Source organism: Hymenobacter duratus, assembly GCF_014698995.1.
GTDB lineage: Bacteria > Bacteroidota > Bacteroidia > Cytophagales > Hymenobacteraceae > Hymenobacter > Hymenobacter duratus.
The window spans coordinates 402,748-460,418 of record NZ_JACWZZ010000001.1 but is presented as its reverse complement, the minus strand read 5'-3'; the positions used below and the strand labels follow the sequence as shown (position 1 = coordinate 460,418).

The following is a 57,671-nucleotide window of genomic DNA, read 5'->3' as shown; positions in this document are numbered from 1 at the left end:
AGGAAACCACTCCGTTGGAAACCCAAAGTACCGCTTCCGGCAGCGTCTGGTTCAGGCCAAGATACAGCAGCATCACCAGTGGCAGGCACAACCCCAGAAAAAGGATAGTTCGCACAAATTCCCGATACTGTACCATCACCAGTTCTCCTACATCGAAGATGTAGCCCATCAACTCCAGAAACAGGTATTTGCCCAGCAGAAACCCTGCGATGAGGCCGGTATAGAGCAAGATGCGGGAAACCAGGGCGGATTCCGGCACATCGAACAGGCGCCGGAGAATAACAATATGCTGCACGTTGGTATGAATGGCAACCAGCAACAGCGCGAAGGACAGGGAGAAAACCAATACCAGCAGGATATTAAGCCAGGTGACGGTTGGCTTCACCAGAAAGTCCTGCTCACTCGAAGACTTGCTCCACAAGCCCTCGAACTGGTACACACGAGAAAAGCCTGACTGATAGGCGGCCCGAATGCTGCCATAAAGCAATCCGATGAGCAGTAGAAACAACAAAAACACGTTCTCGCCGGGGTGGCTGCGGGCCAGTGGCTGGGCCAGCACGGGGCTGTTGCCGACGGCTGCCTTACTGGATGGCAGCTGCCGCGCACGCTGCACATCAGTGAACGAGCTGAGGTTGGGGGAAGCCTGAGGATGCCATACGCAAAGCAGATGCGGGCCTGGAACAGAGCCCGCAGGCAGGAGCTTCGCCAGATCAAGCGTGTAAGAGGCTGTGGCGGCCGCCGTGAATACCAGCCTATTGTCCAGGAACAGACTCTGGCCGGCCCTGGCGGCGAATGATATTTCGAATGGATGCGCGGGCTGCAGCGTCAGCCATTGGTAATAGGCGTGTGTGGGCGCGTGGTAGTCAGGCAGATACAGAATGAGCCGATTACGGGCTTCGTCATGAATCAGCCAGTCGCTGGAGAGGCCGCTACGGGGTGCCGGGGGCAGCGGACGGTACTCGGCCGCCAGAGCGGCCGATAGAGGCAGCAGGGCCAGCAGCAGGATGAGAAGCCACTGGCGCCACTCCGCAAGTCCGGCTCTGTTTAGCACCGTTGCCTCCATGACAGCTTTTCTCAGGATGCTACGCGCTGCTCAGCGCTGCGGCTTCGGTACACTCCCAGAAATACGCTCAGCAGCAGGGAGAAACCAACCAGCGCACCGATAAGCACGGTATTGCCTAAGTCAGCGAAGTTGATGACGAACAGAATCACTACCAGATTGAGCAGCCCCAGCAGCATAACGGTGCTGATCTGCTGAAATCCCATGGCCAGAATGCGGTGATGCACGTGGTTTTTGTCGGGAGCAAACGGCGAGCGTCCGGCCATCATGCGCACGATGAACACCCGCAGTGTATCGAACAGCGGCACAAACAGAATTCCGGCGGCTACTGCGGGTGCAGAGGATGCAAATGGCTGGCCTACTTTCAGGCCCATTTCAATGAACTGGATGGTGAGTACCGAAACGATAAACCCACAGACCAAGGAACCTGTGTCGCCCATAAAGATGGTGGCCCGGTGGAAATTGTAGCGCAGAAAGCCCAGCATACCCCCAATCAGGCAGACCGATACGAACACGTAGTTGCCGTAGCTGGGCCCGCCGTAACGCATGAAATAGTAGCCGAAGGTGCTGACAATGATGAGCACGATGCTGCCCGCCAGCCCGTCGAGGCCGTCGATGAGGTTGATAGCATTGGTGATGCCCACAATCACGAGGAAGGTAAAGGCGTAGCTGATGCCCACCGGCAACTCATGTATACCCAGAATGCCCTGGAAACTGGTGAGGCGCACATCGGCCATGATCATGACGATGCCGGTAGCCAGAAGCTGGCCGACGAACTTCTTGGATACCGAAATAGATACCAGGTCGTCCTTCAGGCCCACGAAAAACAAGACAATGCATCCTGCCAGCAGTTGCTGAATGCCATTGCCGAGGTCAGCGAAGATGGTAAGGGCTGACATGAAGCCCGCAAAAACTGCCACGCCGCCCAGCCGGGGCGTGAGGGATTCGTGCACGGTACGCACGTTGGGCGTATCGAGCATGTTCTTCAGGTGAGCAATGTAGATGATGGACGGCACTGCAAACAGTGCGACCAGAAACGCCCAGAGAAAGGACAAGCTCAACTGAATTCCGAGAGGGGTCATTAGGCGGCAGCTTGAGAGTAGATAATCCGCTGGACCTTTATCCAGTGGATTATGAAAAGGTATTAGCTATGCATGACGCCTTCACGGCCAAGCAGAGAAATATGTGTCAGGTTGGCAGAAACGATGGAATCGGGCACGAAGATGAACTTCTTGTCAAAAATCTGTGCATCGAGGTAGTAACTCACCCAGTACTGATTGTTGAGGTGAAATAAAGCCGGATCTATTGGCTCAACCGGCACCGCCGAGCGGGGCTCTACTTCCGCAAACACGTGCCGTAGAGTAGACGTTTTTACGTTTTCGCCATCGGGCTGAGTGCCGTAGCCGTGCGAATTTACGATGACGTTCTGTAGGGCATGGTCGTTGTGGTTAATCAGGTACACTAACCAGCCTTCCTTGCCTTCTTCCGTAGCAGCTGCTTCTTCAGGGACTACGGCTATTGTTACGCCTTCTACCGGGTCAAATTTGATATGCTCTTTCATAAGGAAAAACTGCGGGTGTTAAGACGCAGGCAATGCGGTTGTAGCGGTAGAAACGACTAGCTCAGCCTCGAACAGGCGAGCCAGATGCGGCAGCAGACGCACCTGCACTTCGGCCAGCGGTACAGCACGCCCCAGTTCCTGCTGTAGCGAGGTCACGGCTTTATCGGTGATGCCGCAGGGGATGATGTGGCCAAAGTAGGACAGGTCGGTATTTACATTGAGCGCAAAGCCGTGCATGGTTACCCAGCGGCTGCATTTCACGCCCATAGCGCAGATCTTACGCGGGTTGGGCGCACCTTCCTCATAATCAAACCAGACGCCGGTAAGGCCAGCAATGCGGCCGGCACGCAGTCCATAGTCAGCCAGGGTCAGGATGATAGCCTCCTCCAGCAGCCGCAGGTAGCGGTGAATATCGGTGAAGAAGTTGTCGAGGTCAAAAATTGGATAGCCTACCAACTGGCCGGGGCCGTGGTACGTAATGTCGCCGCCCCGGTTGATGCGGTGGAAGGTGGCTCCGTGGGCAGCCAAGCCAGCTTCATCGAGCAGCAAGTGCTCGGGTTTACCACTTTTGCCGAGTGTATAGACCGGTGGATGCTCGCACAGCAGCAGATGGTTGGGCGTGTTCTGAGGGGTAGTTCCTGCTTCGGCAGCCTGACGGTTCTGGGTCTTGATTGCCAGCGTATCGGCCAGTAGCTTTTCCTGATAGGCCCAGGTTGTTTCATACTCGGCGAGGCCAAGTAGCTGCACCTGAACCACCCGATTTTGCGCAGGGGATGCTAGGCCGGCGGCAGCCAGGTCAGGCGAATCAGAAGGCGCAGTACAGGAGGAATACAAAGACATAGCGGTAGCTGAGCACTTAGCAACACGCACCCCTGCCAATCTGCTTATTGTGCCCTTACAAAGGGTGAATAGAGACGGTAGGCCTACGCGGAAAACGCGCAAAGTTACTAGATTCAGCACCAAACTCAATTTGCCCTTCTTCGGCGGGCAGCTAATGGCTCCTTGTATTTTCTGCATGCACAACGCCGCACACGAACTGGGCCGGGCCGGCGAAGCAGCTGCCGCAGCCTTCCTGATACAACAGGGGTTTGAGGTGCTGTTTCGCAGCTACCGCCACGGCCGTGCCGAAGTAGATCTGGTGGTTTGCCAGGGCCGTGCGCTATTGGTATTCGCAGAGGTTAAGGCCCGCTCTTCCAGCCAGTTCGGTTATCCAGAAACCTTCGTTTCGGAACGCAAGAAGCAGCTGTTTCGGCTTGCCGCTGAACAGTTACAACTGGACCTAGACTGGACCGGCGACATTCGCTTCGACATTCTGGCTGTTACGCCCGTAGCGAATGACTTCCGGATCGAACATTTTGAGGATGCCTTCTATTAGTTGCGGCGTGTGCCTGGGCGGGTAGTGCCGGGGCGGTCCGTCACGGCGTCGCGCTTATCAAACTTATCCTTCTCAAAGACCAGCACCCCGTTGCGGTTGTACTCTTTCACCAAGATGGGCTCGGTCACTTCCGGGTCGTAGCCGGAGGCGCCATATTGGTACACGTAGTGGCGGCGGTTGCGGAAGCCCCAGTATTTGGTCCACTCCCCTACTCGCTTGCCATTCTCAAAGCTGCCGTCCCAGTCACGCTGGCCATTTTCTTGGTAGCGCACATAGTCGCCCTCCAGCTTGCCGTTCACATAAGGCACCACTTCCTTCACCAGCTTCTGAGCCGCATCGTAGTAGGTCACGTTAGCGTCGCGCGGGAAGCCCATTTCATAGTGAAGCTTGCTGAGCAGCACATTGTCTTTGTTGAATTTCTCCCAACGCAGATGCTTAGTGCCCTTGGCGAAATAACCAGTTTCTACCACTTTGCCGCCCTGCATCTTCTTGTAGGGGCCGTGCAGCACCTTGTCGGTGGCAGGATTCAGCTCGGTATTGGCCCGGAAAATCTTGCGCTTTCGCGGGTTGAAATAATATACGGTGGTAGAGTAGGCGCCGGGCTGCTCAAAGGTTTTCAGGTAGTAGAACACTTCCAGCACCTGGTTCTTGCCCTTGGGCCCCGACTTGGTAAAGCCTTTCTTGATTCGCTCCCCCAGGAAGATGTTCTTCTTCTTTTTCTTGGCCTGGCGCTGGGCCAGCTTCTCCTTGTCCTTGGCCGCTTTTTCCTGCTCTTTGGTCAGCACTGCCTTTTTCGCCAGCAATGACGGGGCTTTGGTAGTGTCCCGAGACGTAGTGAGCGTATCGGCGGTCAGGGTAGCCAGAGCCGGCTCAGAACGGCTATTGAAGGAAACCGTCTTCTTGGAACAGGCCCCAATGCTGCCGATTAGCAGCACCAGCAATAGAATATGCGGACGTAGAAAGCGCATTGGCAGGAATACAGGCAGTTTTCGCAGGAACGTAAAGATAAAGGGATTTGGTGCCCGGCCGAATACAACAACTCAGCTGCCCGAGTCTGCAAAATCATCTGCTCAGCCTATCCCCGCAAAAAATATAACTCCGGCAGCCCAAGCCACCGGAGTTATATACCATCTTAAACTATGCAGACTTTTTAAAACTATTCAGCTGCCAGCAAATCGGCGCTGCGCTTCACAAACTGGGTCAGGGCCTCCCCTTTCAGCATGTTCTGGGCCAGCAGGGCCAGGTCGTAAGCCTGGCGGGCCAGCTTCTGGCCAGCTTCCGCATCGGCATGGAGCACGCGCTGCGCCACCGGATGGTTGGCATTGATGCTTACGGTATAGCTGTCGGGTAGCGAGCCGAACATAGCCATGCCACCGCCGCCACCGGCGCGCTGCATATCCTTCATGCGGCGCATAAACTCAGGCAGCGTGATGATAACCGGCGCATCCTGCGGCGACAGCGCCTCCACCTGCACGTGCATCTGCTCGTTGCTGATGGCCTGCTTAAACAGATCCTGTAGCTTGGTTTTGTCATCGTCGCTGAGGACGCTTTCCGCGGCTTCGTCTTTCTCGATGAGCTTACCGATGGTATCGGCGTCCACGCGCTTGAAAGTGGTTTTCTCCAGCTTCTGCTCCAGCTGCCCAATGAAGTGCGAATCGAGCGGACCATCCAGCTTCAGCACGTCGTAGCCACGGTCGGTAGCCGCCTGCACGAAGCCATGCTGCGCTTCGGCATCGGTGGTATAGAGCACCACGGTCTGCTCATTCTTATCCTTCTGGCTGGCCTGCACAAACTCCTGATACTCGCTCAGGGTGAAGTATTTGCCGGCCACATTCTGCACCAGCGCGAAGTCCTTGGCTTTATCGTAAAACTTCTCATCCGACAGCATCCCGTACTTTACAAACAGCCCGATGTCCGACCATTTCTCCTCGAAGCCGGCCCGGTCCTGCTTGTAGAGGCTGCTCAGCTTATCGGCGACCTTCTTGGTGATGTAGGTGTTGATTTTGCGCACGCTGGCGTCGGCCTGCAGGAAGCTGCGCGACACGTTCAGCGGAATATCCGGCGAGTCGATGACGCCGTGCAGCAGCATCAGGAACTCGGGCACCACATCCTTCACTTCATCCGTGATGAACACCTGACGCGAGTACAGTTGGATTTTGTTGCGCTGGAACTGCAGCTCGTCCTTCACCTTCGGGAAGTACAGAATACCCGTCAGGTTGAACGGATAGTCGACATTCAGGTGAATCCAGAACAGTGGGGCCTCTGAGAAAGGATACAGCTCCTGATAGAACTTCACGTAATCCTCGTCGGTCAGCTCGGAAGGCTGCTTGGTCCAGATGGGCGCCGTCTGGTTGATAATCTCGCCTTCGAACTCGATTTCGATGGGCAGGAACTTGCAGTATTTGGTCAGGATGCCTTTCAGGCGCTGAGGCTCCAGAAACTCGTCGGAGTCTTCGGCCACATGCAACACCACATCGGTACCACGGTCGGCCTTGTCGGTCGTTTCGAGGCTGAATTCCGTGCTGCCGTCGCACACCCAATGGGCGCCCTCGGTATCGTCTTTGTAGCTTTTGGAAAAGATTTCAACCTCCTTGGCCACCATGAAAGCGGAGTAGAAGCCGAGGCCAAACTGACCGATAATCTGGTCTTTGGCGGCGGCATCCTTCTCCTTATATTTCTCCACAAACTCGGTGGCGCCAGAGAAGGCAATCTGGTTGATGTACTTCTTGATTTCCTCGCCTGTCATACCCAGGCCGCGGTCCGAAATAGTGATGGTGCGAGCTTCCTTGTCCACGCTCACCTTCACCTTCAGCTCGCCCAGCTCGCCCTTAAACTCACCAAGCTGGCCCAGGCTTTTCAGCTTCTGGGTGGCGTCCACGGCGTTACTTACCAACTCGCGCAGAAAGATTTCGTGGTCGGAGTACAGGAATTTCTTGATGATGGGAAAGATATTCTCGGTATGAATCGAGATGCTGCCTTTCTCTTGCATAGCATGTTGGCAATGAGGGTGAACACAAAAAACCGGACGATCTGCCAGCCTCCATAGAAGCCGACACCGTCTGGCGGGGTGGTTCAAAAGCTATTCCAGCCTCCCGGCGCTGTCAGTTTGACAGCCAAAGGTATTCCTGAATTACTATCAGGCTGCCGAAGCCAGCAACGAGCGTCTTTCCGGATACGGACTTGGTTCGGGCTGGGGCAAGGCTGATACGCACTGGTTCCTGCCGCTGGAAGTAGTCGAGCGGAATACGGTAGCCGGCCGGCGGTAGCCAAACCGCACCGGCCGGTAGCAGAACGCTCCCGTTTTCACACGAAAAGGGCTTCAGAGGCGGTAGGCGCAGGTCGTTTTGGAGCCGGACGCAAGGCCGCCGCCAGCCGGCGCAACAGGGAAGATGACAGAGTTTTCATAGCACAGACAACAAGGGTAAGAAGCGCCACAAAGGTCTTAGCCTGCTATTTCCTACTCATTATCTGGCGATTATAAAGACATTACCAATTTCCTGTTCTCAAGCAATATTTTGCGGCGGTAAAAAGGCCGTTTCATTTTTACCTGTACATTTGTCCCGTTCGACACATTGTTGCAAATGCAAACGCTACGCTCCCGTCTGGCTCTGTTGCTGCTGCTCTGCTTTACGCGGGTGCTGCTGCCGGAGGCATGGATTCTGAGCTTGCATTCGCACGAACACACAACAGAAGAGCCCGCCCAGATTCCGGGCGTCCTCAAGGGCAAGGCTGTACTGAGCGTCAAGCACCAGCACTGCGACGTCGACCATTTCTACGATGTGCCTTTCCAGCCGGCCCCGCCGGTAGAGCTGCCGGTACTCGTAGCGTCTTATCAGGCGGCGTCTGCTACGCCGGCCTCTTCTGTGTGGTTCTCCGCCACCCGGTCTACGGCCGACCTGCGCGGCCCGCCCTGCCGGAGCTAAACCCACGTGTGGCTGCCTATGGCGGCTTCGGCGTTGCCTGCCGAAGCCTGATTCCTGCGTGTAGCAGGACGATTCTTCGGGAACTCTTTGCACTGCAGGAGTCTTGGCGGCCGGTTTAGTTTCTACGGCTTCTTCCTCTTTTTCTATGCTTTTCCGTGTTCCGGGTGCTCCGGAGGCGGCGTGGCGTTGGCTCATGGCTATCCTCCTGCTGGGAGTGGGCCTGCCGGCGTGGGCGCAGCCTTCCTGCACCCTGACCATCAGTGGACGTGTGGCCGACCACGAGTCGCAGGCTGCTTTGCCCGGCGCGACCATCGTGGTGCTCGAAACGCAGCAAGCCACTCAGTCCGATGTTGATGGCCATTACCACCTGCAGCTGTGCGCGGGCACCTACCATCTGCAGGTCAGGTTCGTGGGCTATGCTCCCGAAACCGCCGACCTGCGCCTGACCAGCTCAGCCGAGCGGGACTTCCGGCTGCATCCGGATGCCGTGATGTTACGTGGCGCGGTAGTGCGGGGCGAACGAATGGCCGCGCCAACCACCCAAACCACTGCCACTATAACCGGCCAGGAGTTGCAGCAAACCCGCGGCCAGGCACTAGGCGAAGCGTTGCAACGCGTGAGTGGCGTTGCAGCTATTCAGACCGGGCCCGGCATCTTCAAGCCCATGATTCATGGGCTGCATTCTAACCGCGTAACTATTCTCAACAACGGGGTGCGGCAGGAAGGGCAGCAGTGGGGCGTAGAGCACGGCCCGGAAATCGACCCGTTCATTGCCTCACGGCTTACAGTGGTGAAGGGCGCGGCCAGTGTGCGCTACGGCTCCGATGCCATTGGGGGCGTGGTGCTGGTAGAGCCCAAACCGCTCCGCGACTCGGCAGGAATAGGCGGCGAACTGAACCTGGTGGGCATGAGCAACAACGGTCTGGGTGCCGTTTCGGGCACGCTGGACGGAAACCTGCGCAAGCTGCCGGCCCTGAGTTGGCGGGCGCAGGGCACCTTTCGGAAGGCCGGCACCATGCGCGCGCCGGGCTACTACCTGAAAAACTCCGGGTTTGAGGAACACAACATGGCGGGAGCCGTGGGCTGGCGTAAGGACACATACGGCGTGGAGGTATTCTACAGCCAGTTCAACACCCGGATTGGGATTCTGCCGGCCGCGCACGCCGGCAACCAGTCCGATTTGCTGCTGGCCGTGGGTCGGGACAGGCCACTGGAAACCACCGGCTTCAGCTACGTCATCGACCGGGCGTATCAGCAGGTGCGCCACGATATAGGCAAGCTCACAGGGTTCGTGCGCACCGGAAATGCCGGCCGCCTGCAGCTCACGCTCAGCCAGCAGCTCGACTTCCGCGACGAGTACGACAAGTCCCGGCCCCGCAACGACAGCCGGGCCGCCGCCGGCAAGCCCGAACTGAGCTACACCAACCGCACCACCACCGGTGAGCTGCTGTGGGAGCACAAACCCTGGCACCAGTTTACGGGCAGCATTGGGCTGGCAGGCACCTACCAGGCCAACCGCTACGCCGATGGCAGCCGGCAGTTTATTCCGTTCTACACCAACCAGATAGCCGGCGCTTTTGTGGTAGAGAAATGGCAGCAGGGCCGATGGTTGCTGGAAGGCGGCCTGCGCCTCGACTACCGCGACCTGGCCGTACGGCGGGGCGACCGGGACTCGACAGGCGTGTTTTTCGTGGAACGGAGCCGGTTTCGGTACGCCACGCCGGCTGCTTCGCTGGGTGCCACCTTCGATCCTTCGACGCACCTTACTCTCAGCCTGACTACCGGCCTGACCCGCCGCGCGCCGGCGGCCAATGAGCGGTTCAGCGACGGAGTGCACAACGGCATGTATGAGCTGGGAAACGACCTGGTACCCGGCAACGCGCCTCTGACGCCCGAAACCGCTCTGAACGTCGGCATTACGGCTACCTGGCACAACAACCCGCGTTTCAACGGCGAGCTGACCTTGTACCAGAACCGCATTGCCGGCTTTATCTATCAGGTGCCGCTACTGCCGCTGGTGCAAACCATTCGGGGGGCCCACATCAGCTGGCAATACCTGCAGACCGATGCCACGTTCCGCGGCCTGGACCTGAGCAGCTCCTACCAGCTGGCTCCGCAGTGGCTATTGGGCCTGAAAGGCTCGGTGGTACGCACCCGCGACACGCGCGCTGATGAATGGCAAATTCTGATGCCCGCCGACCGGGCTGAGGCTACCGTGCGCTACGACTGGCCCAATGCCAACGCCACCAGCCGTTTCCAGAACCGGTATGCGCAGCTCGGTGGAGTGGCAGTGGCGCGCCAGACCCGCGTGCCCAACAACTACGAAGCCCGCGACCTGCTACTTCCGCCTCCCGGCTACGGCCTCCTGAATATGGAGCTGGGCGGCACACTGCGCTGGGGCGGCCAGCCCCTGGAAATAAGTGTGGCAGGTGCCAACCTACTCAATCAGCGGTACCGCGACTACCTGAATCGGTACCGCTACTTCACTGACGAAATGGGCCGCAACGTGACACTGCGCCTACGAGTCAGCTTTTAATCTCCTTGCGCTGCTCGGCCTGACTATGGCCACTGTAGTCACGGCCTGCGACAAGTATGAAGAAGAACACAGCAATTTTCTTACTGTTTACCCCCTTTTCCTGTACCATGAAAAACCTCCTGCTTACCAAGTCTATGCTGGCCCTGCTGGTGGCCGCGCCTTTGTTCTCGGCCTGCAAAGACGACAGCGAAGACCCCAAGCCCGATGCTGACAACGAGCAGATTACTACCGTCACCTACACCCTAACGCCGCAGGGTGGTGGCACGCCCGTTTCCATCCAGTACCGCGACCCGGACGGCGACGGAAGCACACCCGCTACGATTACACCCGCCACACTCACGCTGGCTCCCAACACCACCTATACCGGCACCCTCACGCTGTTGGACGAAACGAAAACTCCGGCGGAAAACATTACGGCCGAGATTCAGGAGGAGGGCGACGAGCATCTGTTTGTCTTCGCCCCGGCGGGTGTCAACCTGACTATCACAGCTACTGACAAGGACAAGAACAATCTGCCGATTGGTCTTGCCACGCAGGCCGTGACAGGCACCGCCAATGCCACCAGCACCACCGGCAGTCTGAAAATAATGCTGCGCCACCAGCCCGGCACCAAAAACGGCACTGCCACGCCCGGCGACACTGATGTGGAAGTGACGTTCCCTACCGCCGTCCGCTAATTGAGTTTGAGTGAGTTGGGAAGGGCTGTCTGCAAACGGCTCTTCCCCTGTTCTCCCGGTTGGTTGTGGAGAATGTTCGGGAAGGCACCGGCCACTGGCCGGTGTTTTCTTTCGTTTCGGCCCTTTATGCAGCCTTTTCGCCCTACCAGCCGTTTATCGGCTTCCGCGCACTTCGCCTCTATGTCCCGATTTCTTCTTTCTGCCGGTTTGCTCCTGATGACCGGCAGCACGCTGGCCCAAACCTCCCCTGGTACACCCGCCCGCCCGGCGCGCACCGCCCCCAACGCGGCACCCGTTACGGGCCGCGTCACGGATGCCGCTACCGGCGAGGCATTGGCAGGTGCCACCATCGTTTTCCCCGATTTGCGGCAGGCCAGCACGGCCGATGCCGACGGTAATTTTCGCTTCCTCAACCTCCCCAATGGGCGCTTTCTGATGCAGGTGCGCTTTCTGGGCTACACCACGGTGGTGCGCACCGTGGATACTGGCGCGGGCCAGCCGCTGGAAGTGGCGCTGGCACCGGCCGCCACCGAAATCGGGCAGGTGGTGGTTACGGGCGTATCAGCCAGCACGGAGATGCGCCGCTCGCCCATCCCGACCAGCGTGGTAGACCAGACGCGGCTGCGCCAGGCAGCGGCTACCAATGCCGTAGATGCCATTGCCCACACGCCTGGCCTCAACCAGATTACAACGGGTGCTGCCATCAGCAAGCCAATTATTCGCGGATTGGGCGCCAACCGGGTTATCACGCTCAACAACGGCGCCAAGCAGGAGGGCCAGCAGTGGGGCGACGAGCACGGCATCGAAATAGATGAGTACAGCATCGACCGGGCCGAAATCATCAAGGGGCCAGGCTCCCTGCTCTACGGCTCCGACGGGCTGGCCGGCGTCATCAACTTTTTGCCTGCTGAGCCCGTGGAAGATGGCCGCATTATCGGCTCGGTGGCGGCCAACTACCAGACCAACAACTACCAGCAGGGCTACTCGGTGATGAATGCCGGCAACCTCAACGGCTTCAACTGGCTGGTGCGCGGCTCGGGCAAGGCAGCCGCCGACTACCGCAACCGCTACGACGGGCGCGTGTACAACTCGGGTTTCCGGGAGCTGAACGGCAGCGGCTACGTGGGCCTGAACAAAAACTGGGGCTATACGCACCTCACCTTCAACAGCTTCAATCAGGAGTTGGGGCTGATTGAGGGCGAGCGAGACTCGCTGTCAGGAGGCTTTGTGAGAACGAACAGCTTAGGAAACGAGGAACTGGTGCGCGGCCGCGGCTTTTCCGGCTACGGCCTCGATGTGCCACGGCAGCAAATCAACCACCTGCGCCTCGGCCTCGACAACAACTTTGTGCTGGGCCAGCACCGCCTTACGCTGAACGTAGGCTGGCAGCAAAACCTGCGCCGGGAGTTCGGCAATCCGCTGGATTCCGACGAAAATTCGTTGTTTTTCCAGTTGCGCACCGTCGATTATGCGCTGCGCTGGTTTCTGCCCGAACTAAATGGCTGGCATACCACGGCCGGGGTGAGCGGCATGCAGCAGCAAAACCAGAACAAGGGTGTCGAATTTCTGATTCCGGCTTACCGACTGTTGGATGGGGGTGTGTTTGCCGTCACGAAAAAGAGCTTCGGCAAGCTGGATCTGAGCGGCGGCTTACGCTACGACATCCGCCGCATCAAGGCCGACGCCCTGTTTCTGGATGCCGACGATCAGCCCGTGCCGGCTGGCTTCGGGGAAGAGAAGTTTGCGGGGTTCCGAAGCACGTTTCGGAGCGTGAGCGGCAGCATAGGCGGCACCTACAACATCAGCGAGAAGTGGCTGGTGAAGGCCAACATGGCCCGCGGCTTCCGGGCACCCAATATTGCCGAGCTGGGCTCGAACGGCGTGCACGAAGGCACCACGCGCTACGAGCTGGGTGAGCCGGGCCTGACCCCGGAAACCAGCTTTCAGCTGGATGGCGGCGTGGCTTTCACGTCGGAGCACGTGGGCCTCACGGTGGATGTGTTCCGCAACCGTATCAGCAACTACATCTTCCCGCGCCGTATTGCCGCCGCCGACGGCTCCGACTCGCTCAGCACCGACGGGGACCGGGTGTTCCGCTACGGGCAGGGCGACGCGCGGCTGGCTGGCGGCGAAATCAGCCTCGACCTTCACCCCCACCCCCTCGATTGGCTGCATTTCGAAAACTCGTTTTCCATGGTGCGCGCCATCGAGTTTGATCAGCCCGAAGGCCAGCAATACCTGCCCTTCATTCCCGCCGACCGGCTGCAGTCGGAGCTGCGGGTGAACTTCCGGAAGGTGGGCCGCTCGCGCCTACACAACCTCTACGCCCGGGCTACGCTGGAACACAACTTCGCGCAAAGCCGCATCTTCTCCGCGTTTGACACCGAAACCAGCACGCCGGCCTACACGCTGGTAAACGCCGGAGTCGGCACCGACATCGTGAGCCGCTCGGAGAAAACATTGTTTTCCCTGTATCTGGCGGCCAATAATCTGTTTGATGTGGGCTACCAAAACCATTTGAGCCGTCTGAAATACACGGCCGTCAACTATGCTACCGGCCGTGTGGGCGTGTTCAATATGGGCCGCAGCCTGAGCGTGAAGCTGGTGGTGCCGCTCAGCTTCAGGTAGCCGATAAGCGCAGTAGTTCACGTTAGTATCTCTGGGTATTCTGGCGCAGAGTTAACCAGAGCAGCAGGTGCGGGGCGTGTTGAAAATTTGCGTAATCTGCGCCTGTCAATTCTTGCCCCGCACTTTATGCCTGCCACGCCCACCGCTTATACTCCCAAAACCACCGGTCTGCTGAGCGCCATCGTTGTGGTGGCGGCCCTCGGCTATTTCGTCGATATCTACGACCTGATTCTGTTCAGTATTGTGCGCGTTGACAGCCTCAACGAACTGGGTATCACGGCCAAAGAAGCCGTGACCAGCCAGGGCCTGTACCTGATTAATATGCAGATGGGCGGCATGCTGCTGGGCGGCATACTGTGGGGTATTCTGGGCGACAAAAAAGGCCGTCTGTCGGTGCTGTTCGGCTCTATTCTGATTTATTCCCTCGCCAACCTCGCCAACGGCTTTGTGCAGACCATTGAGCAATACGCGTGGCTACGCCTGATTGCCGGTATCGGGCTGGCCGGGGAGCTGGGCGCGGGTATCACGCTGGTGTCGGAAACGCTGCCCAAGGAAAAGCGCGGCTACGGCACCATGATAGTGGCCACAGTAGGCGTAAGCGGCGCTATGCTGGCCTATTGGGTAGGCGCCGAATTTGGCTGGCGCAATGCCTATTTCGTGGGCGGCGGACTGGGCCTGGCGCTGCTGGCGTTGCGCGTGGGGGTGTATGAGTCGGGGATGTTCGAGCAGACCAAGAAGACGGACGTGGAGCGCGGCAACTTTCTGGCCCTGTTCACGAACCGTGCGCGCCTCGTCCGCTATGCCAAGTGCCTGCTGATTGGGGTGCCGCTGTGGTTTGTGGTAGGCATCCTGATTACGCTGGCCCCGGAGTTTGGAGCCGCTCTGGGCATTACCGGCCCCGTTACGGCTGGCCTGGGCGTGTTCTGGTGCTACTTCGGGCTGGTGTTCGGCGACTTTGCCAGCGGCACGCTCAGCCAGCTGCTGCGCAGCCGCAACCGGGCGCTGCAGATGTTTCTGGTGTTTTGCGGCGCGATGGTGGCCGTGTACCTGTTTGCCATACCGGGAGCATCACCCACGGCTTTTTATGTGGCGTGCTTTGTACTGGGTATTTCCGTAGGCTTCTGGGCGTTGTTCGTGACGGTTGCGGCCGAGCAGTTTGGCACCAACCTTCGGGCTACGGTAGCTACTACTGCTCCTAACTTTGCCCGGGGTTCTGTGGTACTGCTTGTGCCGCTGTTCCAGGCAATGCGCGGTCCATTGGGCCTTATCGGGAGTGCCGCCGTGCTGGGCGCCGTGTCGCTGCTGATTGCCTTCTGGGCCGTGAGTACACTACCGGAAAGCTTCGGCAAAGACCTCGACTACGTTGAAGAATAGCCTCCGGCTTAACTTAGCTCCTGGGGGCGCGTATTAAGCGCGGATGGCCTTTTAGCCACCGCCTTGTTCTATGAAAAAGTTGCTCGCCCTATTGGCCGTCGCCGCCCTCGCCCTGAGTGGCCGCCACGCGCAAGCCCAAACGCCCGTCGACTCGACGCAGATGCGGCTGCAGATGCAGCAGCAGCGCGCCGCCGACGCCAAAGCCACCCTGGAGGCTCAGAAGCAACAGAGCGCCGCATCCCGCAGCAGCGTCAATGCCAGCAAAGAGCAGATCAAAGACCAGCAGAACGCTATGCGCGAGCAGCAGCGCCAGATGAAAGAGCAGAAAATGGAATTGAAGCGCCAGCAGGCTTCAGCCAAAGAAGCCAGCCGCCAGGAAAGTGCCGCCAAAAAAGTCATGCGTGATGAAAAGCGCAAAGCCCGCGACGCTAAAAAGGCCAGCAAAGTGTAACGGCCACATTCCGAGCCCCTGAAACTGCCAAAAACTCCAGCCGATGGCTGGAGTTTTTTTCATACAGTCCTTTTTATCCACCCACTTTGCCCCCTCTCCGATGGCCAACCAACCAACCAAAAACAAACCTATGTTTTACCCCTGGCACCACTTCGTGCTGCTGCCCGCGGCCTTTGTGCTGGCCCTGTACAGTATCCGGCGCTACGTGTCGGTATCCGGCGACGACACGGAGGACTCGCGCCTGTGGTTTACGGTGATGCTGCTGGCCGTGGTGGGCCTGGGCGTGCTGGTGATGCTGCGCCAGCACTATGCCCTGAGACTACAGGACCGGCTTATCCGGCTGGAAGTACGCCAGCGCTACTTCGAGCTGACGGGCCAGAGCCTGCGCCCACTGGAAATGCAGCTTGAGCTCAGTCAGATTCTGGCGCTCCGTTTCGCGGGTGATGCCGAATTGGCCGACCTCACGCAGGCCGCCATCCGGGAAAAGCTGTCTTCCAAGGACATTCAGGCCCGTATCCAGGATTTCCAGTTCGACCATTTGCGCGTATAGGCAACCGCACGCGGGCACCAGCCAGCCCGGCGAATCCGGCTGTATTTTCGAACTTTGCATAGCCAATATGGCTTTTCAGGCTTCTGTGCCTTCTATTCCGGTGAACACCGACCACCCCGGTGCGGACTCGCCTTTTCCTTTGCCCTATGATTTTGTACAACGTCACGACCAGCCTCGACCCGGAAATTGCCGACCAGTGGGTAGCCTACATGCGCGACACCCACATGCCGGAAGTAATGGCGACCGGCTTTTTCCTCAAAAGCCAGCTTTGCCGCCTGCTCAATGAGGAAGACGATGGGATAACCTATGCCGCGCAGTACTACTGCGTGAGCCTGGAGCAGCTGGAAGAGTATCAGCAGGTGGCGGCGCCTGCCTTACGCCACGAAATCGAAAAGCATTTTGGTGGCCGTTACGCCTCTTTCCGCACTATGCTGGAAGTGGTAGGCTAGCTTGCCTTACCTGGATTAAACTGCAACGGCTGCCCTGGTAGGGCAGCCGTTGCAGTTTAATCCAGGTCGAGAGTTACGAATGGCTATCGGCCTTTACTACTGCTTCCACCACAGGGTCGCACGGATAAGCCTGCAGCTGCTCGCTGCTGAGGTTGCCGTTGTGCCACTCAGGGTCGAGGTTAGCGCCCAGCTTTCTGTAGAAGCCGATGGCCGGCTCGTTCCACTCCAGCACCTGCCACTTCAGGCGGTGCGCGCCCGTGCGGCGGGCTTCGGCCACCACGGCATCAAAAAGCTTACGGCCCAGACCGGTGCCACGCTGGGCTTCGGTCACCACCAGATCTTCCAAGAACAGCATCCGGCCCTTCCAAGTGGAGTAGGCAGTGTAGTAGAGCGCAATACCGATGATGACGCAAGCCGCATCCTCGGCCACGAAAAAGCTAAAAATCGGCTCCGGCCCGAACCCGTCGCGCTGCATATCCGCCAGCGTATTCGTGACTTCGTGCGGGGCCTTTTCATACTCGGCCAACTCCTGAATCAGGGCCAGCACCTGCGGCAAGTCGGCCTCGCGGCCACGGCGAATGGTCATAAGCAACCAGTTGGGGGGAATAAGTGGTGAGTGCGAAGGTACAACAGTGTCCTATCTGCACTACGCAGCCTCCAAAATGAAAAATGAGCAATGCCTTGCAGACATTGCTCATTTGCTACTAGCGAATTGCGTTGCAATTACATTACCGGCTGCATCTTTTTGATGTCCTCGGTGGCGTTTACTGCGTTGATTTCGCGGTTGGCAGAGTTTTCTGCGGCTGCTTTGCCACCGGTAGTGTCAACCGGGGCCGGGTATTCGAGCGGCTTCACGGTCACATCTTCATCGGTTTTGTAATCGGGGTTGCTGCAAGACGTAGCAGACAGCAGCGAGACGGCCAGCAGACCGAACAGGAACGTTTTTTTCATATCTGAAAGCAAAAAGCCAGAGGCAATTACGGGGGTTGCGGCCGCGAAGATACGAAGCCGGTTTTACTACTTGTATGGATTCACGCCCATGTTGTAGAAGGCGAAGGACCAGACATCGGCCCACTCCTCAATTTGTAGCTTGGTGCTCTTGCCCGCGCCGTGGCCAGCATTCACATCCACGCGGATGAGCTGGGGCCGGGGGCCGGCGTTGGCGGCCTGCAGGGCGGCGGCAAACTTGAAGGAGTGCGCGGGCACCACCCGGTCGTCGTGGTCGGCCGTCGTTATCATGGTGGCGGGGTAGGTGGTGCCGGCCTTCAGCGTGTGCAGCGGCGAGAACTTGTAGAGGTTCTGGAACTGCGCGTAGTTGTCGCTGGTGCCGTATTCGGGGGCCCAGTTCCAGCCGATGGTGAACTTATGGTAGCGCAGCATGTCCATCACGCCCACGGCCGGGAAGGCCACACCGCACAGGTCGGGGCGCTGGGTCATGGTAGCGCCCACCAGCAGGCCGCCGTTGGAGCCGCCGGCCATAGCCAGCTTCTCGGTGCTGGTGTAGCCCTGCACCTTTAAGTACTCGGCGGCCGCAATGAAGTCGTCGAACACGTTCTGCTTGTTGGGCGTCATGCCGGCCTGGTGCCACTTTTCGCCATACTCGCCGCCGCCCCGCAGGTTCGGGATGGCCAGAACGCCGCCGTTTTCCAGCCACAGCATCCGCGCCACCGAGAAGCCCGGCGTGAGCGAGATGTTGAAGCCGCCGTAGGCGTACAGATAGGTCGGGTTCTGACCGTTGAGCTTCACGCCTTTCTTATGGGTGATGAACATCGGAATTTTGGTGCCGTCCTTGCTGGCGTAGAACACCTGCGTGGTTACGTAGTCTCCGGGCTTCACGTCCACGGTGGGGGCGCGGAACACGGTGCTGGTGTTCGAGGCGAGGTCGTATTTATAGATGGTGGTCGGGTACGTGAACGAGGTGAAGGCGTAGTACACCGACTTCGAGTCGCGCTTGCCGCCGAAGCCGCTGGCCGTGCCGATGGCCGGCAGGGCCACATCGTGCTTGAACTCGCCTTTCTCGGTGTACACTTTGATGAGGCTGCTGGCGTCCTTCAGGTACGAGGCCACCAGGTAGCCGCCCACGTGGTCGACGCCTTCCAGCTTCTGCTCGGTTTGGGGCAGCACCTCTTTCCAGTTGGCCTCCTGGGGCTTCTTGGGGTCGATGAGCACCACGCGGTAGTTGGGCGCTTTGTAGTTGGTTTGCACCAGCAGCAGGCCGCCCACGTTGCCGACCACCGAGTTGTTGTCGTCGTAGTTGTTGATGATAGGCGTGAAGCTGTTGGCCTGTTTGGGGTCGGTGAGGTCGCGCACCAGCAGGCGGTTGCCGTCGGCTTTGCCATCGGTGAGGTAGAGCACCAAGAACCGCTCGTCCTCGGTGGTGCCCACGGTGCGGAAGCCCAGGGCCATTTTGGCGTCCTCGTACACCAGCTTATCGGCGCTCTGGGGCTTGCCAAGCTGGTGGTAGTACACCTTATGGTATTCGTTTTTGCCGGACAGCTGGTTTTCGCCCTTCTTCGGCGCGTCGTAGCGGCTGTAGAAGAAGCCATCCTTGTACCAGGCCGCGCCCGATACCTTCACCCACTGCAGCTCGTCGGCGAGCGGCTGGCGGGTTTTCAGGTCGAGCACTTTCAGCTTCTGCCAGTCGGAGCCGCCGCCGCTGGTGGCGTAGGCCATGTAGCGGTGGTCATCGGAGAAGAAGGTGCCGGCCAGGGCCGTGGTGCCGTCGGCCGAGAACTTGTTGGGGTCGAGCAGCAAATCGGGCTGGCCTTCCTGGCCGTCCTGCTGGGTGTAGAGCACCGCTTGGTTCTGCAGGCCGTCGTTCTTACTGAAATACAGCTGGTTGCCTTCCTGCTGCGGAATCCCGAATTTCTCGTAGTTCCAGAGCTTGGTAAGCCGCTCCCGGATTTTGTCGCGGAACGGAATCTGCTCCAGGTAGCCGAACGTGACCTTGTTCTGGGCCGTCACCCAGGCTTCGGTTTCTTTTGAGTCGAGGTCTTCGAGCCAGCGGTAGGGGTCGGCCACGGAGGTGCCGAAGTAGTCGTCCTTGTGGTCGACTTTCCGGGTTTCGGGGTATTGCACGGGAGCGGAAGTAGTGGTAGAAACGGTAGCAGCAGCGGCCCCAGGGGCCTTCGGCTGGCTGGAACGGCACGAGGCCAGCGCCACCAGGGCTACTACGGGAAGGACGAATTTCTGCATCAGATGGGAATAGCGGGAGAAGCGCCGAAGATAGCCTACGAATTTGGCAGATGAACCGCTACGCCCGGATTCTTTCACGCCGACAGGGCAATCAAAGCCTGGCGTCTGCAGCCCACAATACGCCACCGTTTGGCGACAAATGTGGCCGCAATGCGAAATCGAATGGCCCCAGCAGCCTCTATACTGCGTGAAGCGGGTGGCGCCGGACATATAAATGTACCGACATATTTTTATTAAGAATTTTTCTAAATAGAATTTTCAGCGTTCCTTTGCAGATATCTGGACTGATTCTAAACAAACATAGCATGCGTTCCTCCATCCATTCCCTGGGCTTTGCCACCACCCTACTGGGTGTCTCGCTCACGGCGCAAGCCCAGCAAACCGCCGCCATCCGGGGCCGCGTGAATACTGCCGACGGTAGTCCGGCCGAAGCCGTGACGGTGGGGTTGAAGGGCCGGGGCCAGGGCACCATCACCAACAGCCAGGGCGAGTATGTGCTGGAGCGGGTGCGCCCAGGGCAATACACGCTGGTTATTTCGGCCATCGGGCTGAAAGGCGACGAGCGAACCGTGACGGTGACGGCCGGCCAGACCGTCAGCGCCGACTTCACGCTGACCGAAAACGCCCAGCAGCTCAAGGAAGTGGTTATCAGCGGCAACCGCACCAACAAGTTCAACCGCTCCGCCAGCACGGACGTGAATAAGATGCCGCTCAGCAACCTTGAAAATCCGCAGGTGTACGCCACGGTGGGCAAGGAGCTACTGACCGAACAACTGGTGTTCAGCGTGGATGATGCCACCCGCAACGCGCCGGGCCTGCAGAAAATGTGGGAGGCCACCGGCCGGGGCGGCGACGGAGGTGCCTTCTACGCCGCGCGGGGCTTCGTGACGCAGAGCCAACTGCGCAACGGCGTGGCCGGCAATGTCACCGGCAACATCGACGCGGTGAACCTGGAGAAGCTGGAAGTCATCAAAGGCCCTTCGGCCACGCTGTTTGGCTCAGCCCTGACCTCGTACGGCGGCCTGCTCAACCGCGTCACCAAAAAGCCGCTGGAGACTTTCGGGGGCGAAGTGAACGTGGCGGCCGGCTCCTACGGCTTCCACCGCGTATCGGCCGACGTGAACCTGGTAGACAGCAACACGCCCGCCGACCAGCCCAAAACTCTGGGCATCCGCCTGAACACGGCCTACACTTACGAAGACAACTTCCAGAACAAGGGCTACACGGGTTTCAACAAGAACTTCGCCGTAGCGCCCAGCCTGCAGTGGCGTGCCTCCGACCGGCTGACGGTGAATCTGGACGCCGAAATCTACAAGGGCCGGGGCACGGGCAACCAGTTCGTGTTCCTGTACTTCGCGCCGAATGTGCTGGGCTTCGACCGGCCCGATAAGTCGCCATTCGACTACCAGCAGTCGTACCAGGGGCCGGGCCTGATTCAGGATTCGCGCAGCACCAACCTGTTTGGACAGGTGCAGTACAAGATTTCACCCGCCTTCACGGCCACCACCTACCTGACCAGCAGTAACAGCTACTCGGATGGCAACTCTGCGTACTTCTACCTGACACCCAGCACGCCGGAGTTCCGCCGCCGCCGCCCCGATTTGCCCGAAGCCCCCAATTACCTGGTGCGGGCCGACCAATCGACGGACAACAGCCAGCGGCAGCTGTGGGAGGCGCAGCAGCTGATCAATGGTGACTTTCAGATTGGCAATATGCGCAACCGCGTAGTGCTGGGCCTGGATTTCCTGCGCGTCAGCTCCGACGTAAACTTCCTGGGTGGCAACTTCGACACGGTGGCGCTGGCCTCGCCCCGGCCTGTGCTGGATCAGTTCAACGGCACCAACATGAATGCCGTGTACGCGGCCGGTGGCGGGGGCCGCTATTTGGTAACCACCAAATCCAACACGTACAGCGCCTTCATTTCGGACGTGCTGAACCTGACGGAGCAATTGAGCGTGTTGGCCGCCTTGCGCGTCGACCACGTGGATAACAAAGGCGGGCTGTTTTACTCGCCTGTGCAGGCCTACAAGCAAACGACTTGGTCGCCGAAGTTCGGGTTGGTGTATCAGCCTATAAAGGACCGGGTGAGCGTGTTTGCCAACTACCAGAACAGCTTCAATAACCTGGGCCTCTACCTGGCCGCCGACGGTAGCCGCTCGTTGGCTCGGCCCGAGCGCGCCAACCAGTGGGAAGGCGGGGTGAAACTGGACGCCGCCGCCGGCCGCCTCAGCGCCACGGTGAGCTACTACGATATTCGGGTGCAGGACCGGCTGCGACTGCTGGGCTACGCGCCCACCACGTTTGAGGCTATCAATGCCCAGGACGCCACCCAACGCAGCAAGGGCGTGGAGGTCAACGTTGTGGCCAATCCGGTGCGCGGCCTGAACGTAATCGGGGGCTTCGCCTACAACGACTCGAAGTTTGAAGACTCCCCGGGAGAGGTCAATGGCCGCCGGCCCAACACCGCTTCCTCGCCTTATCTGGCCAATGCCTGGGTGAGCTACCGTCAGCCCGAGGGTGCGCTGAAAGGCATGGGCGCTGGTTTCGGCGGCAACTACGTGAGCGACAACAAGGTGCAGAATGCCGTAAATAACGTATTCATCCTACCCAGCTACACGGTGCTGAACGCCTCGGTGTTCTACGACCAGCCCAAGTACCGCATTTCGGCCAAAGTGGATAACCTCACGGATAAGCAGTACTGGACCGGCTACACCACCATGAACCCGCAGAAACTGCGCAGTATCATCGGCAGCGTAGCGTATAAGTTTTAAAATCTTACAACTGTCATTCCGAGCGAAGCGAGGAATCTGGGTTTGTCTTCTGATAATCACCTCAGATTCCTCGCTTCGCTCGGAATGACAGTTGTTCTCTGCTTCTCTCTATGAGCACGTTCAAAAAAACCGTCGGGAAACTGCACCTGTGGCTGGGGCTGGCGTCGGGGCTGGTGGTGTTCATCGTGAGCCTGACGGGCGCTATTTTCGTGTTTCAGGACGACATCCGGGACCTGACGGAACCGTGGCGCAAGGTGGAGGTGCAACAGTCAGCTTACGTGCTGCCCTCCCAGTTGCAGGCCGCTGCGCTGGCCACGCACCCCGGCACAAAGGCCGAGGACTGCTGGACTACGTATTTCGGGCCGGAGCGGGCGGCTACCGTGTTTTTCACCGATAAGGCCGGCGCGCCTATTATGGTGTCGTTGAACCCCTACACGGGCCAGGTGCTGCGCGAGCAGGATTTACGCACGCACTTTTTCACCATCGTGCAGGAAATTCACATGCACCTGCTGCTGCCCGAGGCGGTGGCGAAATGGGTGGTGGGCATCAGCATTTCCATTTTTGTGGTGATGATGCTCACGGGGCTGGTATTGTGGTGGCCCAAGCGCAAACAGGAACGCAAGCAGCGCTTCACCATTAAGTGGGGGAGCCGCTGGCGGCGTGTCAACTACGATCTGCACAACGTGCTGGGCTTCTACGCGGCCAGCATCGGGCTGGTGCTGGCGCTGTCGGGCCTGTTTATGCTGTATCCGTGGCTGCTGGAGCCGCTGGTGCTGGCGGTGGATGGTGGCCAGCCGGCGCCCCAGGAAATCATGAAAACCAAGCTCGATACCCTGCAAACTTCCACCGCCGCCGCCCAGCCCCTCCCTGATATCGTATACCGCACGGTGCGCCGCCTCTCCCCCACTCACGAAATGGTGCTCATCGGCCCAACCGGCGCGGGCAAAGTCCCCGCCTTTTGCTGGACTTACAAGAAGGCCCTACACTACTACCACCGCGACGAATACTCCTTTCACCCCGTATCGGGCCAGCTGCTGGAAACGCGTTTCCACGCTACCAAAAGCGCCGGCACCAGGTTCTCCGATATGAACTACGACCTGCACGTGGGCCAGATTCTGGGTTTCGGCGGCAAAGTCGTGGCGTTTCTGGTGAGTTTGATCTGCGCCAGCCTGCCCGTTACCGGCACCATCGTGTGGTGGGGCCGGCGTAATAAAACCCGGAAGAAGCAGCTGCGGCTGCAGGCGGTGTAGTTTCGTTTCGGGCGTCCCAGGGCTGAAGCCCTGGGCTACGTAGCGCGCATACGTAATGAGAACTATGAATGAAAACCGCTGCATAGCCCAGGGCTTCAGCCCTGGGGCATCCGAGCCGCCGCCGTTCTACTACATCCGCCCTACTTTCGGAATCACCTGAATCAGGAAGCGTTTATTGTCGCCTTCGCGGCGGCCTTGGTAGCGGCCGGTGCCGTAGAAGCCGCTGCCCCCGATGATAAGCTCGATGCCGCGGTCCTGGCCAAAATTGAGGCCGTTTTGCTTCCAGAGGTTGAGCAGGTTGAGGGCGCGGCGGTAGCTGAGTTGGTAGGTGGTTTGCTCCTCGCGGGCGTTGCGCGGGTCGCCCTGGGGGTAGCGGGCGGCCATGCCCTCCACAATCACGAGGTAGCGCACGGGCTGGTCGGTTTTGATACTCTTGAGCACCGTGCGCAGGGTGCGGCCGGCTTGCAACAGCGCGGGCTTGTAGCTGTCCTGAATTTCGTCGCGGCCGGCTTTGAACTGCACGGGCACCAGCAGCTCGTGCCGCTCGTTGGTGGGGTCGTAGCGGAAGTAGCGGCCCTCCAGCTGCTGCAAAGAGCGGCGGATTTTGGTAATCTGCTCCAGCTCGGCGGCCTTGGCTTTCAGCTCGCCGTTGGCCTGTTTCAGCTCCCCTTCCCGGTCCTTGAACAGCTTGAAACTGTACACGAACAGCACCAGCATCACCACGAACAAGGACGTCATCAGGTCCACGTAGCTGGGCCAGAAGAAGTCGTTGCTTTGGCGTTTGTTGGAGGTGGCGTTGTTCATGAGGGAATGTATCTTGCCAGCTGATTATTTGGCAATGAGCAGCAAAGACGAAAAGCAGAAGCGTAACGCCTTGTTAGCAGGTGTCAAGCAAAAGCAACAGCAGGAGCTGCTGGCTTCTACGCCTATTTCGCTAGTCTATCTTAAAGATCTATTCGATTATCTGGACGAGCAATTAGGCGAAGAAGAGTGCGATGATACACTCCGACTTACGCAGCTTTTCTTGAAGTCTCGCAACTTGCCAGTTTCAGAAACCTCTACATGGCTAGCAACGCATGGTGGTCATTGCGACTGTGAAGTGTTGGCTAACGTGGAAGAGAAGTTCGAAAAGCTATTGTAGCTACTGCGGCTTCACGCCCCCAAACAGCTTGTCCATAAACCGCTGAAAACGGTTCTTGGACGTGGCCTTTACCAGCACGGTATTTAGGTTGGAAAGCTCCAGCAAGAGTTTGGCCTGAATCTGGGAATCGACTTCCACTTTGCGCAGCAGCTCGCGCTGGGTGGCGGTTACGTCGCGGCTGAGGTCAGCTTGCTGCACGTTGAGGTTCTGGAAAGGCTCCATCTGTTTCAGCAGCTTCTCGAAGACGTTGTCGGCGTTGAGTTTCTCGAAATACTGCTGCCACTTCTCGTAGGCCAGCTGGGCCTGCCGCTCATTGTAGGCCAGGCGCTTGTCCATCACGTCGGCGAGGCCGACGCCGGCCTGGTCGATGTGCTGCTCGGCGCGGTCCTTGAGGTTGCGCAGCTCCACCTGATGCTTCTGGAAGAAATCCAGCATCAGCTGCACCGAGTTGTTATTGCCCCCGATGTACTGGCCTAGGTCGTTGATACCTTTCTCGAAGCCCCGCAGACGATCCAGAATACCGTTCACGGCCTCGGCCGAGTGGTAGCCGTTCTGCAGCATTTCGTTTAGGCGCTGCTGGTAGCCGGTGAAGGCGCTGAACATCTCCGCCGACTCGCGCACCTTCTCAAACACCATGATGTTGGCCGCCGCCATCTTGTCGTAGCCGATGGTGTCGAGGCGCTCCAGGAAGTCGCTCTGCACCCGGATGTTCTGCGTCACCTTCTCCATGAGCGGGTTGAACAGCTCCACCTGGCCCACAAACTGCTGGTTGAAGGCATCGAGCACCGACTTGAGGTTGGTGAGCGAGCTGGCCATATCGGCGTGCAGCACCGGCAGCAACCGGGCCTGCAGGAAGGTATAATACTGGTTCTGGAGCCTATCGAGTTGCTCGCGGGCCTGGCGCAGCACGCCGTTGCCGAGCAGCGTGAGCAGGAGCCCCACGAAGGAACCGGTCATGGCGATGAGCACGCCAGTGAGGAAGGGCGTCAGGGCATTTTCGTCGGATACGCCGTTGCGGGCAATGCCCACGAGGCCCAGAATCACGCCCAGAAACGTGCCCAGCAGCCCCAGATACAGCGGCGTGGCCACGCTGGCCTGCACCGAGTTGTCGAGCACCTGGCTCTGGCGTTCCGATATGTCTTTCAAAATGCCAAAATCGGCCGCCGCCCCCTTGTTGTGGCGCAGGTAGTCGTTGGTATCGAGCAGAATTTCCTGGAACTCGGGTGAGGCGTTTTCGGACTTGATGAGGTTGGAGGCAAAGGATTCTGGCGGGGCGTCGGCGGCATAGTCTGGCAGGTCGCGGCCATCGGGCAGCACAATCCGGTGCTCCACGCGCAGACTTTCCTTGGGCGGATAGAGCGTTGCCAGCCGCTGGGCATTTGCACGAGTCAGCAGAAACGTGCGAATCTGCAAGCCCACTACCACGGCTACAACAGCGAATTCAAGAATGATTTCAAGCATAGAATTGTAAATAACGCCATTCTCCGTCGGTCATCCTGACGAAGGAAGGACCTTAGCATGCCAAAGCGAGTCGTTAGTACGAACCGCTTCAACGCGCTAAGGTCCTTCCTTCGTCAGGATGACCGATTTTAATCTATTCAAACCGAATAGCGGCCTTTTGCTCAATTTGCCAGTTGCCGGCCACTTTGCGCAGCACTCCGTCTTTCTCGTTCACGATGCGCGAAACCGGTCCGGTTGGCTGCTGATATACGCAGGCTTCCCGCAACGAGTACTGGGCACTCTGAATAGCATAAGCATACACTGCAGAGTTTGACGTCACGCGGAACGTAGCGGTTTCCGGCTGCTGCGGGTTCAACCGAATTTCGTAGATGCTGTCGTGTTGGGGCTCATCCGTCAGGTCGTACTCGTTGAAGGCTCCGTTGACAGGAACTTTCACGTAGCGCGCATGATTCATGGGCGTTGGCGTAACGTATGGCTCGGGAGCCGGAAGTTGCACCGGCGGCACCAGATTATTGAAGTCCTCGTGTAGTGACGCGGTGGGTGGGCTAGCAGGCACTGGCGGCGCTACGGGTACTTCCGTCGGTGGCTCCGGGGCCGAATAGGCCGTAGCGGCTGGTGCAACAGGCTCAGCCGGAGCAGGTGGCTGCTGGACAGGTGCAGCAACCGGCGCCGGCCGATTGACAGGCGGCGTTGGCGGCGCAGGCTTGCTGCTGGTGGCAGAAACCGGGCGGGCAGCATGGCCTGCAGTTGAAGCTCTGTTCACTTGGTTTCCACGTATCTTCTTCATTTCCTCCTCTACGCGCTGCTGCACAAGGCTTTCTACTTCGCGCAATTGTGCGGGAGTCAGGCGGTCTGCGGGTTTACTGCCGCCGGTAGTCGGCGCGCTTTGCAACGCCGAAATTTCCTCCCGCCGGCGGTCGATTCGGGCACTCATCTCTTTTTGAAATCCTGCGAGGCTCTTGCGCATCAGCGCATAAAGTACCAGGCTCAGCAAAGACAGAATCAGGGCCAGAGGCCCAAAAAACTTATTCATCAGGCTCTCCCCTGCCCCAGTGCTGGCTGCGGCCTGAGGAACTGCTACACCCGCTTCCGACAGTCCGGCGTCGCCTGATACTTCCGGCGCTCCGGCATCCAGATTCGTCGTCGTATCCGTTACATCCGAGGTTGCTGATTCTGCGGCAGCTAAGTCGCCGATAGGCGTACCGTTCTGCACGTAGTTACTAAGCGCGGTTTCCAGCGTGGCTAGGCGCTGCATCCGGGCTGGGTTTGCACGGCGGGCCGGGGACGACTTCAACCGATTAATAATTTCCGTGGTCAGCTTCTGCAGCCTCGATGGGTCGGAACCCAACCCCTGGTACATAGTGCCACGGCCTTCCAGGGGCTGATACAAGGCACTGTATACACGCTGGCTGTCGGGCTTGATGCTGTTCTCAAACGCCTTCAGCGAACTACCACACTGCAGCGAGTTCTTGAGGTTGGGCCGGCCGGTGTCTTCATACACGAATCTGGCTGTAGCACACCATACCTGCACCTTCTGCTCATCCAGCGTAGGCTTGCCGAGAGGCGTTTGAGCATGGCTGCTCACTGCGAGCAGCAGCAGGCCAGAAAGCAAGGAGGCAGCGCGACGGGAAAGAGTCATAAGTGTTGGGTAGGGAGCAGAAAGAAGCGAAGCTGGTGTTAGCATCCAGTTTCGATCAAGAATGGCTAAACGTACTTAACTATTTTATACCCACAACTCGTTGTCCTGCTTGATCTACGCCTGCAACTCGCGGCTCAGGTTGTATAAGGCCTGTTTCAACGGCAGGAAGAACAGAGTTTCGGGCAGGGTTTCGTCGGAGGAAAGCTGGCGCTGGAACTGGTGCAGGCCCAGGCTCAGGCTGTCCTCGATTTCGCGGAGCAGGATGTCTTTTACGCGCTGACGGTCCACGTCCACGCCTACTTCGCGCAGGTAGGGCGCTACGTCGTCGCCTTCCAGCACCAGGGTGAGGTAGTTGCGCACGTTGTCGAGCACCGTGTTTTTCAGCTCGGCATCTACCTGATTCAGTTTCAGGCGTTGCTGGTTGAGCTCGGTGCCTTCTACTGCGCCGCTGTACTTCACGGGCTTGATGTTGTCGTAGTCGGTGGTGGTTTTCTCCTCGAATAGCACGCCACCGTTGGTGGTGGCTTCCTTGGGATTGTCGGCCAGGATGACGCGGAAGTTGTGGGGCGGCTCCACGCCCGTCACGGCCTGGAAAATGGCCTTCGTAATCTTCTCAATGGCCACCAGGGAGCTGCCGCCAGCCAGCAGGCGCAGGTAGAGGCTGCCTTTGCCCGAGAAGCAGAGGTAGCGCGGCGTTTTCAGGCCGAGGTGTTTGGTGAGCTGGGCCGTGTGGTAGATGATGCTGGTGTAGTGCAGGTAGAACAGCACCCGCAGCTGCCGGCCCTTGCCGAGGCCCAAAGCCTGGGTGAAGCGCAGGGCATCATCGTACTTGAACAGCAGGCTGGTCACGTCGGCGGAGCCGAAATCGGTGTTGCTGAGGGCGGCGCGCAGGTAGCCTTTATACTCCTGGTTTTGCTCGGAGTCGGGCAGGCTTTCTACGTGGCCCACGCCGAGGCGCAGTAAGCCGTTCTGCTTGGGCGCGCCCTGCACGCGGGCGTAGCCGTCGCCCCACAGGTCGTCGCCGGCGAAGCGGAACGAGGTGCTGTAGGCGGGTTTCTGGTCGGCGAAGAGCAGCAAATCGGTGGTACCGCCACCGATGTCGATGTTCACCACGTTTTCGTCGCGGTTGGGCACTACCTGGTTGGTGGCGGTGAGGTAGTAGTAGGGCGCCACCGATTCGGTGAGGCAAATGGTGGGGCGGTTGGCCTTGAATACCTGCCGGAACGACTCGTCCCAGACCTGCTGGAACTGGTTGCGCAGGAATCCATCGAAGCTCAGCGGCGCAAACCACACCACGCGGGTATCCTCCAGAATGCCGCCGTGCAGCGCCGCCTTATGACGCAGCAGCAGCAGAATTTCCCGGAAGAATGCCTCAATGCGCGACACGCCCTGCGGATCCAACTCCGCCGACCATTTCAGGTTGGTGATGAAGCGGTTCTGGGGCAGCTCGGCCGTGTTTTCGGTGTTGATGCTGAAGCCGATGTTGATGTTGCTGAGCACCTTGGCGGGCTCATTGGCAAACGACGTGGTTTCGCACACGGCCGTCCGAATCGGAAACTCATACACCGAGCCGCCTTCGCCCACGAACGAGGGCACAAACTCCCGGTTTTGCAGCGTGGCAATGTTGTCCCAGATCTGGCCGGCCCCGGTACGGTAGCGTTGCGCGGCCGAAAGGCCTTGGTCAGCTACCGGCGCGTGCAGCCACTCCACCTGCACATCGGCCTCGCCGATGGTGAGCGGGCGCGGGTGGGCGCTCGGCGAATCGGCGTAGGCAATGTGGGTATTGGTGGTGCCGAAGTCGACAGCAAACGTGAAGCGGCGGGTGCCGCGGTCCAGCTCGCGCCAGCGCGGCACCAGCAGGCCCCGGGCCGGCTCCGCGCCGATGGTGGCGGGCGGGCAGGTCAGCTCGGCGAGGTCGAAATGGGTGCCGGTGACTTCATAGTAGGTGCTGCCGGCAGTGGCCATGCTTTTCTGGGTGCGCTCGTAGCGGGTGGCGCGGCGGGCGGCTCCCTGCTCCGTGATTCGCTCCCCGTTCACAAAAAACGTGAGGTCGTAGCGGCGGTTGAGCATAGTGGGCGCGTTGTCGGCATCCACCAGCATCACCTTGTAGAGGTCGTTGTACTCGGGCTGGTAGCGCACCTTGTAGAACGGGAACACGCCCACGCCCACGGCGGCTTTCACAATGCGGCCCTTCTCCAGAATCTCGCGGCCCTGGGCATCCTTGGGGTTCTGCGGATTGTGGTAGTAGCTGCGCTCGAAGGTGATGAAGCGGCCCGCTTGCACCGGCACCCGCAACTGCACGCGCACGTGGCTCAGGTCGATGGTGAAGGTGAGCAATTCGGCCAGCTCGTTTTCAGTGAAGTACTCGAAAAACGCCTGTTTCAGCGGCAGCAGGTAGGGGAAGCGCGCCCGGCCCTGGCCGTCAGCCCCGTACTGGAACGTGACTTTGCCAGTGTGGAAACGCTGCGTATTCAGCTCGTAGGGCAGTTCCACCAAAGAGTCTTCCAGCAGGTCGCCCACCGTGAGGTACGGGTACTTGAAGCCTTTGCCGGGCAGCACGCGGCTTTCCAGGGCCACTTCGTCGTAGTAAGGCACCGGCGTGCGGTCGTCCCAGGGCTGGCCGTTGAGGTAGTTGGCGCCGGGCATCGTCAGGTTCGGGCGCAGCACCAACGGGCGCGGCCGGCCCGTCGTCGATTCGCGGGTGGGCTGGATGAACAGGTCGGAACTGGTCACGGCCGACTGGTCGGCGCGGCCGGGCAGGGGCACGCCTTTCACGCTCACCAGGTTGCCCTGCACGTCGGCCAAGGCCGGGTAGCGGGCGGCAAACTGCTGGGCACTCCGGTCGCCCTGCATCTGGAGCTGGTTGATTTTCGAGCGGTCGAGGCCGGCGTACACGCTGCCGGCAAACTCGCGGCGCTGCAGCTGCGGATAGGCCAGGAACAGCTCGTACACAAACTCCCGAAACTGCGGGTCCCGGTCTTCGAGCAGCACAGTTTGCTGGTCGAAGTAGTGGCCGCGGGCCTGGGGCCGCTCCAGGTCCAGGGGCGTCACGGCGGGGCCGGTGAATAGGATGGTCAGCGGCGAGGTACCGCCCAGCAGGCGCGTGCCGCCCGCCAGCTCCGGCGAATCATAGTACACTAGGTACATGTCGGAGAAGTCGCGGAAACGCTCGTCCTGCATGTACAGCTGCAGGGTTTCGCCCAGCAGGCGCGTGCCCTCGTCCTGACGCATCCGGCGGATTTCGGCCTCGGCATTCCAGCGGCGCAGCGTGATTTTGCGGCCGGCCTGGGTGTAGAGGTGGTAATTATAGAGCAGCTCCAGCAAATCCCAGAAGTGCGTGGTCAGCTCGTGGTACACCGAGCCGGGGTTGCGCTGCCCCTCCCGGGCCAGGAAATCAAAGGCCGTTTCAAACAGGTGCATCCGCGCAAACGGCGTCGGGATGCTCACCGCCAAATTGCGCGACTTGCCCCCCGCGGGGTCGGTCACGGTGTTGATTTCGGTGCTGGTGACGGGGGCGGTTTTCTGCCAGCCCTGTACCTGCTGGGAGCCGTTGTTGTGTAAGCGAAGGACTTTGGCCATTGGTTGCCTCACCCCCCGGCCCCCTCTCCTTCAGAGAGGGGGTGCGTTCTGGAGGATTTTTCTTTGTGTTTCTGACTAATTGATACCGGAGAATTCGCGCCGCCGTGGCTCCCCCTCTCTGAAGGAGAGGGGGGCCGGGGGGTGAGGCAGCTACACCACCTTCACCTTCTCCTCAAACGCCTTATCGGTCACATCATAGAACAGCTCCAGCAGCTTGCGGAAGTTGTCGGGTTCCTGGATGGACTTCTCGGTTTTGTTGAGGTTGTCGAGCAGGTAGTTGTGGCTGAGGCCTTTGTTGAAGAAGTCGTTCCACTTCTTTTCCACCGGCTTGCCCAGAATCATGGCGTTGAAGTCGTCGGTCTGCAGGTCGAAGGGGCGGAAGGCGCGGCGGTTCTGGGCCAGCTCCTGCAGCCACTGGTCCACGCCCATATCCTGGCTGTGCAGGAAGGTGTTCAGCTCCCGGAAGATGGGCTCGTTGCGCATGGCGTAGTCCAGCTTCAGGTTGTCGGCGTAGGGCGCTTTATCGGTGGGCAGGTGCTGCTTGTGGTAGCGCGTGAAGTACAGGAACTGCGTGAGCTGCTTGGCAATGATTTCGCGCGACTCATCGGGCAGGTGGCTGAACTGGATTTCCGGCGCGTCGGTCTGCAGGCCGTACTCGTGGAAGTGCGGGCCGCCGGTGCGTAGCTCGGCGGGCGAGTAGCGCATGAAATCCACAATACTGAGGGCCGCTAGCAGCTCAATTACGTGTGCCTTGTTCTTCTGCTGAGTGCCGCCGGGCTGGTTTTCGTAGGGCGTATCGGGCGTGTCGGCGAGGTAGTACAGCGCGTCGAGGCCCTGCAGGTTGTGCTCGTAGTAGCTGAGCGCCGCCTTGGTCTTGGTGAGGAAGTTGTTGGAGTCGATGACGGCGTTGTCCTCGCTCTGGAGGGCGAAGTAGGGCATCACCGTCACGGCCCCGGTGGGCGCGTCGCGCAGGTAGCGGGCGTTGCTAAGACGGGTGTTCGAGTCCTTCAGGTTCTTGAGCATCAGCGGGAAGCCCGCCGCGCCCGTACCGCCGAAGATGCTCGACACGAAGAACACCCGGTCGCCGTCCTGGAAGTTATCGGCAAAAAACCGCATTTCCGGGCTTTCCACCAGCTTGTTCAGCACGATGCTGCCTACATTGGGCGAGCCGCGGAAACCGATAGTCAGCGGGCTTTCCAGGTTATCTTGGGTGAAGAGCAAATCTACGAGGCCCTTGGAGTCAACGGATAGGCCGTCGTAGCTCAGGTACTGCCGGAAACTTTGGTTGATGCCGCCGAAATCGAAGATGAAGGTATCCTTCACCGAGCCGTTCACGTCCTGCGAAATGCCGCTCAGCGTGCTGATATCGGTCTTGAAGAAGCCTTCCTCGCGGGGACCGAGGCGCTTGTAGATCTGCTGGTAGCTCTGCAGCAGCTGCACCGTGCGGTTCATGTCGCCGTTGTGGGCATCGGGGTCGATGATGATGGGCACCACCCGGTCGCAGTTAGGCAGTTCCACGCCCGCCGCCAGCAACATCGTGAGCGAGCGAATCACGCGGGAGCCCGTGCCGCCAATACCGAATAAAAAGAGTTTAGCCATGAATCGCAGATTTTGCAGATTAAGATTGATTTCGCTGATTGATTACCCAGGCAGCCGACAACTCAAGCAAGCCTCGCCGCAATCTGTGTAATCCTTACACCAGCAACATCTGTGATTTAAAACGGAGTCGTACTAGCGTTGGTAGAGCCGCGCTTGAGCAGTACGGAGAACAGGAAAAACCAGAACATGCCCAAAATGGCGTTCCAGGTGGCCAACCAGTAGATGTAGCTGTGGTCGGTGACCTGCTGGGCACTGGTCTGCCACACGGTTACCAAGAAGGCAATCAGGCCGTTCAGAACCAGAAAAATAGCCCAGTGACGCCCCTTGTTGAACGTAGCCACTCCCATAGCCCGGTTGATGAGGTAGTAAAATACGACTACCATTGCCAGCGAGATACCCAGATTGAGCAAGCCGATGTTGGGAAATATCACGTCGCGGTACACGGGGGTGTCGGCGGGTGGTTGGGGGGCGCCGATGAGTTCGTAGATGGAGCGGAAGAGTGCTTTCATGGAGAAGGATGGCGCCAGTGCTTGACCGGCGAAGCATGGAACGAAGAGAGTGGAACGAAATTGTTGGGCGCAGCATAAGGTTGTGCCTGCTGCTTTGCCACGCTAATGAACGACTATCGTGCCAATGAAGCCAGAGTAGCCGTCCGGGTATACGAAGAGCCGGCGCCTTGCGCTACACTATTCTCCCGGTTGCAGTGTAAGCGGGAGCTCGAATACAGGGCGCTTGTCGCCTTCCACTTGCGGCTCCAATCCGTCAAGCAAACTACTTAAAGCGAAGGTTTTGGAGGCAGGCGTGGCGTCGTTTTTCGTGGTCCACTGGGCTACCCAGGCCGGGCGCTGGTCCTGGAGCTTTAGCACCAGCGGACGAGCTGCTTTGGGCGGTTTCGTCAAGCGGATTTTAGCGAAATGAGTGAATTTACTCTCCGGGCCGCTGCTGGCTTTGGTCTGGTCGGTGGCAGCCGTTACGTCGAGTAGCTTGGCATCCGTGTCTACGCCCTGCAGCGTCAGGTTCTGCTTGAGATACCCTACTTCCCGGTACTGGCTGGGAAGCTGGCCGAGGTTCATGCCGACCACAAACTCTACGGGCTGCTGAACCGAGGCATCCGAAACAGCTACTACTCGATAAGCATCAGCGTTGCGCTTGCTGGCTCCGGCGTCGCCGTAGTACCAGCTGCCTTTGTTTTGATACTTGCTGAGTAATGAGTAGCCGGGGCGCGGATACGTGACGCCGAAATGCGCCTGCTTAGATGGTTGCTGCTCCAGCAACGCGGCATCGAAGCGGCGTACGGCATCCGCGGGGCCCACTACCCAAATGTAATATGGTATTTCGGTGTCGCAGCAGTTGGTTTTCTTGCCGGCTGCTACCAGCGCCGGATAATAGGTTCCCCGGAAGTCGGAGGTATACCCATACACCGATACGGCTCTGTCCGGGTGGCTGCCGCTACGAGTCAGAGCGTCGGTAATATCGGTTTTGATGTAGGGAATTGCGCCGGCGTTTTTTGGCGAGTAAATGAAGTCAGAAATCAGCACGCTCACGGTGCCCGGCTGGTAGTACTGGCTCATCAGCGTGTCCAGCACTGACGGAATATCGGTGCTTTTAGCCGGCTGCTGAATACCACTTCGCACCGTTGCGGAAATACCCTGGTACGTATCTTTGTAAGGCTTCTCCTTGATGCGGTAAAACGTTTTTTGCCGTGCCGACGAGGTGCGGTTTATTTCTGACAGCAACTGCGCTATGTGCTGCTGAAACTTGGTGTTTTCGCCGCTGGCGCCGGTTTTAGGCATGAAGCCCTCCATAGAGCCTGACACTTCCAGAAACACGTTTACGGCCTGCAGCGGCTGTGCCGCTGTGCCGCTTACTACGTCAGAAGCATCTTCAGCTGGTCCTGCTACCGGCGCTTCTTCGGGTGGCGCAGTTGCAGGCGTTTCGGTTGTCGATTTGCTGGTAGCGGTGGCTCCTTCCTCCGATTTCATATCGGAACGGGAGTAGCAGCCGGGCAGTAGCAGCAGGATCAGGCCCAAAGCGGGCAGCAGGCGGGGAAAGGCAGAGAAGTGGCGCATCGGACTAAAGTAACGACAATCTGCCCTCGGCGGATACATTCGCCTGTCATCCCTTCTGTCGTCCTGAGCGGAGCGAAGGATCCTGGCACGCCAGAACAAACCGTTCAGCACTACTTCATACGTGACAGGATCCTTCGCTCCGCTCAGGATGACAGACAATTAGCTGTAGTCGATTTCCGTGTTGTCGCCGATGTTGAGGCTGTGGCGGGTGCCGCGGAACAGGGCATCGGAACCGACGATACAGTCGTGCATGACGGCGGAGCGCAGCTCGGAGTAGGAACCGATGATGGAATCGGTCAGGATGGTATTCTTGACGATGGTCCGGTCGCCGATGGCCACGTTGGGGCCGATGATGGAGCCTGAAATCTGGCAGTCCTTGCCGATGCTGACGGGCGGGATGATGATGGTATCCGGAAACTCGGGAAACTCGCGGCGCTTCAGGAACTCGGGGCGGTTGAGCAGGCGGGCGTTAGCTTCCAGCAGGCTCTCCTTACGGCCGCAGTCAAACCAGTTGTCCACCGAGGCCGTGGTCATTTCGGCCCCGTCCTGAATCATAAGCATAAGGGCATCGGTCAGCTGAAATTCGCCGTGGGTGCGCTGGTCCTGCTCCACAATGCGCTCCAGGGCGGAGGCCAGCCAGTCGGGGTTGGCAATCTTGTAGAGGCCCACCATGGCGTAGTTCGACTTTGGAATGCGCGGCTTCTCCACCACTTTCGTCACCCGCCCCCCGGCACCGGTTTCTACCAGTCCAAACAGGGAAGGCGTTTTCACTTCCTTTATAGCCAGCACGTTGCCTGGCATAGCCATCATAGCCGGCAGGTCGATATCGACGATAGTATCGCCGAGCAGAATCAGAATGCCTTCCTTGTCGTAGCGGAACTGCTCACGGGCCAGCCACAGCGCATGCGCAATACCTTCGCGCGGCTCCTGCACTACAAAAGTGGCGCGCAGCTCCGGGTACTGACGCCGGACGTAGTTCTCAATTTTTTCGCCGAGGTAGCCAATAATGAAGACAAACTCATTGACACCAGCCGCACTCAGCCGGTCGATGATGTGGCCTAGAATGGTGTTGCCGGCCACGGGCACCAACGATTTGGGCTGCGTATGTGTATGAGGGCGCAGGCGCGACCCAATCCCAGCGACGGGAATTACTGCTTTCATGAACAACAGGCGTTGCGTAAGTCCGCAAAATAGCGAATCGCGGCGGGAGCCGCTGCCGATACAACCGCTGCGGCGCTAATTCGTACTTTGCCACAGTAAAATAGCATATGGCTATGTTGGCCGATCTGCCGTACTACGTGCGGCGGCCGTGCTGCTCCTCCCCGACTTCACCTTTCCCAAGCTCACTTTTCACCTCTCCCTACCACTCATGAAACGTTTTCTGCTCTACTTCGCCGGTCTGGTTATTCTGCTTTCGCAGTCGTCCTGCGGCTACAACGGCATGGTTAGCCGCGACCAGTCAGTAAAAGCCCAGTGGGCCAATGTGCAAAGCGCCTACCAGCGCCGCTCCGACCTGATTCCTAACCTGGTAAACACGGTAAAAGGCGCCGCCAACTTCGAGAAATCGACGCTGACTGACGTTATCAATGCCCGCGCCAAGGCCACCAGCGTGCAGCTGAACGCCGACCAGCTGACGCCCGAAAACCTCAAACAGTTCCAGGAAGCCCAAAGCCAGGTAGGCGCCGGGCTGGGCCGGTTGCTGGCCGTATCGGAAAACTACCCCGAGCTGAAAGCCAACGCCAACTTTCAGGAGCTGCAGGCTCAGATTGAGGGCACTGAAAACCGCATCAACGTAGAGCGCAACAAGTTCAATACCGTCACAAACGACTACAACGGCTTCGTGAAGTCGTTCCCGAACAACATTTTCGCGGGTATGTTCGGCTTCAAGGAGAAGCCCTATTTCGAGGCTGATGCGGCTTCGCAAAAGGCTCCTACCGTTCAGTTCTAATTTTTTGGTTGTCGGTTGCCGGCTGTCAGTTGCCAGTACCTGAAACAGGTTCTTTCTCCTGACAACCGGCAACTGCAAACAGACAACTAAGCATGACCAACCCTCTTACTTCCGAACAGGAGGCAGCGCTGGTGGAGGCCATCCGGCAGGCTGAAATCAAGACTTCCGGCGAAATCCGGGTGCATCTGGAAGATCACTGCCCCACCCCTGAGCCGCTGGACCGCGCGGCCCAGGTCTTTGCTGATCTGAACATGCACCGCACGGCGCAACGCAACGGGGTGCTCTTTTATCTGGCCTGGCAGAGCCGGCAGTTTGCTGTGATAGGCGACGCCGGCATTAATGCGGCCGTACCCGACGATTTTTGGGAAACCACCAAGGAAACCGTACTGCTGCAGTTCCGGTCAGAAAAGTATGCGGCTGGTCTGGAACATGGTATCCGGATGGTGGGCGAGCAGCTAAAGCGCTATTTCCCCTACAATGCCGCCACCGATAAAAACGAGTTGGACGACTCCATTTCGTTTGGCGGCGACACTTCCTCGCGCTTATGATCCGGCTACTTTCCAAGAGGCAGGCTGTGTGGCTTTGGCCGCTCCTGCTGGCTATGCTGTTGCTGGCGGGGCACTATGCCGCGTGGGCGCAGCAGATTCCGCCGCGTCCCAATCCACCGCGCATTGTCAACGATTTGGCCGGCATGATGCAGCCCAACGAAGTGGCGGCGCTGGAGCAAAAGCTGATTGCCTACAACGATTCCACTTCCTCGCAGATTGCCGTGGTGACGGTGCCCAGCCTGGGCGACTACGACATTGCGGACTTTGCGCAGCAGCTATACGAAAGCTGGGGAATCGGGCAGAAAGGCAGCAACAACGGGGTGCTCATTCTGATTGCCGAGCAGGAGCGCAAAGCCCGCATCCAGACCGGCTACGGCCTGGAAGGCGCTATTCCGGACGCCCTGGCCAAGCGGATCATTTCCAATACCATCGTGCCTGCGTTTCGTGAGCAGCGCTATTACCAGGGCATTGACCGCGCTACGGACCAGCTGATTGCGCTGGCCAAAGGCGAATACAAAGCCGACCAGACTACCGCTCCTCGCCAGCGCAGCAAAGACAGCAGCGGCTCGGGCTGGCAGTTCTGGCTCATTATCGGGGCCCTGATTCTGTTTATGCTGCTGCGTAACCGCGGCGGCGGCAGTGGCGGAGCCGGTGGGCGCCGCAACCGGGGCTTCGGCGGCGGTATGATTCCGCCCATCATCTTCGGCGACTTTAGCGGCGGCCGCGGCACTTTCGGCGGTGGCTTCGGCGGCGGTGGGTTTGGTGGCGGCGGAGGTGGCGGCTTTGGCGGCTTCGGCGGTGGCAGCTCCGGCGGCGGCGGTGCTTCCGGCGACTGGTAAAGTCACCTTATTCGAAAGTGAAAGGCCCGGATGTATTCCGGGCCTTTTTTATTCCGGGCTGCCTGAAACCTGCTTATAGGAGGGCAGCTCATAAAACGGGCGCAGCAGCTGCACCACATCCAGCGCATCAGCCAATGCCTCGTGGGCAACGGTATCATCCTCGAAGCCGGCGCGTGCCTTGCAGGTTTGCATGGTTGGCAGGCGGGTGTCTTTGCGCCAGTTGAGGTAGAAGGATGCCGGATCCAGCATGGCGGGTTCGGCGCGCATTACTGTGCCGTAGCCGGGCAGTTCGCGCAGAAACCCCAAGTCAAAAGAGGCAATGTTTTTTCCGGCCATCGTCACCGTAACGCAGTCGTGCCTGTCGGGACGGAAGCCGTGGGCCAGCAGGAATTCGCGCAATTGCGGCAGCAGCTCATCGGGTGTGCACAGCTCTGGATTCGGCTCCTTACGGGCCAGCTCCTGCAGCAGCCGGGCATTCAGCGCCAGCGCGCTGGCCGTACCCACATATTCGGAGTGGCGCACTACACGCCGGAACGCGGGCAGTTCCAGCAGGGGCAGCAGCTTCCTGGTATCTTCCACCACGGCGGCCAACTCCAGTATCTGGTGCCGGGCCGGCCGGCCACCAGTGGTTTCGAGGTCGAGGGAGATATAGCGCATGACTGCCCTGTACGGCCGGAGTTGGCGACGGTTGGAAGTCTGCTGAGTGCCGGCAGGCTCGCCCGGCCAGCCCGAATAGCCCCCGGATTCGGGCTGCTGCCACGGCTGAACTTTTTTCCACGGACTGTATCTCGCTTTCCGATTGATTCCGTTTCCCGCGCTTTTTTGCCCAGCTCTGCCAGACTGCAGCCAACCTTTTTCCGCTTCAATTGCTCTACGCTATATAGTCAGCCAGCGGCCTCTTATTAGCAGTTTGCGGCTCCGAAGCCCATCAATGTGGGTGAGGTGCTTATATTTAGCCCAATAACTGGCCGCAGGAGAACTTATTATCCCTGCTCCTTTCCCGCTCCCTGCTATCTGCTACCTCCATGTGGCAGCCCATCTGCCGTTATTGCGCGCTTTCCTGCTTTATCCAGCCCTATGCATCTGCTTGGTTTTCTTTCTGTTAGTGTTGTTTCCGCGGCCCTTCTTGCTCTCAGCCCCACGGCACAGGCGCAGTCGGCCCCTGAGGACGAAGTAGCTACTTCGGTGGCCGCCGCCCGGCAGCACTACGATGCCTCTTTCTCGGCGCACCCGCAGTTGTATAACGGAGTCGAGTATGCCGACTATTCCCGGCTCTACCACGCGCGGATCGGGCATCAGTTTTTCCAGTCGGCGGACCGGCTGAAGGGCAGCGCGGACTACAACGACCACAATTTTGAGGACCTGCTGCTGTCCTACGACTCTGTGCTCGACCAACTGATTCTGCAGCAGGTAACCAATCCGTTCATGCTGCGGATGGTCAGCGAGAAAGTGCGCAGCTTCGTCATCGACAACCACCAGTTTGTGCGGCTGGTAGCCGACAGCACAAACGGCGGAGTGCTGCGCACCGGCTTCTACGAGGTGCTGCAGGAAGGCCGGGTCCAGCTCTTTGCCCGGCGCTCGAAACGCATGCAGGAAGTGCTGCGGGAACGGAACACGGATGTGGAATTTGTGCAGACTGACCGGCTGTTTGCCAGGAAGGGAGACACCTATTATCCCATCAAATCGACGGGGGCAGTGAAGCGGCTGTTTGCTGATAAAAGCAAGGAGGTACAAGCCTACCTGAAGTCCCAGAACCTTCGGCTGAACAAAGCCCAGTTTGAAGGTACGCTGGTGGCGCTGACGCGCTACTACAACAGCCTGCCGCAGTAACCGGCCTGCTTTTCAGAATCCAGACTATCCACTGCCCCTATCTGCATGAAACCTCTTTACACAGTAGCATTCCTGTTATTCCTATCCCTTTGTGCACTTACCGGCCACGGACAACAACCCGACAAACTGGTAACCGGCGACTTCGTGCGGGTGCCTTTCGAGCAGTTTGCCAGCCAGCTGGAGGCCCAGACGGCCAGCCGCATCTACTTCGATCCGGCCGTGGTAGACAGCTTGCTTGTGACGCTGCAGGTGCAGCAGCAGCCGCTACGCAGCGTACTGCAACAGGCACTTCAGAACACCGCGCTGCGCTTTGCCATTGATGCGGATAACCACGTTTTCATCACGAAAGGCACCGCCATTGATACGGGCCTGATGCCCGGCTTTTTTCAGCAGGCCACCTCAGACAACACCATGGCTACCCGGCCCGATGAGGAGCAGACCACAACCCAGGCCGAAGGCCGCTCGCGCTACGTAAGCGCGGCCGAGTACAAAGTGTATGAGCTGGGCACGGGCGGCGCCGATGGCGGCAAAGTCACGCTGGCCGGCCATATCCGCGACCAGAAATCCGGTGAGCCGGTGATTGGAGCCACGATTTACTCCGAGTCGCCGAGCATTGGCACCAGCACCGACCAATTCGGCTACTACTCGCTCACGCTGCCCACCGGACGCTACGACCTGAAAGTTCGCGGCCTGGGCATCAAGAACACCAAGCGCCAAGTGATTCTGCGCGGCAACGCGAAGCTGGAAATTGAGGTGGAAGAGGATATTACGCCGCTCAAGGAAGTAGTCATTGAGGCCGAGAAGGACAAAAACGTGTCGGGCATGCAGATGGGCCTCGACAAGCTCGACATCAAGACGATGCGGCAGGTACCTACCGCTTTCGGCGAAACCGATATTTTGCGGGTTGTGCTGACACTGCCGGGCGTGAAGTCGGTGGGGGAAAGCAGCACCGGGCTCAACGTGCGGGGCGGCGCCACCGACCAGAATTTGATTCTGTTCAACGACGCGACCATCTACAATCCGGCGCACTTGTTCGGCTTCTTCTCCGCCTTCAACCCCGATATTCTGCAGACCGTGGAGCTGTACAAAAGCGCCATTCCGGCCAAGTATGGCGGGCGGCTATCGTCGGTGCTGGAAATCACGACGCGCGAAGGCAACAAGAAGAAGTTCTCGGGCTCGGGAGGCATCGGGCCGCTTACCAGCCGCCTCACGCTGGAAGGCCCGATTGTGAAGGACCGTAGCGCCTTCATCATCAGTGGCCGCAGCAGCTACTCCGACTGGCTGCTCCGCCGCCTGAACAATAGCAGCTTCCGCAACAGCTCCGCGGCTTTCTATGATGTAACGGCCCACATCAGCCACAAAATCGACGACAAAAACTCGGTGTATGCCACCGGCTACCTCAGCACCGACCGGTTCCGGCTGGCCAGCGACACTACCTACCGCTACCTCAACCAGACCGCCAGCCTGAAATGGCGCCACAATTTCAACAACCAGTTCTACGGGGTGCTCACTGGCGCCTACAGCCACTACGGCTACGACATTACGAGCGAGCAGAACGAGGTGAATGCCTCCCGCCTGCAGTACGCCATCAACCAGACCAGCGTGCGGGCCGACTTCAGCTACTTCCCCAACTCGCGGCATACCATCGACTTCGGGGTCAGCTCGCAGCTCTACCACATTGCGCCGGGCAGCCTGACGCCGCTGGGCGCCGAATCTTTGATAACGCCGGATGTGCTGCAGAAGGAGCAGGCCGTGGAAAGCGCCCTGTATTTCTCCGACCGGATTGATATCAACCAGCGCCTGTCAGTGTCGCTGGGGCTGCGCTATTCGCTCTTCAACGCCTTGGGGCCGAGCGACGTGTACCGCTACGCATCCAACGACTCGCGCACCGAAAACAGCATCATCGACACGGTGCGGTACGCGTCCGGCAAAGTGCTGGCTACCTACCACGGCCCCGAATACCGGGTTTCGGCGCGCTATTCGCTCACCGACAACTCGTCGGTGAAGGCCAGCTACAACCGCACGCGCCAGTATATTCATCAGCTTTCCAACACGGCCTCCGTTTCCCCTACGGACATCTGGAAACTCAGCGACTACAACATCCGGCCCCAGGTTGGCGACCAGTACTCCATTGGCTACTACCGCAACCTGAAGTCGAACACGATTGAAGCTTCCGTAGAAACTTACTACAAGACGCTCTACGACTTTGTGGACTACAAGAGCGGCGCCACGCTGATCCTGAACCACCACATCGAAACCGACATTGTAAACGCACGGGGCAAAGCCTACGGCGTGGAGGTGCTGGTGAAGAAGCTGACTGGCAAAATTAACGGCTGGGTGAGCTACACCTACTCCCGCTCGCTGGTGCAGGTGAATGCCGGCACGCCTTCCGACCAGATAAATGGCGGCAACTACTACCCCAGCAACTTCGACAAGCCCCACGATTTCACGCTTATCGGCAACTACCGTTTCAGCCGCCGCTTCAGCTCGTCGCTCAACTTCACCTACAGCACCGGCCGCCCTATCACGCTGCCGCTGGCCAAATACTACGTCGGCAACTCCATGCGCGTGTATTATTCGGACCGCAACGCCTACCGCGTGCCGGACTATCTGCGCGCCGACCTGGCCCTGAACATTGAAGGCAGCCACAAGGTTAAAAAGCTGGCGCACAGCTCTTGGACCATAGGCGTGTACAACCTGACCGGACGCCGGAACCCGTATTCCATCTACTTCAAGTCGGAAAACGGCCAGATCAAAGGATACAAGCTGTCCATCTTCGGCCAGCCAATACCAACCGTCACCTACAATTTCAAATTCTAGCTGATGCGTGCCTCCGCCTTTTTCTCCCGACTGGCGCTGCTCTGTTGCGGAGCGCTGCTGTTGCTGCTGCCCGGCTGCATCGACCCGTACATGCCCGACGGGCTGAGCGGGCCGCCCAACTACCTAGTCGTGGATGGCTTTCTCAACAGCCAGGGCGTGACCAGCATCAAACTCTCGCGCACCTACGCCATCGACGCGCGCACGGCCCCACCCGTGGAAGCGCGTGCTTCCGTCGCCATTGAGCAGGAAGCCGGCCCGCGCATTCCGCTCCTAGAAGCGCCCGCCGGCACCTACAAGTCGCCGCCGCTTCAACTCAACAGTGCCTCCCGGTACCGGCTGCACATCCTGACGGCCGATGGCAAGGAGTACGCCTCTGACTACACGCCGGTTAAGAATACGCCGCCCATCGACAGCGTGACGTGGAAAACCAGCGCCGATGGCCTCAGGATTTACGTCAATAGTCACGACGATGCGAACAACACGCAGTACTACCGCTGGGATTATGACGAGACCTGGGAAATCGTGCCGGTTATCTTCCCTCAGTATGAGTACCACGTCGACGACATTCGACTTATTGCGGTGCCGTATCCTACGCTGTGCTGGGGCAGCACTTCGTCCTCGGCCATTCGGCTCACCAAAACAGTGGGTCTGAGCCAGGACCGGGTAGCCAACTTTCAGCTGCAGTCGTATCCGCCAACGTCTGAGCGGTTGCGCCACAAGTACAGCATTCTGGTAAAGCAATACGCCCAAACCAAGGAAGAATACCAGTACTGGGAGCTTCTGCGGAAGAATACCGAAAGCATCGGTGGCCTGTTCGACCCGCTGCCTTCGCAGCTCACCGGCAATATTCAGTGCCTGAATGACAGCCAGGAAAAAGCGTTGGGCTACATCGGAGCGTATTCGGTGCAGGAAAAACGGATTTTCATCAGCCGGATAGAATTGCCCAGGCAATGGCCCTACATCACCGGCTATGAGAATTGTCTTCCGCCCGACACGGTGGAGCTGAAGAATATACATGTTACGTTCAGGACCAAAACGACCGTGCCGATTGAACCGGTGTTTTCTGCAATGGGGCCGCTGCGTGGCTACTCTTCCACCAGCATCGAGTGTGCTGACTGCCGCAAGCGGGGCACTGCGGTTCGGCCCAGCTTTTGGCAATAACGAGTGCTTCCCAAACGCCCAAAGCACCACTCACTCAATTAATTCGCCTACTTACTTACCTGGTCTATATCTTCTCTTCTGTTCTTCACTTACGAATGATACGTTTCCTCTCTCTCCCGCTCCGGCTGGCCTTGCTCTGTTGCGGAGCGCTGCTGTTGCTGCTGCCCGGCTGCATCGACCCGTACATGCCCGACGGGCTGAGCGGGCCGCCCAACTACCTAGTCGTGGATGGCTTTCTCAACAGCCAGGGCGTGACCAGCATCAAACTCTCGCGCACCTACGCCATCGACGCGCGCACGGCCCCGCCCGTGGAAGGCCGCGCCACGGTGGCCATCGAGCAGGAGGCCGGGCCCCGCATTCCGCTCCAGGAAGCCCCCGCCGGCACGTATACGTCCACCAGCCTGGTGCTGAATCCGGCCCGCAAATACCGGCTGCATATCCTCACGCAGGATGGCAAGCAATACGCCTCTTCGTATGTGGCCGTCAAGAATACACCGCCCATCGACAGCGTGACGTGGAAAACCAGCGCCGATGGCCTAGACATTCAGGTGAACACCCACGACGAGACGAACAACACGCAGTATTACCGCTGGGACTATGACGAAACCTGGGAAATCATTCCGCTGCTTACCCCGCTGCTGGAATACGTCAATAACACGTTTCGGCCCATCACGACTCCTTACCCCCGCATCTGCTGGGGCAACCAGAACTCCACGGCCATCGACCTTGCCAAGACGACCAACCTCAGCCGGGATATAATATCGAAACACTCTCTGCGCTCCTACCCTGCCACTTCCGAGCGGTTGCGGCACACTTACAGCATTCTGGTGCGGCAATACGCCCAGACGCAGGATGAGTATCGGTACTGGGAAATGCTCAAGAAAAACACGGAGAATATCGGTACCCTGTTCGACCCACTGCCCAGCCAGATAACCGGTAATGTTCGGTGCCTGACCGATGAGTCGGAGCTGGCAATGGGCTACATCGGGGCTTACTCGGTGCAGCAGAAGCGTATTTTCATTCGCCGGGCCCAGCTGCCTAACGACTGGCGCGTGTCTACTGGCTACGACATCTGCATCCCTCCCGACACGGTGAAGTACGAAGACGTGCGTGGCACCTTCAACTACAAGCTCAATATTCCCCTCTACGAAATTCCGGGCAAGGGCTATCTGGCCACAGGACTTGACTGTGTGGACTGCCGCCTGCGCGGCACCTCAGTAAAGCCCAGCTTCTGGCCATAATCTCTATGTTTCTCGCGCGTATACCCTATCAGATGACTCGCTCTACTGCAGTATCTTTTTTCGTCCCTGGCCCCCGGCTGATCCTGCTGCTTGCGCTGTGGCTGCTGGCCACTGGTTCCGCCTTGGCCCAGCAGGACTCGTTGGGCGGCATTGCCAGCAAGCTGAGCCGCTACCAGCAGAAAGGTCCGTATGAAAAGCTGTTTCTGCACCTCGACCGGCCTCTGTACCTGAGTGGTGAAACCATGTGGTTTAAGGTGTATGCCGTAGATGGCACCTATTCCAAACCGCTTGCACTGAGCAGCGTGGCGTATGTAGAAGTGCTAGATGCCAAAAACCAGCCGGTGCTGCAGGGCAAAGTGTCCTTGAAAAACGCGCACGGGGCTGGTTCTTTCGCGCTGCCCGGCGCTCTTGCCTCCGGCAGCTATACGGTGCGCGCCTACACCAGCTGGATGAAGAATTTCAGCCCGGAAACCTACTTCAGCAGCGCTGTCACTATACTCAACACCTTCACTGTTTCGGGAGCTGCTCCCGCCAAGGATTCGGCGTCGGTTGATGCCCGGTTTTTCCCGGAAGGCGGCAATCTGGTTAAAGGCCTCAGCAGCAAAGTAGGCTTCAAGGTGACGGATAGAGCCGGCAAAGGCATTGCGGCGGAAGGCAGAGTGCTGAATGCGCAGGGCGCCGTAGTTGCCACATTTAAAACGCTCCGGTTTGGTATGGGCAGCTTCACGTTTACGCCCGCTGTAGCAGGCACCGGAGCGTACACGGCCGTACTTACCCTGAACAAAGCCCAGACAATCACCCGCAAGCTGCCACAGGTGTATGAGCAGGGCTACGTGATGCGCCTGCAGCCTTCCGGCCCCGACCAGCTGCTGCTAAGCGTAGATGCGACCAGCACGCAGCCGGAAACCGTGTACCTGCTGGCACACTCACGGCAGAAAACGGCCGTAGCCAGCCGGCTGCAGCTGCTGAACGGGCACGCAGCACTAGCCATCGACCGAAAGCAGCTGCTGGAAGGCATTTCGCACTTCACCCTGTTCACCGCCGACCAGAAACCGGTCTGCGAGCGGCTGTATTTCCAGCCGACTACCCGCCGCCTGACCATTGTGGCCCGCCCCGAAAAGATGCAGTACACGGTTCGGGATAAAGTGAGCCTGCAGCTGTCAACCACCGACCAGCAGACGCAGGCATTGAGCGCCAATCTATCCATGGCGGTCTACCGGCTGGACTCCCTCAATTCGGGCTCAGCCGCTTCTATCAGCCACTATCTGGGTTTGACGTCTGATCTGCGCGGAACAATTGAGAATCCGGAGTATTACCTTACGGCAACCGGACCGGAAGCAGCGGAAGCCTCCGACAATCTGATGCTGACCCAAGGCTGGAGCCGCTTCCGCTGGGAGCAGGTCTTGGCTCCTGCACCTTTTGCTTATCTGCCGGAGCCAGTAGGTCCGTTGGTACAGGCGCGGCTCACACATCCCGGCAGCGACCAGCCCCGCACGGGCGTTATTGCCTTTTTGTCGTCGCCGAGCCGCATTATTCGTCTGAGCAACTCACGCAGCGACGACAACGGCATCGTGCAGTTTGAGATGAACCACTTCTATGGCACCCAGGATTTGGTGCTGCAGACCGACCCGCAGCAGGACAGCACCTGCCGCATTACGCTCCTAAGCCCGTTTTCCACGCGCTTCGCCCCAGCGGCGGTTCCTGCTTTTGCCCTCAACACCAACTTCCAGCCCGACTACACGCGCCGGCACGTGCAGACGCAGGTGCAGAATGTATACTACAGCAAATACCGCAACCGGTATGTAGCTCCCCGCGCCGACAGCCTGGCTTTTTACGGCAAGCCCGATGAGTCGTACCTGCTGGACAAATACACCCGGTTTAAGGTGATGGAAGAAGTTCTACGCGAGTATGTGCCGGGCGTAGTCGTGCGCATTCGCAAAGACGGCTTCCACTTTCTGGTGGCCGACAAGCTGAACAAGACGATATTCTCGGACAACCCCATGGTGCTGCTGGATGGCGTCCCCGTGTTCAATATCAACAAGATAATGGCTATGAGTCCGCTCAAGATTCAGAAGCTGGAAGTCATTGACGCCCGCTATTTCCACGGCGCAGCTATGTACAAAGGGGTTGTAAGCTTCACTACCTACAAAGGCGACCTGGAAGGATTTCAGCTGGCGCCGCAGGTGCTGGTGCAGCAATACGAAGGCCTGCAACTGCAGCGCGAGTTTTATGCACCGCGCTACGAAACAGCCCAGGAAAAGCAAAGCCGGCTGCCCGATATGCGCAATCTGCTCTACTGGAACCCTGAAATCAACACCACGGCTGGTGCACCCAGCACGCTCGAGTTCTATACCGGCGACCAGGCAGGCCGCTACTTGGTAGTGGTGCAAGGCCTTTCGGATACAGGCTTGGCCGGTAGCACCAGCTTCACTTTTGAAGTAAAGCAGGCCCTGTAAAACTGACCGGTAAGCCGGACTTATAAGCAAAAGCCGCTACCCGAATCATATCAGGTAGCGGCTTTTGCGCTTATACTGCTTATCACAGGCGAAAGTTCTAATGGTCGCTCATCACGCCGGCAGCAATAGGTACGGGCAACCGATTTTCGGTTGGGGGCACCGGACAGGAATAGCGCGGGCTGTAAGCGCAATATGGGTTGTAAGTGCGGTTGAAATCCAGTATCAGTTGGCCGGCCACTATCTGCCCCCGGCGCAAATCAATGTAGCGGCCGCCGCCGTAGCTACCGTGGCCGTTGGTGCGGTCGGTGAAGGGCACAAACAGGTAGTCGCGGTACTTTGGGTCGCGCTGCAGGTCCATACTTTGGTACACCGTGAGCTGCTGTGGCTTGTTTTCGAGCATGAAATGCACAACGCCGTACTTGCGGTAGAGCGGGCGGCGGGCGGTGCTGGTCTGCATCGGAAACGGTGTCCCCAGTGAGTCGGCCTCAAACCGCGCCACCACGCAGACCGTGTAGTTAGTTGGGAAGAACGGCAGGCCGCTGAATGTGGCCCGCTCCTTCTCCGACAACGGTGACTCGGCCGGGTTGCGGTATTCCGCATTCAGCTCCTGCTGGAAAGCAGTGACGGACTGCGCCTGTTCGGCTTCGGTAGGGCGCGGCAGGGTGGGCTGGGCTAGCGCCGCTGGAGCAGCCAGCAGCAATAGACCGGCTAGTAGGCGTGAAAAGAGAACCATAAACGCAAAGAAACTACAAAGCAGGAGTGTCTGCAGCGTAGATTTTCGTTTCTGCATCAGCAGCCACCACGGATCTTCCGTAACACCTGCAATGGGCTGCTAGTTGTGCTGGTATGGCCCCGTTGCCTTCCGTACCTTCGCAGATATGACTCCCGACGCCTCCGCCGCCCAGCCCCACAAGCTTTTCCTGCTCGACGCTTTTGCCCTGATTTACCGTGCCCACTTTGCGTTCAGCAAGAACCCACGTGTGAACTCTAAAGGACTCAATACCGGAGCCATCTTGGGCTTCACCAACACGCTGGTAGAGGTGTTGCAGAAAGAAAAGCCCACGCACATTGGTGTAGCGTTTGATGCCGCTAAAAAGACGTTCCGCCACGAGCAGTACGCCGAATACAAAGCTCAACGCCAGGCTATGCCCGAGGATATCGGCTTGGCTATTCCCTACATCAAGCAGATAATTAAGGCCTTCCACATTCCTATTCTGATGGTGGAAGGGTACGAGGCCGACGACGTAATTGGCACGCTGGCCCGCCGCGCCGAGGCCCAGGGCTTTGGGGAGGTGTTCATGATGACGCCCGACAAAGACTACTGCCAGCTGGTCACGGACTGCATCAAAATATACCGGCCGGCCTTCATGGGCAACGCCGCCGAAATCCTGGACGTGGCGCACGTGCTGCAGCGCTTCGAGATTGAGCGGCCGGAGCAGGTGATTGACATTCTGGGCCTGCAAGGCGACGCCTCCGATAACATTCCGGGCATTCCGGGCATCGGCGAGAAAACGGCTAAAACGTTGATTCAGAAGTACGGCTCGGTGGAAAACCTGATTGCCAATGTGGACCAGCTCAAAGGCAAACAGCAGGAAAACGTGCGCAACTTCGCCGAGCAGGGCTTGATGAGTAAGGAGTTGGCCACCATCCACTTGGACGTGCCCATCGAGTTTGAGGCCGAAAAGCTGGTGCTGGACCAGCCCGATGCAGAGGCGTTGCGCCAGCTGTTCGATGAGCTGGAATTTCGGCAGCTGGCCGCCCGCGTGCTGGGCGGCGGCAGCCCGGCCGGTGTGAGTGCGGCGCCAGTTGGGCGTGGGGCCCGCCGCCCCAAAACGGCTGAAGGTCAGGGCAGTTTGTTTGGTTCATCGGCGGATGCGGCGGTAGCCATTGGTGCTGAAGAAGGAGAAACCGGCTCGTTTGGCGCGCCAGCCGGCCCGCGCCGCACGTTGGCCGACGTGCCGCACCAGTACCACCTCATCGACACGCCCGAGCTGCGCAAGTCGTTACTGGAGTTTCTGCTACAGCAAACCGAGGTCAGCTTCGACACGGAGACAACCGGCCTCGACACCATGACGGCGCGGCTGGTGGGCCTCTCCTTCTGCTGGCTGCCCGGCGAGGCGTATTATGTGCCCGTGCCGCACGACGATCATGCTGCCGCCCAAGTCCTGATTGACGAGTTCTGCCCGTTTTTTGAGGCCGCGCATATTTTCAAAATCGGCCAGAACATCAAGTACGACCTCACCATCCTCAAGCACTATAAGGTCACCATCAACGGGCCGTTGTTTGATACCATGCTAGCCCATTATCTGCTGGAGCCCGATATGCGCCACAACATGGACGTGCTAGCCGAAACCTACCTGCACTACACGCCCGTCAGCATCACCGAGCTCATCGGCCCGAAAGGCAAAAACCAGAAAACCATGGCCGACCTGCCCCCGGCCGAGGTGTCGGACTACGCCTGTGAGGACGCCGACGTGACGCTGCAGCTCAAGCATGTATTCGAGCCGCTGCTGAAGGAAGTGGGTTTGCTGGATTTGCTTAACGAGGTGGAAAACCCGCTGGTGCCGGTACTGGCCGACATCGAATACGAAGGCGTGAAAATCGACTCCGGGGCCATGGGTGAGTACTCGGCCGAGCTCCAGGGCTACATCGTCGACATCGAGAAGCAGATTTTCTCGGAAGCCGGCCAGGAGTTCAACATTGGCTCGCCGAAGCAGCTGGGCGAAGTGCTGTTCGATAAAATGGACATCGGCAAAGGCAAAATCAAGAAAACCAAGACCGGCCAGTACGCCACCGGCGAGGAAATCCTGAGCCAGCTGGCCGCCGACAACCCCATTGCCGCTCTCATTCTGGAGTACCGCCAACTCAGCAAGCTGCGCAGCACCTACGTGGAGGCCCTGCCCCAGCTAGTATGCGAGCTGGACGGCCGCGTGCACACCAGCTTCAACCAGGCCGTGACAGCCACTGGCCGCCTCAGCAGCACCAACCCCAACCTCCAGAACATTCCCATCCGCACCGAGAAGGGCCGGGAAATCCGCAAGGCCTTCGTGCCCCGCGACGCCGGCCACGTGCTGCTGGCGGCCGACTACTCGCAGGTGGAGCTGCGCATCATGGCCGATTTTTCGGGGGATAAGACCATGATTGAAGCCTTCCGCCAGGGCCTCGACATTCACACCAGTACGGCCAGCAAGGTGTTCAAAGTGCCGCTGAATGAGGTGGACGGCGAGATGCGCCGCAAGGCCAAAACCGTCAACTTCGGCATCATCTACGGCATCTCGGCCTTTGGGCTGGCCCAGCGCATCGGCATTTCGCGCAAGGAGGCCACCGACATCATCGACACCTATTTCGAGGAGTTTTCGTCGGTGAAGCAGTTCATGGACGAGAGCATCAACAAGGCCCGGGAGCTGGAGTATGCCACTACTCTACTGGGCCGCCGCCGCTACCTGCGCGACATCAACTCGCGCAACGCCACGCTGCGCGGCTACACCGAGCGCAACGCCATCAACGCCCCCATCCAGGGCACCGCGGCCGACATCATCAAGAAGGCCATGATCAACATCCACGAGTGGCTGCGCCAGGAAAAGCTCGGCACCAAGATGATTCTGCAGGTGCACGACGAACTGGTGTTCGACGCCGTGCAGGAGGAAGTGGCCTACATCACGCCCAAAATCAAGGAGCTGATGGCCACGGCCCTGCTGCTGCCCCACGGCGTGCCGCTGGAAGTGGAGGTCGGCACCGGCCAGAACTGGCTGCAGGCGCACTGAAGCGGCCTATATTATCATAAAAACGCCGCCTCTGTACTATTGCTGTACAGAGGCGGCGTTTTTATGTGCTTCGGAATTACGGCTTAATAAACCGGTAGGTATAGGCTACTACCGAATCCCCGGCCTGGATGTCGGTTGTTCTTAGCACCATGGTTTCGGAAGTAAGCTCCACGATATCCAAGGGGCCAGTAACTGATCCGGTATAAGGAAATTGAACGGTTCCCTGGTGGTCAATAGCTAGCTTGGTATCACTGTTCAAGAGTTGCCAGGTTCCCCACTCTGTCAGAGGAGGCTGGGAGGTGGGGCACAAGGTGCCGTTTTTATCCCACTGCAGCTTGTTGGTCGCCTCGAATCGGTACAGATCATCTGCTTCGCATGCCCGTCCGGTTATAAACTCAAATTGTATGGGGGTTCCGCCAGCCGCCGCGCGGGTGTGATATGTGTAGTTGGTCATCTGCCAGCCCCCCGTTGAAAGCCACGTTTCGCGTTGGCTAAGTACGGTTTCCTTTTCGGAGCAGGCACTCAGGCCCATTAGCAATGCGAGCCGAACGCTGATTTTATTGAGTAGCATATGATGGGAGAAATAGGTGAAAAATGACCTGTTTCCCCATGACTGAGAAGAGTAGCCAAGCGTTGCACCAAGCCGTACTAATTGCTTGGCGCAACCCGTCAATCTGTACTGGTCTATTGCAACAGCACAGCGTCGGGAGCGGGCGTGCTGTACCCACCTAGGGCATCTTCGCTTAATCCCACTCGAAATATGTTGGGATTACTGCGCGCTGAACGTGGTGCGGAAGGTGCTGACGGTTGACCCGTTTACAATTTGATGGCTCACTACGAGCTTGCTTGTAGAAAGCTCCTCAATGGCAAACGCCCAGTAGCCACTATACCCGGTCAGTTCCGACGCAATGAGAGTTTGGTCTTTCTGATCTATATACCATTTGCCGTTTTGCGGGGCCGGCTGATTGGGGCACACTATTGCTCCTTGGTTTTTTTCCAGCTTACTATCGGGCATAAAGACAACGTAATCGTCGCAGCTACAGTCTCCGGTAGTGCAGTTGACGGTACTGTTGGTCACTACCGGCGTGCCCCCGCTGCTAACATCAACCCGCTGGTCGGCGGTCCTTTTCCAGTGCGTAGCTTGCAGCAGCTCTTCCTTCGTACGTTCCTCCTTCTTGCAGGCGCTTAGCACGCTGAGTGCGGACAGCATAAGTATACCGTTGCGAATCATAAAATTCAAGTGATAAGGGTTCGGGAAGAATGACTTACAGCGCGCTTAGTGTGTATTCGTCCGTAATGGTCACCTTAACGTTTCCCTGGTAGTAGAACCGGCTTGTCTTCAGCTTCAGGGCAGTCTTACTCAGCTCCACTAGCTCAAACTCCTCCAGCCCGGTGCTTAAGAACCCTAGCCCCATCATTGGAAACAGGTTATCCGAAATCAGCTTGCTCTCGTCTTTTGTCAGATACCAGTGGCCACTGAAGGTGGCAGGCTCACCCGGTATGCAGTGCAGGCTGCCTGTATTGCACATGGCCTGGTTGTCATTCTGGAACGTCATGGTGTTGTCACGATAACACGCATCATATTGGGCGTAGCTGTTCTTCACCAACGGAACATCATCTTGTGTCACGGTATTTGTGTGGGCCGTAGTGCGCCAGCCATGTGCCACCAGCATCTGGGTTTTGTCTGGCTCAACCGTTTCTTTTTTACAGCTACTTGCCAAACAAGTTGTTAGCATAGAAAAAAGCACTATTGCTTTCATAGAGGGCATAAGAGTAACGCGTTTTGAAGGCTTAAAATAAGCTAATAAGTCCTATCTCACTTATCTACCTACTGTGTTTGCCACTTCCTGCTGCTTTCTCTGAGCCGCGTGTACTTTGGCCCCTGCTAGCCGTATAGCTAAGCTTTCGACCAATTTATCCGAAAGCTATGGCACCGAACACCCATACTACCACACTACAGAATGTAGCCCGAGGCGTACTGGCCACGTTTATGGTAGTAGCCGGCACCGGCCACCTCACCTTTGCCCGCCGAGAGTTTCAGGCGCAGGTCCCCAATTTTGTGCCTTTGGACAAAGACACCACCGTGCTGGCTTCTGGCGTGGTAGAAATCGGGCTGGGCTTAGCGTTGCTGGCCTTGAAAGGCAAAAACCGGGTACGGATGGGAGTCGGGCTGGCCGCTTTTTACGCGGCTGTTTTTCCTGGCAATGTTCACCAGTACACACATTATATTTCCGCTTTCGGCCTCGATACCGATGAAAAGCGGCTGGCCCGGCTGTTTTTCCAGCCGGTGCTGATGGGCTGGACCTTGTGGTCGACGGGCGCGCTTGACGCGCTACTGCGTAAGAAAAAAGACCACCGCCGTTCCTAAGCCGCGCCGGCTAGTTGCAAACTCTCGGCCCGCTGAGTTGGTAGTACATTATATGACGACGGATTCTTTTTTTGATGTAGTGGTAATTGGGGCCGGCCCCGTAGGACTGGCCTGCGGGCTGGAAGTGCAGCGGCGCGGCCTTTCGGTGTGCGTGGTGGATAAAGGCGCGCTGGTGAATTCCATCATTGGCTACCCTACCAACATGGAGTTTTTCTCCACGCCCGAGCTGCTGGAAATCGGGGGATACCCCATGACGACGCTGCACTACAAGCCCCTGCGCGAAGACGCCCTCGACTATTACCGCCGCGTGGCCCAGACTGAAAAACTCACGCTACGCCTCTACGAGCGGGTAACCGGTCTCGAAGGCGAGCAGGGCCGCTTTGCAGTCGTGACCGAAAAGGGCCGTATTGGAGCCCGCTTTGTCATCGTCGCCACCGGCTTCTACGACGTGCCCAACCTGCTGCGTGTGCCCGGCGAAGACCTACCCCACGTGACGCACTACTACAAGGAGCCCTATGCCCACGCCGACCAGGACGTGGTAATTATCGGGGCCAAAAACTCCTCGGCCAAAGCCGCCCTGCAGCTGCTGCGCGCCGGTGCCCGCCCCACGCTGGTGGTGCGAGGCTCCGAAATCAGCGAGTCGGTGAAGTACTGGATCCGGCCCGACCTGGTAAACCGCATCAAGGAAGGCCGCATTGGCTGCCTGTTCAACAGCACCGTGGCCCGTATCAGCGCTACTACCGTGGAGATGAACACGCCCGACGGCCCGCGCACGTTGCCGGCCCAGCACGTGTACGCCCTCACCGGCTACCACCCCGACTTTTCGTTTCTGGCCACCCTGGGCATCACCTGCGAAGCCGACGCCGCCCAGACGCCCACCCACAACGCCGACACGCTGGAAACCAACCGCCCCGGCCTCTACCTGGCTGGCACCGTGTGCGGCGGCCTCAACACCAGCCGCTGGTTCATCGAAAATGGCCGTTACCATGCCCAACTCATTGCCGCCCGCCTCGCCGGCGAAGCCGCGCCCGCCCTACCGGAAGTACTGCAGCCGGTGCAGCTGATGCCCAGCCAAAAATAGCCGACTACTCAACAGAAAAAGCCCGCTCCTGAACATCAGGAACGGGCTTTTTCTGTCATACAGACTACATAGAACTTACGGGAAACGCACGCCGCGGTAGTTGTTGGGATTGACCTGCGCCAGGCTGGAGCCATACTTGGCGTTGATAGCGCTGATCATTTCGTTGGCAATAACCGCGTAGCCGCGCGGCGTAGGGTGCACACCATCCAGCGAGAACAGGTTGCCGGAGATGAAAGCGGCCGTGTTGTTCACCGCATCCGATACGATACCAGTAGCGGCAATACGGGAGAAGAAAGCGTTGGCATCGAACACAGCCAGCCCTTTCTCAGTAGCCTTGGCCGTAAGGGCCGTGTTGTAGGCCGTGGTAGCATCGCGCACCAGCGTCTGCTCCGCAGCGTCCAGCACGAACTGGCTGGGCAGCGGATTAGCCGAAGTGGCCGAGAGACCTGCTCCTACGGGGAACGGGTTACCAGGAGTAGTAGTGCCTATTGCAGCCGAAGAAGTAAGTGTCAGCAGGTCGGCGTCGGTAGCTTCGCGCACACCGCTGCTGGTCTGGATGTAGAGGCTCAGCGCCGGGTTGCTGGCTTTGAATGTGGCTTTGATAGCCGCTACGCGCACCGTTGTGAAGAAAGGCACGTTGGTCACGTTCGGGATAGTAGCTACCACGCCTTTCGCGCCGTTTGCCGTCAGCACGTTGATGATGCGGTTGGCTTTCAGCTGGAACGTGTCGGTGCGGGTGATGGCGGCGGGTCCGAGGGCACCACCGGCGGTAGCGTAGCCCAGTACATCGTTGTTGCCGAGCCAGCAGGTGAAGAAGGTAGCCGTAGCCGCCTCCGCTTTCACGCGCTGAAAGTAGGTCTGCAGCGGGTTGGACGCCGGCGTAATCCGCTCGAAGTAAGGATTACCGGCCACACTGCCATAGCCCGCAGTATGGATATCAGAAAGCTTGATACCCGGTACGCCAAGGTTGTTTACGGGCGCATCGTAGCGGGTATACAGTGCCTGTGGCGTAGTGGCACGCACGGCCAGGTTGTTTGCCACAGCAGCCGTGATGGGGTTACCGGTTGCCGTGAAGCCTGTCAGACGCAGGTAGCCGGAGCCATTTTCCTGATTCGGCTGATTGAACAGCGGCTGGGCGAAGTCACCACCACCAACCGTTTTGAACTGCTCTGCCAGCAGGTTAGGATACGAAGCCAGCTGACCTTCGAGGTAGAGGCCATTGTCGCCGAAGCCGGCCGTGAGGGAGTTGCCGACGGCAATGTAGCGCGAGAAGTCAGCAGAGCCTTTGTCGGCGCCGGGAGCCTCCAGCTCCGGCTGGCAGCCAGCCAGTCCCAGACCGAGCAGCGCCAGAACCGGCGCAGTACGTTTCAACAGAGTATACATGGGAGTTGTCAGGAAGAGCTTAGAAAGTGTAGTTCAGGCCGATGCCCGGAATCAGAACGCGGGTTTTGTAGGTACCCGCAACCCGGTCGGCGGTGTTGTTGGCCACCAGGTCAGCTTCGGTCTGGGTGCGCTTCTTCAGATCAATGAACTGACCGGAGATGTCTACCCCGAAGCTGCCGAACTTGTAGGAAGCCCCCAGCGTCAGGCCGATACGGTCGGCATCGGGCGTTTCCGGTGTCACGAAGCCATCTTCTACCGGCGAGAAGTCGTAGGAACCACCGGCCCGCACGGTCAGGCCGCTCGTCAGCAGATACTGGCCACCGAGGCGCAGCGTCACGGCATCCTTATACTCGCGGCGCGAGGTGCTGATGTTGGAGCCGCCTACCTGGCCCGAAGGCGACACCAGTCCGCCCGCACCGTTGTTGCCGCGGAAGTCGAACTGCAGGATTTTGTATTTGCTCCACTCCACGTAATTCACATCGAAACCCAGCGTCAGGTTCTCATTCGGCATAAACCCGATACCCAGGCTGGTAGTAGCCGGCAGAGGCAGCGTGGCGTCGAACTCGGTGGCCGTGAAGCGGGAGCCCAGCGAAGCCGGCACGTTCGTGAATTTCACGTCGCCGCCTTCCACTTTGGCGTCAATCTTGGAGCGGTAGCTGGCCCCGATGCTGAGCTTCTCGGTAGGTTTGAAGTAGATACCGGCGTTGAAGCCGATTTTGGTGGTGGCTTTGCCGTCCAGCTCCACGTGGGCGGGCTGCGCGCCGGCAGCACCTTCCACCGGAATATCTTTCTGCAGGTTCACGGCCCCGTAGGCCAGAATTACCATGCCTGCACCCACGCTCAGCTTATCCGTAACGGCGTAGCTCACGGTGGGCTGCACGTAGATGGACTTCAGGTCGATTCCAGTCAGCGAATACCGGCCTTCCCAGCCATCGGCGTATTCT

At 58.9% G+C, this 57,671-nt stretch carries 47 protein-coding genes (2 of these 47 only partly in view); 23 read left to right on the top strand and 24 right to left on the bottom strand.

Translation table 11 applies throughout. The features are described from left to right. The 4 genes from IC231_RS01910 to lipB all read right to left on the bottom strand — a co-directional run. Window positions 1–1,051, bottom strand: the 5' portion of a protein-coding gene (locus IC231_RS01910; protein WP_190782931.1) for a DUF4271 domain-containing protein. 146 nt of this gene lie to the left of the window's left edge; the window shows 1,051 of its 1,197 coding nt (coding positions 1–1,051); its start codon is at window positions 1,049–1,051; its stop codon lies off the left edge, out of view. Window positions 1,052–1,074: 23 nt separating this feature from the next. Beyond that, window positions 1,075–2,142 (bottom strand): MraY family glycosyltransferase, encoded by a 1,068-nt coding sequence (locus tag IC231_RS01905; RefSeq protein ID WP_211538810.1) that lies wholly within the window; start codon window positions 2,140–2,142, stop codon window positions 1,075–1,077. Between the two features lie 62 nt (window positions 2,143–2,204). Further along, a complete protein-coding gene (locus IC231_RS01900; RefSeq protein ID WP_190782930.1) occupies window positions 2,205–2,621 on the bottom strand; it encodes a hypothetical protein in 417 nt (138 codons plus the stop codon). A gap of 18 nt (window positions 2,622–2,639) precedes the next feature. After that, entirely contained in the window at window positions 2,640–3,461 is an 822-nt protein-coding gene (lipB, locus tag IC231_RS01895) for a lipoyl(octanoyl) transferase LipB (protein WP_190782929.1), read from the bottom strand. A gap of 175 nt (window positions 3,462–3,636) precedes the next feature. Here lipB and IC231_RS01890 point away from each other — a divergent pair, with 175 nt between their 5' ends. After that, window positions 3,637–3,996: a YraN family protein gene (locus tag IC231_RS01890; protein ID WP_190782928.1), complete on the top strand. Its 360-nt coding sequence runs from the start codon at window positions 3,637–3,639 to the stop codon at window positions 3,994–3,996. Here IC231_RS01890 and IC231_RS01885 read toward each other — a convergent pair. Both IC231_RS01885 and htpG read right to left on the bottom strand, forming a co-directional pair. Beyond that, window positions 3,993–4,964 carry a toxin-antitoxin system YwqK family antitoxin gene (locus tag IC231_RS01885; protein WP_190782927.1) on the bottom strand — a complete coding sequence of 324 codons (972 nt, stop codon included), beginning with the start codon at window positions 4,962–4,964 and terminating at the stop codon, window positions 3,993–3,995. The two genes, IC231_RS01890 and IC231_RS01885, sit on opposite strands and share 4 nt — an antisense overlap. 188 nt (window positions 4,965–5,152) lie before the next feature. Then, window positions 5,153–6,985 carry a molecular chaperone HtpG gene (gene htpG / locus IC231_RS01880; RefSeq protein ID WP_190782926.1) on the bottom strand — a complete coding sequence of 611 codons (1,833 nt, stop codon included), beginning with the start codon at window positions 6,983–6,985 and terminating at the stop codon, window positions 5,153–5,155. A gap of 592 nt (window positions 6,986–7,577) precedes the next feature. On the opposite strand from htpG, the gene IC231_RS01875 reads away from it, so the two are divergent. From IC231_RS01875 to IC231_RS01840, 8 genes are all read left to right on the top strand, one after another. After that, window positions 7,578–7,919 carry a hypothetical protein gene (locus IC231_RS01875; protein WP_190782925.1) on the top strand — a complete coding sequence of 114 codons (342 nt, stop codon included), beginning with the start codon at window positions 7,578–7,580 and terminating at the stop codon, window positions 7,917–7,919. Window positions 7,920–8,064: 145 nt separating this feature from the next. Further along, a complete protein-coding gene (locus IC231_RS01870) occupies window positions 8,065–10,455 on the top strand; it encodes a TonB-dependent receptor (RefSeq protein ID WP_190782924.1) in 2,391 nt (796 codons plus the stop codon). Window positions 10,456–10,562: 107 nt separating this feature from the next. Continuing rightward, window positions 10,563–11,132: a hypothetical protein gene (locus IC231_RS01865; RefSeq protein WP_190782923.1), complete on the top strand. Its 570-nt coding sequence runs from the start codon at window positions 10,563–10,565 to the stop codon at window positions 11,130–11,132. A gap of 180 nt (window positions 11,133–11,312) precedes the next feature. Continuing rightward, window positions 11,313–13,760 (top strand): TonB-dependent receptor, encoded by a 2,448-nt coding sequence (locus IC231_RS01860; protein WP_190782922.1) that lies wholly within the window; start codon window positions 11,313–11,315, stop codon window positions 13,758–13,760. A 126-nt stretch (window positions 13,761–13,886) separates the two neighbouring features. Beyond that, entirely contained in the window at window positions 13,887–15,134 is a 1,248-nt protein-coding gene (locus IC231_RS01855; protein WP_190782921.1) for an MFS transporter, read from the top strand. Between the two features lie 70 nt (window positions 15,135–15,204). Beyond that, on the top strand, window positions 15,205–15,585 hold the full coding sequence (locus tag IC231_RS01850; protein WP_190782920.1) for a hypothetical protein: 381 nt from the start codon (window positions 15,205–15,207) through the stop codon (window positions 15,583–15,585). 43 nt (window positions 15,586–15,628) lie between these two features. Continuing rightward, on the top strand, window positions 15,629–16,135 hold the full coding sequence (locus IC231_RS01845) for a DUF6526 family protein (protein ID WP_317173244.1): 507 nt from the start codon (window positions 15,629–15,631) through the stop codon (window positions 16,133–16,135). 146 nt (window positions 16,136–16,281) lie between these two features. Then, entirely contained in the window at window positions 16,282–16,584 is a 303-nt protein-coding gene (locus IC231_RS01840; protein WP_185887900.1) for a DUF4286 family protein, read from the top strand. A 73-nt stretch (window positions 16,585–16,657) separates the two neighbouring features. On the opposite strand, the gene IC231_RS01835 is transcribed toward IC231_RS01840, so the two are convergent. The 3 genes from IC231_RS01835 to IC231_RS01825 all read right to left on the bottom strand — a co-directional run bounded on the left by IC231_RS01835 (window position 16,658) and on the right by IC231_RS01825 (window position 19,779). Then, window positions 16,658–17,170, bottom strand: coding sequence for a GNAT family N-acetyltransferase (locus IC231_RS01835; RefSeq protein WP_190782918.1), 513 nt, complete (start codon window positions 17,168–17,170; stop codon window positions 16,658–16,660). A gap of 137 nt (window positions 17,171–17,307) precedes the next feature. Continuing rightward, window positions 17,308–17,535 carry a hypothetical protein gene (locus IC231_RS01830; protein WP_190782917.1) on the bottom strand — a complete coding sequence of 76 codons (228 nt, stop codon included), beginning with the start codon at window positions 17,533–17,535 and terminating at the stop codon, window positions 17,308–17,310. A gap of 66 nt (window positions 17,536–17,601) precedes the next feature. Further along, window positions 17,602–19,779 carry a prolyl oligopeptidase family serine peptidase gene (locus tag IC231_RS01825; protein WP_190782916.1) on the bottom strand — a complete coding sequence of 726 codons (2,178 nt, stop codon included), beginning with the start codon at window positions 19,777–19,779 and terminating at the stop codon, window positions 17,602–17,604. A 305-nt stretch (window positions 19,780–20,084) separates the two neighbouring features. Here IC231_RS01825 and IC231_RS01820 point away from each other — a divergent pair, with 305 nt between their 5' ends. Further along, a complete protein-coding gene (locus IC231_RS01820; protein WP_190782915.1) occupies window positions 20,085–22,550 on the top strand; it encodes a TonB-dependent receptor in 2,466 nt (821 codons plus the stop codon). Window positions 22,551–22,660: 110 nt separating this feature from the next. Further along, window positions 22,661–23,800 carry a PepSY-associated TM helix domain-containing protein gene (locus IC231_RS01815; RefSeq protein ID WP_190782914.1) on the top strand — a complete coding sequence of 380 codons (1,140 nt, stop codon included), beginning with the start codon at window positions 22,661–22,663 and terminating at the stop codon, window positions 23,798–23,800. 129 nt (window positions 23,801–23,929) lie between these two features. On the opposite strand, the gene IC231_RS01810 is transcribed toward IC231_RS01815, so the two are convergent. Then, window positions 23,930–24,604, bottom strand: a complete 675-nt coding sequence (locus IC231_RS01810) for a hypothetical protein (protein ID WP_190782913.1) — start codon at window positions 24,602–24,604, stop codon at window positions 23,930–23,932. Window positions 24,605–24,638: 34 nt separating this feature from the next. On the opposite strand from IC231_RS01810, the gene IC231_RS01805 reads away from it, so the two are divergent. Next, the gene (locus IC231_RS01805; RefSeq protein WP_190782912.1) at window positions 24,639–24,941 is read left to right on the top strand and encodes a DUF2695 domain-containing protein; all 303 of its coding nucleotides are present in this window, start codon (window positions 24,639–24,641) and stop codon (window positions 24,939–24,941) included. Here IC231_RS01805 and IC231_RS01800 read toward each other — a convergent pair whose 3' ends face one another. From IC231_RS01800 to IC231_RS01770, 7 genes are all read right to left on the bottom strand, one after another. Beyond that, on the bottom strand, window positions 24,942–26,402 hold the full coding sequence (locus IC231_RS01800; protein WP_190782911.1) for a hypothetical protein: 1,461 nt from the start codon (window positions 26,400–26,402) through the stop codon (window positions 24,942–24,944). It lies immediately after the preceding gene. 133 nt (window positions 26,403–26,535) lie between these two features. Next, on the bottom strand, window positions 26,536–28,041 hold the full coding sequence (locus IC231_RS01795; RefSeq protein WP_190782910.1) for a hypothetical protein: 1,506 nt from the start codon (window positions 28,039–28,041) through the stop codon (window positions 26,536–26,538). Between the two features lie 114 nt (window positions 28,042–28,155). Further along, window positions 28,156–31,620, bottom strand: a complete 3,465-nt coding sequence (locus IC231_RS01790) for an acetate and sugar kinases/Hsc70/actin family protein (protein WP_190782909.1) — start codon at window positions 31,618–31,620, stop codon at window positions 28,156–28,158. Between the two features lie 150 nt (window positions 31,621–31,770). Beyond that, the gene (locus tag IC231_RS01785) at window positions 31,771–33,219 is read right to left on the bottom strand and encodes a hypothetical protein (RefSeq protein WP_190782908.1); all 1,449 of its coding nucleotides are present in this window, start codon (window positions 33,217–33,219) and stop codon (window positions 31,771–31,773) included. A 116-nt stretch (window positions 33,220–33,335) separates the two neighbouring features. Then, window positions 33,336–33,728 carry a hypothetical protein gene (locus IC231_RS01780; RefSeq protein WP_190782907.1) on the bottom strand — a complete coding sequence of 131 codons (393 nt, stop codon included), beginning with the start codon at window positions 33,726–33,728 and terminating at the stop codon, window positions 33,336–33,338. Window positions 33,729–33,905: 177 nt separating this feature from the next. Next, window positions 33,906–35,288, bottom strand: a complete 1,383-nt coding sequence (locus IC231_RS01775; protein ID WP_190782906.1) for a hypothetical protein — start codon at window positions 35,286–35,288, stop codon at window positions 33,906–33,908. A 159-nt stretch (window positions 35,289–35,447) separates the two neighbouring features. Beyond that, window positions 35,448–36,449 (bottom strand): sugar phosphate nucleotidyltransferase, encoded by a 1,002-nt coding sequence (locus IC231_RS01770; protein ID WP_190782905.1) that lies wholly within the window; start codon window positions 36,447–36,449, stop codon window positions 35,448–35,450. 208 nt (window positions 36,450–36,657) lie between these two features. Here IC231_RS01770 and IC231_RS01765 point away from each other — a divergent pair, with 208 nt between their 5' ends. The 3 genes from IC231_RS01765 (at window position 36,658) to IC231_RS01755 (ending at window position 38,623) form a co-directional block, all read left to right on the top strand. Then, window positions 36,658–37,236 carry a LemA family protein gene (locus IC231_RS01765; RefSeq protein ID WP_185887915.1) on the top strand — a complete coding sequence of 193 codons (579 nt, stop codon included), beginning with the start codon at window positions 36,658–36,660 and terminating at the stop codon, window positions 37,234–37,236. A gap of 92 nt (window positions 37,237–37,328) precedes the next feature. Continuing rightward, a complete protein-coding gene (locus IC231_RS01760; protein ID WP_190782904.1) occupies window positions 37,329–37,784 on the top strand; it encodes a TPM domain-containing protein in 456 nt (151 codons plus the stop codon). Beyond that, complete coding sequence (locus IC231_RS01755) at window positions 37,781–38,623, top strand: TPM domain-containing protein (protein WP_190782903.1); 843 nt, start codon at window positions 37,781–37,783, stop codon at window positions 38,621–38,623. The genes IC231_RS01760 and IC231_RS01755 overlap by 4 nt, the downstream gene beginning before the upstream one ends. 48 nt (window positions 38,624–38,671) lie before the next feature. Here IC231_RS01755 and IC231_RS01750 read toward each other — a convergent pair whose 3' ends face one another. After that, a complete protein-coding gene (locus IC231_RS01750) occupies window positions 38,672–39,280 on the bottom strand; it encodes a 3'-5' exonuclease (protein WP_190782902.1) in 609 nt (202 codons plus the stop codon). A 420-nt stretch (window positions 39,281–39,700) separates the two neighbouring features. Here IC231_RS01750 and IC231_RS01745 point away from each other — a divergent pair, with 420 nt between their 5' ends. The 5 genes from IC231_RS01745 to IC231_RS01725 all read left to right on the top strand — a co-directional run bounded on the left by IC231_RS01745 (window position 39,701) and on the right by IC231_RS01725 (window position 48,131). Beyond that, window positions 39,701–40,453, top strand: a complete 753-nt coding sequence (locus tag IC231_RS01745) for a hypothetical protein (protein ID WP_190782901.1) — start codon at window positions 39,701–39,703, stop codon at window positions 40,451–40,453. A gap of 45 nt (window positions 40,454–40,498) precedes the next feature. Continuing rightward, window positions 40,499–43,273 carry a TonB-dependent receptor gene (locus tag IC231_RS01740; protein ID WP_190782900.1) on the top strand — a complete coding sequence of 925 codons (2,775 nt, stop codon included), beginning with the start codon at window positions 40,499–40,501 and terminating at the stop codon, window positions 43,271–43,273. Window positions 43,274–43,276: 3 nt separating this feature from the next. Further along, window positions 43,277–44,434: a DUF4249 domain-containing protein gene (locus IC231_RS01735; protein ID WP_190782899.1), complete on the top strand. Its 1,158-nt coding sequence runs from the start codon at window positions 43,277–43,279 to the stop codon at window positions 44,432–44,434. Between the two features lie 95 nt (window positions 44,435–44,529). Continuing rightward, on the top strand, window positions 44,530–45,675 hold the full coding sequence (locus tag IC231_RS01730; RefSeq protein WP_190782898.1) for a DUF4249 domain-containing protein: 1,146 nt from the start codon (window positions 44,530–44,532) through the stop codon (window positions 45,673–45,675). A 32-nt stretch (window positions 45,676–45,707) separates the two neighbouring features. Beyond that, entirely contained in the window at window positions 45,708–48,131 is a 2,424-nt protein-coding gene (locus tag IC231_RS01725) for an MG2 domain-containing protein (protein ID WP_190782897.1), read from the top strand. A gap of 97 nt (window positions 48,132–48,228) precedes the next feature. On the opposite strand, the gene IC231_RS01720 is transcribed toward IC231_RS01725, so the two are convergent. Continuing rightward, window positions 48,229–48,864 carry a DUF1684 domain-containing protein gene (locus IC231_RS01720; protein ID WP_190782896.1) on the bottom strand — a complete coding sequence of 212 codons (636 nt, stop codon included), beginning with the start codon at window positions 48,862–48,864 and terminating at the stop codon, window positions 48,229–48,231. Window positions 48,865–49,009: 145 nt separating this feature from the next. Here IC231_RS01720 and polA point away from each other — a divergent pair, with 145 nt between their 5' ends. Continuing rightward, the gene (gene polA, locus IC231_RS01715) at window positions 49,010–51,895 is read left to right on the top strand and encodes a DNA polymerase I (protein WP_190782895.1); all 2,886 of its coding nucleotides are present in this window, start codon (window positions 49,010–49,012) and stop codon (window positions 51,893–51,895) included. 76 nt (window positions 51,896–51,971) lie between these two features. Here polA and IC231_RS01710 read toward each other — a convergent pair whose 3' ends face one another. The 3 genes from IC231_RS01710 to IC231_RS01700 form a co-directional block, all read right to left on the bottom strand. Next, complete coding sequence (locus IC231_RS01710; RefSeq protein WP_190782894.1) at window positions 51,972–52,466, bottom strand: lipocalin family protein; 495 nt, start codon at window positions 52,464–52,466, stop codon at window positions 51,972–51,974. Window positions 52,467–52,664: 198 nt separating this feature from the next. Continuing rightward, complete coding sequence (locus IC231_RS01705; RefSeq protein WP_190782893.1) at window positions 52,665–53,105, bottom strand: hypothetical protein; 441 nt, start codon at window positions 53,103–53,105, stop codon at window positions 52,665–52,667. Window positions 53,106–53,160: 55 nt separating this feature from the next. Continuing rightward, window positions 53,161–53,655 (bottom strand): hypothetical protein, encoded by a 495-nt coding sequence (locus IC231_RS01700; RefSeq protein ID WP_190782892.1) that lies wholly within the window; start codon window positions 53,653–53,655, stop codon window positions 53,161–53,163. Window positions 53,656–53,822: 167 nt separating this feature from the next. Here IC231_RS01700 and IC231_RS01695 point away from each other — a divergent pair, with 167 nt between their 5' ends. After that, on the top strand, window positions 53,823–54,263 hold the full coding sequence (locus IC231_RS01695; protein WP_190782891.1) for a DoxX family protein: 441 nt from the start codon (window positions 53,823–53,825) through the stop codon (window positions 54,261–54,263). Window positions 54,264–54,315: 52 nt separating this feature from the next. Further along, entirely contained in the window at window positions 54,316–55,344 is a 1,029-nt protein-coding gene (locus IC231_RS01690) for a YpdA family putative bacillithiol disulfide reductase (RefSeq protein WP_190782890.1), read from the top strand. Between the two features lie 75 nt (window positions 55,345–55,419). On the opposite strand, the gene IC231_RS01685 is transcribed toward IC231_RS01690, so the two are convergent. Both IC231_RS01685 and IC231_RS01680 read right to left on the bottom strand, forming a co-directional pair. Further along, window positions 55,420–56,727 carry an SGNH/GDSL hydrolase family protein gene (locus IC231_RS01685; RefSeq protein ID WP_190782889.1) on the bottom strand — a complete coding sequence of 436 codons (1,308 nt, stop codon included), beginning with the start codon at window positions 56,725–56,727 and terminating at the stop codon, window positions 55,420–55,422. A 19-nt stretch (window positions 56,728–56,746) separates the two neighbouring features. Next, window positions 56,747–57,671 carry the 3' portion of an OmpP1/FadL family transporter gene (locus IC231_RS01680; protein WP_190782888.1) on the bottom strand. 371 nt of this gene lie beyond the right edge of the window, so only the last 925 of its 1,296 coding nucleotides appear in the window; its start codon lies off the right edge, out of view; its stop codon occupies window positions 56,747–56,749.

Excerpts from the sequence above, each read along its gene's own strand:
- IC231_RS01905 (WP_211538810.1), bottom strand. The coding sequence starts at position 2,142 with ATGACCCCTCTCGGAATTCAGTTGAGCTTGTCCTTTCTCTGGGCGTTT.
- IC231_RS01900 (WP_190782930.1), bottom strand. The coding sequence starts at position 2,621 with ATGAAAGAGCATATCAAATTTGACCCGGTAGAAGGCGTAACAATAGCC.
- lipB (WP_190782929.1), bottom strand. The coding sequence starts at position 3,461 with ATGTCTTTGTATTCCTCCTGTACTGCGCCTTCTGATTCGCCTGACCTG.
- IC231_RS01890 (WP_190782928.1), top strand. The coding sequence starts at position 3,637 with ATGCACAACGCCGCACACGAACTGGGCCGGGCCGGCGAAGCAGCTGCC.
- IC231_RS01885 (WP_190782927.1), bottom strand. The coding sequence starts at position 4,964 with ATGCGCTTTCTACGTCCGCATATTCTATTGCTGGTGCTGCTAATCGGC.
- htpG (WP_190782926.1), bottom strand. The coding sequence starts at position 6,985 with ATGCAAGAGAAAGGCAGCATCTCGATTCATACCGAGAATATCTTTCCC.
- IC231_RS01875 (WP_190782925.1), top strand. The coding sequence starts at position 7,578 with ATGCAAACGCTACGCTCCCGTCTGGCTCTGTTGCTGCTGCTCTGCTTT.
- IC231_RS01870 (WP_190782924.1), top strand. The coding sequence starts at position 8,065 with ATGCTTTTCCGTGTTCCGGGTGCTCCGGAGGCGGCGTGGCGTTGGCTC.
- IC231_RS01865 (WP_190782923.1), top strand. The coding sequence starts at position 10,563 with ATGAAAAACCTCCTGCTTACCAAGTCTATGCTGGCCCTGCTGGTGGCC.
- IC231_RS01860 (WP_190782922.1), top strand. The coding sequence starts at position 11,313 with ATGTCCCGATTTCTTCTTTCTGCCGGTTTGCTCCTGATGACCGGCAGC.
- IC231_RS01855 (WP_190782921.1), top strand. The coding sequence starts at position 13,887 with ATGCCTGCCACGCCCACCGCTTATACTCCCAAAACCACCGGTCTGCTG.
- IC231_RS01850 (WP_190782920.1), top strand. The coding sequence starts at position 15,205 with ATGAAAAAGTTGCTCGCCCTATTGGCCGTCGCCGCCCTCGCCCTGAGT.
- IC231_RS01845 (WP_317173244.1), top strand. The coding sequence starts at position 15,629 with ATGGCTGGAGTTTTTTTCATACAGTCCTTTTTATCCACCCACTTTGCC.
- IC231_RS01840 (WP_185887900.1), top strand. The coding sequence starts at position 16,282 with ATGATTTTGTACAACGTCACGACCAGCCTCGACCCGGAAATTGCCGAC.
- IC231_RS01835 (WP_190782918.1), bottom strand. The coding sequence starts at position 17,170 with ATGACCATTCGCCGTGGCCGCGAGGCCGACTTGCCGCAGGTGCTGGCC.
- IC231_RS01830 (WP_190782917.1), bottom strand. The coding sequence starts at position 17,535 with ATGAAAAAAACGTTCCTGTTCGGTCTGCTGGCCGTCTCGCTGCTGTCT.
- IC231_RS01825 (WP_190782916.1), bottom strand. The coding sequence starts at position 19,779 with ATGCAGAAATTCGTCCTTCCCGTAGTAGCCCTGGTGGCGCTGGCCTCG.
- IC231_RS01820 (WP_190782915.1), top strand. The coding sequence starts at position 20,085 with ATGCGTTCCTCCATCCATTCCCTGGGCTTTGCCACCACCCTACTGGGT.
- IC231_RS01815 (WP_190782914.1), top strand. The coding sequence starts at position 22,661 with ATGAGCACGTTCAAAAAAACCGTCGGGAAACTGCACCTGTGGCTGGGG.
- IC231_RS01810 (WP_190782913.1), bottom strand. The coding sequence starts at position 24,604 with ATGAACAACGCCACCTCCAACAAACGCCAAAGCAACGACTTCTTCTGG.
- IC231_RS01805 (WP_190782912.1), top strand. The coding sequence starts at position 24,639 with ATGAGCAGCAAAGACGAAAAGCAGAAGCGTAACGCCTTGTTAGCAGGT.
- IC231_RS01800 (WP_190782911.1), bottom strand. The coding sequence starts at position 26,402 with ATGCTTGAAATCATTCTTGAATTCGCTGTTGTAGCCGTGGTAGTGGGC.
- IC231_RS01795 (WP_190782910.1), bottom strand. The coding sequence starts at position 28,041 with ATGACTCTTTCCCGTCGCGCTGCCTCCTTGCTTTCTGGCCTGCTGCTG.
- IC231_RS01790 (WP_190782909.1), bottom strand. The coding sequence starts at position 31,620 with ATGGCCAAAGTCCTTCGCTTACACAACAACGGCTCCCAGCAGGTACAG.
- IC231_RS01785 (WP_190782908.1), bottom strand. The coding sequence starts at position 33,219 with ATGGCTAAACTCTTTTTATTCGGTATTGGCGGCACGGGCTCCCGCGTG.
- IC231_RS01780 (WP_190782907.1), bottom strand. The coding sequence starts at position 33,728 with ATGAAAGCACTCTTCCGCTCCATCTACGAACTCATCGGCGCCCCCCAA.
- IC231_RS01775 (WP_190782906.1), bottom strand. The coding sequence starts at position 35,288 with ATGCGCCACTTCTCTGCCTTTCCCCGCCTGCTGCCCGCTTTGGGCCTG.
- IC231_RS01770 (WP_190782905.1), bottom strand. The coding sequence starts at position 36,449 with ATGAAAGCAGTAATTCCCGTCGCTGGGATTGGGTCGCGCCTGCGCCCT.
- IC231_RS01765 (WP_185887915.1), top strand. The coding sequence starts at position 36,658 with ATGAAACGTTTTCTGCTCTACTTCGCCGGTCTGGTTATTCTGCTTTCG.
- IC231_RS01760 (WP_190782904.1), top strand. The coding sequence starts at position 37,329 with ATGACCAACCCTCTTACTTCCGAACAGGAGGCAGCGCTGGTGGAGGCC.
- IC231_RS01755 (WP_190782903.1), top strand. The coding sequence starts at position 37,781 with ATGATCCGGCTACTTTCCAAGAGGCAGGCTGTGTGGCTTTGGCCGCTC.
- IC231_RS01750 (WP_190782902.1), bottom strand. The coding sequence starts at position 39,280 with ATGCGCTATATCTCCCTCGACCTCGAAACCACTGGTGGCCGGCCGGCC.
- IC231_RS01745 (WP_190782901.1), top strand. The coding sequence starts at position 39,701 with ATGCATCTGCTTGGTTTTCTTTCTGTTAGTGTTGTTTCCGCGGCCCTT.
- IC231_RS01740 (WP_190782900.1), top strand. The coding sequence starts at position 40,499 with ATGAAACCTCTTTACACAGTAGCATTCCTGTTATTCCTATCCCTTTGT.
- IC231_RS01735 (WP_190782899.1), top strand. The coding sequence starts at position 43,277 with ATGCGTGCCTCCGCCTTTTTCTCCCGACTGGCGCTGCTCTGTTGCGGA.
- IC231_RS01730 (WP_190782898.1), top strand. The coding sequence starts at position 44,530 with ATGATACGTTTCCTCTCTCTCCCGCTCCGGCTGGCCTTGCTCTGTTGC.
- IC231_RS01725 (WP_190782897.1), top strand. The coding sequence starts at position 45,708 with ATGACTCGCTCTACTGCAGTATCTTTTTTCGTCCCTGGCCCCCGGCTG.
- IC231_RS01720 (WP_190782896.1), bottom strand. The coding sequence starts at position 48,864 with ATGGTTCTCTTTTCACGCCTACTAGCCGGTCTATTGCTGCTGGCTGCT.
- polA (WP_190782895.1), top strand. The coding sequence starts at position 49,010 with ATGACTCCCGACGCCTCCGCCGCCCAGCCCCACAAGCTTTTCCTGCTC.
- IC231_RS01710 (WP_190782894.1), bottom strand. The coding sequence starts at position 52,466 with ATGCTACTCAATAAAATCAGCGTTCGGCTCGCATTGCTAATGGGCCTG.
- IC231_RS01705 (WP_190782893.1), bottom strand. The coding sequence starts at position 53,105 with ATGCTGTCCGCACTCAGCGTGCTAAGCGCCTGCAAGAAGGAGGAACGT.
- IC231_RS01700 (WP_190782892.1), bottom strand. The coding sequence starts at position 53,655 with ATGAAAGCAATAGTGCTTTTTTCTATGCTAACAACTTGTTTGGCAAGT.
- IC231_RS01695 (WP_190782891.1), top strand. The coding sequence starts at position 53,823 with ATGGCACCGAACACCCATACTACCACACTACAGAATGTAGCCCGAGGC.
- IC231_RS01690 (WP_190782890.1), top strand. The coding sequence starts at position 54,316 with ATGACGACGGATTCTTTTTTTGATGTAGTGGTAATTGGGGCCGGCCCC.
- IC231_RS01685 (WP_190782889.1), bottom strand. The coding sequence starts at position 56,727 with ATGTATACTCTGTTGAAACGTACTGCGCCGGTTCTGGCGCTGCTCGGT.